The 57,671-nt window shown below is 42.5% G+C and carries 44 protein-coding genes, 1 tRNA gene and 1 riboswitch (1 of these 46 running past the window's edge); of the genes, 28 read left to right on the plus strand and 17 right to left on the minus strand.

The annotated features are described in order from the left end of the window. The first annotated feature begins 205 nt into the window (after positions 1 to 205). The 5 genes from Q0307_RS00005 (at position 206) to Q0307_RS00025 (ending at position 7,585) form a co-directional block, all read left to right on the plus strand. The gene (locus tag Q0307_RS00005; protein WP_298654677.1) at positions 206 to 2,173 is read left to right on the plus strand and encodes a choice-of-anchor X domain-containing protein; all 1,968 of its coding nucleotides are present in this window, start codon (positions 206 to 208) and stop codon (positions 2,171 to 2,173) included. Between the two features lie 77 nt (positions 2,174 to 2,250). Next, positions 2,251 to 2,351, plus strand: a riboswitch (TPP riboswitch). Positions 2,352 to 2,402: 51 nt separating this feature from the next. Then, positions 2,403 to 3,392: a thiamine ABC transporter substrate binding subunit gene (gene thiB, locus Q0307_RS00010; RefSeq protein WP_298654679.1), complete on the plus strand. Its 990-nt coding sequence runs from the start codon at positions 2,403 to 2,405 to the stop codon at positions 3,390 to 3,392. Next, complete coding sequence (locus Q0307_RS00015; protein ID WP_298654681.1) at positions 3,368 to 4,924, plus strand: ABC transporter permease subunit; 1,557 nt, start codon at positions 3,368 to 3,370, stop codon at positions 4,922 to 4,924. Before thiB ends, Q0307_RS00015 begins: the two co-directional genes overlap by 25 nt. A gap of 72 nt (positions 4,925 to 4,996) precedes the next feature. Beyond that, the gene (locus tag Q0307_RS00020; RefSeq protein WP_298654682.1) at positions 4,997 to 6,973 is read left to right on the plus strand and encodes a beta-propeller domain-containing protein; all 1,977 of its coding nucleotides are present in this window, start codon (positions 4,997 to 4,999) and stop codon (positions 6,971 to 6,973) included. A 3-nt stretch (positions 6,974 to 6,976) separates the two neighbouring features. After that, a complete protein-coding gene (locus Q0307_RS00025) occupies positions 6,977 to 7,585 on the plus strand; it encodes an ATP-binding cassette domain-containing protein (RefSeq protein WP_298654684.1) in 609 nt (202 codons plus the stop codon). Here Q0307_RS00025 and Q0307_RS00030 read toward each other — a convergent pair. After that, on the minus strand, positions 7,572 to 8,819 hold the full coding sequence (locus Q0307_RS00030) for a TIGR03862 family flavoprotein (RefSeq protein WP_298654686.1): 1,248 nt from the start codon (positions 8,817 to 8,819) through the stop codon (positions 7,572 to 7,574). The genes Q0307_RS00025 and Q0307_RS00030 overlap by 14 nt on opposite strands. Further along, a complete protein-coding gene (locus tag Q0307_RS00035; protein WP_298654688.1) occupies positions 8,816 to 9,823 on the minus strand; it encodes a hydrolase in 1,008 nt (335 codons plus the stop codon). Before Q0307_RS00035 ends, Q0307_RS00030 begins: the two co-directional genes overlap by 4 nt. Before the next feature lie 47 nt (positions 9,824 to 9,870). Between Q0307_RS00035 and holA the strand changes: the two genes are divergently transcribed. After that, positions 9,871 to 10,902, plus strand: a complete 1,032-nt coding sequence (gene holA / locus Q0307_RS00040; RefSeq protein WP_298654690.1) for a DNA polymerase III subunit delta — start codon at positions 9,871 to 9,873, stop codon at positions 10,900 to 10,902. A 196-nt stretch (positions 10,903 to 11,098) separates the two neighbouring features. Here holA and Q0307_RS00045 read toward each other — a convergent pair whose 3' ends face one another. Next, positions 11,099 to 11,602, minus strand: a complete 504-nt coding sequence (locus Q0307_RS00045) for a GNAT family N-acetyltransferase (RefSeq protein WP_298654692.1) — start codon at positions 11,600 to 11,602, stop codon at positions 11,099 to 11,101. A gap of 208 nt (positions 11,603 to 11,810) precedes the next feature. On the opposite strand from Q0307_RS00045, the gene Q0307_RS00050 reads away from it, so the two are divergent. From Q0307_RS00050 to Q0307_RS00060, 3 genes are all read left to right on the plus strand, one after another. Next, positions 11,811 to 13,589, plus strand: a complete 1,779-nt coding sequence (locus Q0307_RS00050) for a SulP family inorganic anion transporter (RefSeq protein WP_298654694.1) — start codon at positions 11,811 to 11,813, stop codon at positions 13,587 to 13,589. Positions 13,590 to 13,672: 83 nt separating this feature from the next. Beyond that, the gene (locus tag Q0307_RS00055; protein WP_298654696.1) at positions 13,673 to 14,161 is read left to right on the plus strand and encodes an asparaginase domain-containing protein; all 489 of its coding nucleotides are present in this window, start codon (positions 13,673 to 13,675) and stop codon (positions 14,159 to 14,161) included. Positions 14,162 to 14,292: 131 nt separating this feature from the next. Next, positions 14,293 to 16,719: a sugar-binding protein gene (locus Q0307_RS00060; protein WP_298654698.1), complete on the plus strand. Its 2,427-nt coding sequence runs from the start codon at positions 14,293 to 14,295 to the stop codon at positions 16,717 to 16,719. Here Q0307_RS00060 and Q0307_RS00065 read toward each other — a convergent pair. After that, positions 16,702 to 17,727 (minus strand): aldo/keto reductase, encoded by a 1,026-nt coding sequence (locus Q0307_RS00065; RefSeq protein ID WP_298654699.1) that lies wholly within the window; start codon positions 17,725 to 17,727, stop codon positions 16,702 to 16,704. The genes Q0307_RS00060 and Q0307_RS00065 overlap by 18 nt on opposite strands. Positions 17,728 to 17,836: 109 nt before the next feature. On the opposite strand from Q0307_RS00065, the gene Q0307_RS00070 reads away from it, so the two are divergent. Both Q0307_RS00070 and Q0307_RS00075 read left to right on the plus strand, forming a co-directional pair. After that, positions 17,837 to 18,874, plus strand: coding sequence for a nitronate monooxygenase (locus tag Q0307_RS00070; protein ID WP_298654701.1), 1,038 nt, complete (start codon positions 17,837 to 17,839; stop codon positions 18,872 to 18,874). 260 nt (positions 18,875 to 19,134) lie between these two features. After that, positions 19,135 to 22,329: an N-6 DNA methylase gene (locus tag Q0307_RS00075; RefSeq protein ID WP_298654703.1), complete on the plus strand. Its 3,195-nt coding sequence runs from the start codon at positions 19,135 to 19,137 to the stop codon at positions 22,327 to 22,329. 1 nt (position 22,330) lies between these two features. Here the strand turns inward: Q0307_RS00075 and Q0307_RS00080 are convergent, their stop codons facing one another. The 7 genes from Q0307_RS00080 to Q0307_RS00110 all read right to left on the minus strand — a co-directional run bounded on the left by Q0307_RS00080 (position 22,331) and on the right by Q0307_RS00110 (position 28,418). Beyond that, positions 22,331 to 22,849, minus strand: coding sequence for a hypothetical protein (locus Q0307_RS00080; RefSeq protein WP_298654705.1), 519 nt, complete (start codon positions 22,847 to 22,849; stop codon positions 22,331 to 22,333). After that, a complete protein-coding gene (locus tag Q0307_RS00085) occupies positions 22,846 to 23,697 on the minus strand; it encodes an inovirus-type Gp2 protein (protein WP_298654707.1) in 852 nt (283 codons plus the stop codon). Before Q0307_RS00085 ends, Q0307_RS00080 begins: the two co-directional genes overlap by 4 nt. A gap of 6 nt (positions 23,698 to 23,703) precedes the next feature. Next, positions 23,704 to 23,979, minus strand: a complete 276-nt coding sequence (locus Q0307_RS00090) for a hypothetical protein (protein WP_298654709.1) — start codon at positions 23,977 to 23,979, stop codon at positions 23,704 to 23,706. A 44-nt stretch (positions 23,980 to 24,023) separates the two neighbouring features. Beyond that, positions 24,024 to 24,557 carry a hypothetical protein gene (locus Q0307_RS00095; protein ID WP_298654710.1) on the minus strand — a complete coding sequence of 178 codons (534 nt, stop codon included), beginning with the start codon at positions 24,555 to 24,557 and terminating at the stop codon, positions 24,024 to 24,026. Positions 24,558 to 24,565: 8 nt separating this feature from the next. Then, positions 24,566 to 25,783 (minus strand): tyrosine-type recombinase/integrase, encoded by a 1,218-nt coding sequence (locus Q0307_RS00100; protein WP_298654712.1) that lies wholly within the window; start codon positions 25,781 to 25,783, stop codon positions 24,566 to 24,568. 172 nt (positions 25,784 to 25,955) lie between these two features. Then, positions 25,956 to 26,030, minus strand: a tRNA-Arg gene (locus Q0307_RS00105). A gap of 21 nt (positions 26,031 to 26,051) precedes the next feature. Further along, positions 26,052 to 28,418 carry a mechanosensitive ion channel domain-containing protein gene (locus Q0307_RS00110; RefSeq protein ID WP_298654714.1) on the minus strand — a complete coding sequence of 789 codons (2,367 nt, stop codon included), beginning with the start codon at positions 28,416 to 28,418 and terminating at the stop codon, positions 26,052 to 26,054. 481 nt (positions 28,419 to 28,899) lie between these two features. Between Q0307_RS00110 and Q0307_RS00115 the strand changes: the two genes are divergently transcribed. The 5 genes from Q0307_RS00115 to Q0307_RS00135 all read left to right on the plus strand — a co-directional run bounded on the left by Q0307_RS00115 (position 28,900) and on the right by Q0307_RS00135 (position 33,938). After that, the gene (locus tag Q0307_RS00115) at positions 28,900 to 30,096 is read left to right on the plus strand and encodes a DUF481 domain-containing protein (protein ID WP_298654716.1); all 1,197 of its coding nucleotides are present in this window, start codon (positions 28,900 to 28,902) and stop codon (positions 30,094 to 30,096) included. A 110-nt stretch (positions 30,097 to 30,206) separates the two neighbouring features. After that, complete coding sequence (locus Q0307_RS00120) at positions 30,207 to 30,821, plus strand: paraquat-inducible protein A (RefSeq protein ID WP_298654718.1); 615 nt, start codon at positions 30,207 to 30,209, stop codon at positions 30,819 to 30,821. 6 nt (positions 30,822 to 30,827) lie between these two features. Further along, complete coding sequence (locus Q0307_RS00125) at positions 30,828 to 31,469, plus strand: paraquat-inducible protein A (protein ID WP_298654719.1); 642 nt, start codon at positions 30,828 to 30,830, stop codon at positions 31,467 to 31,469. Positions 31,470 to 31,482: 13 nt separating this feature from the next. Next, on the plus strand, positions 31,483 to 33,387 hold the full coding sequence (locus Q0307_RS00130; RefSeq protein ID WP_298654721.1) for an MlaD family protein: 1,905 nt from the start codon (positions 31,483 to 31,485) through the stop codon (positions 33,385 to 33,387). Then, a complete protein-coding gene (locus Q0307_RS00135; RefSeq protein ID WP_298654723.1) occupies positions 33,372 to 33,938 on the plus strand; it encodes a membrane integrity-associated transporter subunit PqiC in 567 nt (188 codons plus the stop codon). The genes Q0307_RS00130 and Q0307_RS00135 overlap by 16 nt, the downstream gene beginning before the upstream one ends. Positions 33,939 to 33,941: 3 nt before the next feature. Here Q0307_RS00135 and Q0307_RS00140 read toward each other — a convergent pair whose 3' ends face one another. Next, entirely contained in the window at positions 33,942 to 34,649 is a 708-nt protein-coding gene (locus Q0307_RS00140; RefSeq protein ID WP_298654725.1) for a GntR family transcriptional regulator, read from the minus strand. Positions 34,650 to 34,859: 210 nt separating this feature from the next. Here Q0307_RS00140 and Q0307_RS00145 point away from each other — a divergent pair, with 210 nt between their 5' ends. From Q0307_RS00145 to Q0307_RS00195, 11 genes are all read left to right on the plus strand, one after another. Next, entirely contained in the window at positions 34,860 to 35,570 is a 711-nt protein-coding gene (locus tag Q0307_RS00145; RefSeq protein ID WP_366936727.1) for an ABC transporter ATP-binding protein, read from the plus strand. After that, positions 35,567 to 38,023, plus strand: coding sequence for an FtsX-like permease family protein (locus Q0307_RS00150; protein WP_298654727.1), 2,457 nt, complete (start codon positions 35,567 to 35,569; stop codon positions 38,021 to 38,023). The genes Q0307_RS00145 and Q0307_RS00150 overlap by 4 nt, the downstream gene beginning before the upstream one ends. Before the next feature lie 93 nt (positions 38,024 to 38,116). After that, on the plus strand, positions 38,117 to 39,778 hold the full coding sequence (locus Q0307_RS00155; protein ID WP_298654729.1) for a hypothetical protein: 1,662 nt from the start codon (positions 38,117 to 38,119) through the stop codon (positions 39,776 to 39,778). Between the two features lie 104 nt (positions 39,779 to 39,882). Then, positions 39,883 to 41,406, plus strand: coding sequence for an EAL domain-containing protein (locus tag Q0307_RS00160; protein WP_298654732.1), 1,524 nt, complete (start codon positions 39,883 to 39,885; stop codon positions 41,404 to 41,406). A gap of 4 nt (positions 41,407 to 41,410) precedes the next feature. Next, complete coding sequence (locus Q0307_RS00165; protein WP_298654733.1) at positions 41,411 to 43,042, plus strand: hypothetical protein; 1,632 nt, start codon at positions 41,411 to 41,413, stop codon at positions 43,040 to 43,042. Further along, positions 43,039 to 44,121, plus strand: coding sequence for a glycosyltransferase (locus Q0307_RS00170; RefSeq protein WP_298654735.1), 1,083 nt, complete (start codon positions 43,039 to 43,041; stop codon positions 44,119 to 44,121). Before Q0307_RS00165 ends, Q0307_RS00170 begins: the two co-directional genes overlap by 4 nt. Then, the gene (locus Q0307_RS00175) at positions 44,109 to 45,308 is read left to right on the plus strand and encodes an O-antigen ligase (protein ID WP_298654737.1); all 1,200 of its coding nucleotides are present in this window, start codon (positions 44,109 to 44,111) and stop codon (positions 45,306 to 45,308) included. Before Q0307_RS00170 ends, Q0307_RS00175 begins: the two co-directional genes overlap by 13 nt. After that, on the plus strand, positions 45,305 to 46,366 hold the full coding sequence (locus Q0307_RS00180) for a glycosyltransferase (RefSeq protein WP_298654739.1): 1,062 nt from the start codon (positions 45,305 to 45,307) through the stop codon (positions 46,364 to 46,366). Before Q0307_RS00175 ends, Q0307_RS00180 begins: the two co-directional genes overlap by 4 nt. 1 nt (position 46,367) lies before the next feature. Next, positions 46,368 to 47,813 carry an oligosaccharide flippase family protein gene (locus tag Q0307_RS00185; protein WP_298654741.1) on the plus strand — a complete coding sequence of 482 codons (1,446 nt, stop codon included), beginning with the start codon at positions 46,368 to 46,370 and terminating at the stop codon, positions 47,811 to 47,813. Then, positions 47,788 to 48,546 (plus strand): hypothetical protein, encoded by a 759-nt coding sequence (locus Q0307_RS00190; protein ID WP_298654743.1) that lies wholly within the window; start codon positions 47,788 to 47,790, stop codon positions 48,544 to 48,546. The genes Q0307_RS00185 and Q0307_RS00190 overlap by 26 nt, the downstream gene beginning before the upstream one ends. Then, on the plus strand, positions 48,543 to 49,760 hold the full coding sequence (locus tag Q0307_RS00195; RefSeq protein ID WP_298654745.1) for a glycosyltransferase: 1,218 nt from the start codon (positions 48,543 to 48,545) through the stop codon (positions 49,758 to 49,760). The genes Q0307_RS00190 and Q0307_RS00195 overlap by 4 nt, the downstream gene beginning before the upstream one ends. Here Q0307_RS00195 and asnB read toward each other — a convergent pair. From asnB to Q0307_RS00215, 4 genes are read right to left on the minus strand one after another with little or no spacing between them, the layout of a single operon-like run. Then, on the minus strand, positions 49,703 to 51,628 hold the full coding sequence (gene asnB, locus Q0307_RS00200) for an asparagine synthase (glutamine-hydrolyzing) (protein ID WP_298654746.1): 1,926 nt from the start codon (positions 51,626 to 51,628) through the stop codon (positions 49,703 to 49,705). The genes Q0307_RS00195 and asnB overlap by 58 nt on opposite strands. Positions 51,629 to 51,648: 20 nt before the next feature. Continuing rightward, the gene (locus Q0307_RS00205) at positions 51,649 to 52,452 is read right to left on the minus strand and encodes a polysaccharide deacetylase family protein (protein ID WP_298654748.1); all 804 of its coding nucleotides are present in this window, start codon (positions 52,450 to 52,452) and stop codon (positions 51,649 to 51,651) included. Then, positions 52,449 to 53,603 (minus strand): glycosyltransferase family 4 protein, encoded by a 1,155-nt coding sequence (locus Q0307_RS00210; protein WP_298654750.1) that lies wholly within the window; start codon positions 53,601 to 53,603, stop codon positions 52,449 to 52,451. The genes Q0307_RS00205 and Q0307_RS00210 overlap by 4 nt, the downstream gene beginning before the upstream one ends. A gap of 1 nt (position 53,604) precedes the next feature. Continuing rightward, positions 53,605 to 54,624 (minus strand): GNAT family N-acetyltransferase, encoded by a 1,020-nt coding sequence (locus Q0307_RS00215; RefSeq protein ID WP_298654752.1) that lies wholly within the window; start codon positions 54,622 to 54,624, stop codon positions 53,605 to 53,607. A gap of 236 nt (positions 54,625 to 54,860) precedes the next feature. Between Q0307_RS00215 and Q0307_RS00220 the strand changes: the two genes are divergently transcribed. Next, positions 54,861 to 57,185, plus strand: a complete 2,325-nt coding sequence (locus Q0307_RS00220; protein WP_298654754.1) for a polysaccharide biosynthesis tyrosine autokinase — start codon at positions 54,861 to 54,863, stop codon at positions 57,183 to 57,185. 56 nt (positions 57,186 to 57,241) lie between these two features. On the opposite strand, the gene Q0307_RS00225 is transcribed toward Q0307_RS00220, so the two are convergent. Further along, positions 57,242 to 57,671: the end of a glutamate synthase subunit beta gene (locus tag Q0307_RS00225; protein ID WP_298654756.1), read on the minus strand. Its footprint extends 1,061 nt past the window's final position; the window shows 430 of its 1,491 coding nt (coding positions 1,062-1,491); its start codon lies beyond the right edge, outside the window — the gene reads right to left on this strand; the stop codon is at positions 57,242 to 57,244.

The following is a 57,671-nucleotide window of genomic DNA, read 5'->3' on the forward strand; positions in this document are numbered from 1 at the left end:
TCGCTTAAGTTACTACCGCTTTAGTGGCTCTTCAACTCCTCTGGTGCATGACCTGAATTATTTACTTTTTTTGAATAAATAGTTGATTTCTATTTTGTATTTAATCCCCTTATCAAGAGGATAGATTATTTTTTGTATAAAAATTACTCTATTTAGAGTAGTTTGATTGATGGTTTATTAATCAATTGAGCGAGGGGAGTGTGCTATGAAAAGCAGGAAGTTATTTTGTTTAACCGCATTATCAGCTTGTGTTTTATCTAGTTTTTCAGCTAAGGCCGAATTTGATTCGACAAGCATTCAAAGTCTAACAGCTTGGGCATATAAAAGTGATATTTCACGTTTTGAACTACGCTTAAATTCTAAAATAAAAGAAAATCCCCAACTTATTCTTAATGGTAAAGAAACTTTATTTCAGGATGATGGCAAAAATGGTGACACGAGGGCAGGGGATGGTATTTATTCTGCACTTGTGCCATTTAACCTTGGTCAAGTCTTAGCAGATCAAGTAACTGGTAGTGAGTCAGCGGCTGATTCATTAAAAGCAGTATTATCATTTCCACTATTCAAGAATCGTAGTGTTATTGAAGATAAGGAGCAGATTTCTAGTTTAGAAAGTACACTAAAAAATGAACGACTCCTAAAAGTTGCCAATACCCTAACGACGATGCAAGGTAGTTTGGGTAAAGTATCGAATGCTGAGTTGGTAGCTAAATTGGGGGTTGATGCTAAAACTACGCCTCTTCTAGAGGTTCGCCCCCGATTTCAGATGGACACTATCGTTAATGTTTTAGGTGTGAATCTCAATGCTTTTAATAAGAAAAAGCCAACATCTATTAATCCAAGCAGCTCTTTGATGATTACTGACCCGCAAGTAGTCGATGACTCTAAAAGAACTTTTGATGTGTGTACTGGTAAAGGCAATCCGGGTGGTATATGGACATTTGCCCATCTTATCAAGCAATTGGCACAAGGTACTAGCTTTACTCCAGAGGATTACGCTTTAATCTGGCTAAAAAATTGGTTGCAAACTTACAACCTAAATACTTTTGATGTTCCTGCTAGGCCTAACATGGAGCTATTCATTAAGTTTTGGAATCAGGCTTCTCTTGAGGGTAGTGGACAGGAGTTTGATATAGATTACTTCCCAGCTAGATTACTAGCTATTACTAATCGACCTGATTTGGGTGGAAATGGTGGAGGATATGGTGGGAGCGGGAAACGTGGTGAGGCACGCTTTACTTTTGCGTTATTAGGTAATACTAAGGAAATAGGTCTTGGCTATAGTAGTGAAGAACGCGACTGCGGTGCTATACCGTTTAATGTTATTTTTGAATATAACACTCCAACAAGTGACTGTCCTTCAGTACAGGCATGGCAAACACGCTGGAAAAAACTCGATCAATTTGTGCTGGGTTCACCTCAATATAATGCTGAGTTAGAGTCAATAACAACAGATTTTTCTAACTTTGGTTCTAACCCAAATCAGCACCCAAATCAGAGCTTGCTATCGCAGCTTCGTACTAATGAAAACGCTTTAGATTTGTCATTGTGGGAGTTAAGAGAGTTCGTATTGCTAAATAAAGCCGATGGTGTAATGAGTTTTGATGGCAGTTTGTTACCAGACACTGTTAAAAATACACCAGATGTCAGTTTTGATAACACATATCTTTTAGCAGACTTCGTGACTAATGCTTGGTCTGTACTAGGCAATCCTGACGAAGGTACAGTACCATTAAGTTATCAAGGCGTTTCTTTCAGGGGTGCAGCTTCGCCAGTTAGTATTACTCATTGGGAGTATCCCAACTCTTTAGCAGATCCTTCAATGAGACAAAAGTTTTCTTTAAATACCTGTAACGCTTGCCACACTGGCGAAACTTATACAAAGTTCGTACATATAGAAGCCCGTTTACCGGGTGGAGAGTCAGCTTTGTCAAGATTTTTGACAGGGAAAAATAATGTTACGACACTAAATGATCCTACAAATCCTTATATTCCTACTGCATTATTTCCAGTAAATGATCCAGCCGGTTCTACATTAATCTCTAAATTCAATGATCTTGCAGCTCGACAAGCTGCAATGAGTGATATTTTAAATACCTCTTGTAAGCTGAGGTCTTTAATTTCTGCCGATGTGCTGCCAATACGTGCAGTTAATTTCGATATGTCTCACTAAATATGATTTGACATTCTTGTAGCCCATTCACTGTAATGGGCTACATTGCTCTTACACTACTATATTGCTAAACTCTTCCCACGCTCTCGGGGTGTCCTTCTGGACTGAGATGCTTATCAGCAAACCCGTAGAACCTGATCCGGCTCATACCGGCGTAGGGAAGAGAAATGTCTTCTAACAGATCCCCTGTGCCGTTGTGTTCCTTAGTAACTGACTAAAGGTACTCAACATGAAAAAGTCTTACTTGTTACCTCTTTTAACCCTGCTAAGCCTGAGTTCTGTTCAAGCGGCAGATAAACCTGTAATCACCGTTTACACCTATGATTCGTTGGTCGCTGAATGGGGTTCTGGGCCTAAGCTCGAAGCTGCCTTTGAAAAAACTTGTGGTTGTGATTTGAGGTTTGTTGCGGCTGAAGATGGTGTCAGTATTCTGAACCGCTTGAAGGTAGAAGGCGATAAAGCCAAGGCCGATGTGATTTTGGGCATTGATAATGGTTTGATGGAGGAGGCACGGGCTACCAAGCTGATTGCTGAGCATGGTCAAGTTTTAGAGAAATTATCAGCTAGCCTGAAATGGGAAGATAAAGATTTTCTGCCCTATGATTATGGCTATTTCGCCTTTATTTATGACAGTAGCAAAATTGCTAAGCCGGTTAGTTCCTTAAAGGAACTAGTCGAATCCGATGCAAAACTTATCTATCAAGATCCACGCACAAGTACCCCCGGCCAAGGTTTGATGTTGTGGATGAAAGCGGTTTACGGTGAACAAACAGCATCGGCTTGGCAACAACTCGCTAAACATACGGTGACTGTGACCAAGGGTTGGTGGGAAGCCTACAGCATGTTTTTAGAAGGTGGTGCCGATTATGTGCTGAGCTATAACACTTCTCCGGCTTATCATATGATTTCGGATAAGAAAGAGCAGTATAAAGCTGTGCTGTTTAGTGAAGGGCATGTGGCACAAGTCGAGCTGGCGGCGCTGCTCAAATCCAGCCAACACCCTGAGTTAGGCAAACAATTTTTGAGTTTCCTCATCTCTCCAGAAGCACAAGGCATTATTCCAGTGACGAATTGGATGCTGCCAGTGGTGGATGGTATTGAATTGCCACCTGTATTTAGCCAGTTGATTCAGCCACAGCGAATTGGTTTTACCGCGACTGAAATTGCCGAACAACGCGCTGATTGGATCAAAGAGTGGCGCAGCGCAGCGTCCAAATAATTGGCTACTTAGCGCTGAGTTTTCTGGTGCTAATCACTGCTTGGGCTTTCTATGGCCTAGGCAGTGTTGCTGAAAGACGCTTATCTTGGAGCGTTTTGGTGGACGCTTATATCCATCAAATTCTGCTGTTCTCCCTTAAGCAAGCTGCTTTAAGTGCTACTCTCGCGGTCTTGTTAGCGTTACCCGTGGCACGCGCTTTGTATTATTTGCCCAATTTAGTGGGTAAACGCAGTTTCCTAGCTTTGTGCTTACTCTGTTTTGTCCTGCCTAGCTTGATTCTGGTTACTGGGTTAGTCGCACTGCTTGGCGGTTCTGGCTGGCTAACCCCTTATTTGGGAGAGTCTTGGAGTTTATATGGCTTGCAAGGTATTTTACTGGCACATTGTTTCTTAAATCTTCCATTTGCGATTCGAGCTTTTTATCTGCAGTTGCAAGCCTTACCGGCTAGTTCTTGGTTATTAGCACGCCAATTAAAGTTCAATACTTGGCAGCAATGCTATCTCTTAGAGTGGCCGCAATTGCGTGGGCGTCTACTCACTGTTTGGGTGTTTATCTTTGTATTGTGCTTTAATAGCTTTGCAGTTATTTTATCCTTGGGGGGCGGGCCACAAGCCACCACTTTGGAGGTCGCTATTTATCAGGCGCTTAAGTATGATTTTAATATCCCGGAAGCTTTGAGTTTAGCGTGGTTGCAATTATTGATTGCAGGTAGTTTTTATTTGCTGATAACCCGGTTTGGCTCTAGTGGATGGCTTTCAGCCGATACCGCAAAACCACAGTTCCTGCCGAAACCAAAACCTGTGCAGGCGGGTTTACATCGGCTCAGCTATTACTTAGCTTGGATAGTGCTAATAGCGCCGTTGCTAGCTCTGATTCCTAGCCTATTGCAGATCAATGCTGAACGCTTAAGCAAATTGACGCTCTTAAAGCCTTTATTGACCAGTTTAGGTTTAGGTTTAATAGCCGCCTGTTTAGCTGTCCTATTCGCCTTATTAGTACTCAGCCCGATTCGTCAGGCACGTCAGCAACATCAGTGGCGCAGGCAATGGTTATTAGAGGGGCTTGCGAATCATCATTTATTAATGCCTGCTATGGTATTATCAGTTGGCTTATATGTTTGGTCACTAAAGCATCTAGATTTGGAAACTTGGGGGGGGGTATTTGTAATCTTAGTAAATACGCTGGTATTAGTCCCGTTTGCTACTCAGCAATTAAAACCACGCTTATTTCAATTTGATGATCAATATCAGCGCTTAACCCAACAATTAAAGCTGAATACCTTAGCTTATTGGCGTATTTTAATGCCTTGGTTAGCACGGGATTTACAGGCAGCTTTTGTCTTGTGCTTATTATTAGCCATGGGTGATGTTGCTATTTTCTCAATTTTTGCTAATGATGATTGGATGAGTTTGCCTTGGTTAATCTATAGCTATGCGGGTAGTTATCGGATTATAGAGGCTTCATTGGTATCTTTTTTATTCCTCTTAGTCTGTGCTTGTTTAGTGTTTTGGCTAGAAAAAATAAAAACTTAAGAAAAGCTATGAACTCTTTTTTAGAGCCAGCGTCTATATTGTTAGTTTATAGTCAACAACAAGGTTAAAATAATGCAGCGAATTTTCTTACTGATAGCTTGCTTGTTTCTCATGCCCTCCAGTTTATTTGCTCAAGCTTTAGGTGATAAGGACGGTTTATTAAAGCCTATTTCCTTTGAACAATTCGATCAACAACTCAGAGCAGAATTAAAGTCACGCATCCTTGTGAGTGACTATCGACCTATGCCCATGATTCAAGCTCCCTCGGTGATAGCTCAGGCTAGCCCAGGCTCTGGAGCAGCTCGAGCAAGGCCGAATATGAGAGCGCGAGCTTCTGCAGGTCAAGTATCTAGCACCAATCTACAGGAGCAGGGGGTTGATGAAGCTGATATGGTCAAAACTGATGGCCGTTATTTGTATGGTGCTAATCCACAAGGTGGTGGAATTCGAGTGTTTGATACGCAGGCAGTTTCGGGTTCAACGCTTAAACAAATTGCAACGCTTGGTATGCCAGTCAACTCACAATTACAGGGTTTATATCTAATTCCTAACAAAAAGCAACTGGTTGCAATTACTAGTTCATATCAGCCTCTGTACTCTGGGATCCACCGCCCTTATCGAGGTGGTGCTGGACAAACACAAGTGTTAATTTTTAGCACAAATAATGCTAGTAACCCACAGCTTATTCGCCAACTGAAAATAGAGGGTGGCTTTTTTCAAACGAGAAGAATCAATAATCGCCTCTATTTATTTTTAAACCATTATTTGGAAGGTTATCCAAATACTTATAAAGGCATTGAAACTAAACAGCCTTTAACCGAGGCACAAAAAGAGTTTGAAAAGCAGAAAATTAGCACTGCTATTGATAGGTGGAGTATTGTTGAGTTATTACCCCATTATTTTGAAAAGGATAGTAAAGAGGCAAAAATTTTATTTAAAAATAACTCACTTTACATGGTTAATGAAAAACCTGATACTTTTTATCAGTTTAATTCACTTGTTAGCATAGATTTGGATAGCCCCAAGCAAGCACCTGAGGCTTTAGGTTATTTCGGCAATGTTGGCAATTTTTACATGTCGGATAAGGCGGCTTACTTAGTTTCACCCTATGATCCCTTGGCGAAAGCCCCTATTAGCTCCATGCAAGGTAATGTTGTTCATAAATTTGCAGTCAGTGGTAAAAGCTTTAATTATCGTGGATCAGGTGCTTTCTTCGGAACGCTCAATTGGAACGAGCTGAGTAGTTTTCAATTTGATGAAGATCAACGCGGTAATCTACGTGTTGTGACTTACAATATGGCGCAAACCACTAAGCATCCTGATCCGATCACACGCTCGCCAGTGATCTTAACGGTCTTGGCTGAAGTGCCTAATGTCAAACAACTGGTAACCATCGGGCGCCTGCCGAATGCTAAATATCCACAAGCGATTGGTAAGCCCGGTGAGCGTTTATATGGGGCGCGCTTGTTTAATAATTATGCTTATTTTGTCACTTTCCGGAATACTGATCCGCTCTATGTGGTGGATTTACGTGATCCACGTGATCCTAAAGTGACTGGCGAATTAGTGATACCGGGTTTTTCAGATTATCTCCATCCCGTGACATTAAACTTACTTTTAGGTGTAGGTAAAGCCGCCGATGCTCAGGCGGGTGGCGTTCAACAAGGCTGGAAGCTTTCGCTGTTTGATATTAGCAATCCCAATCGCCCCCAAGAAATTGACAAAGTGCAATTAGGTGGCCCCGGTTCTGATAGTCCCGCTAATCGTAATCATCATGCTATTACTTCTTTAGCTATCAATAATAATACCCTTACCCGCGTCGCCTTGCCGGTTATGGTTTCTGATCTAAATACAGGGACAACTAAAAATGGCTTGCATCGGTTCGAGGTGAATCATGCTCAGCGCAAACTGAAGCATTTGGGCGGGTTTTCAGTCAGTCCGACTAACGACTGGTACTGGGATGAAAATGATCGCAGCATTCTAATTGATAACAATGTTTACTATTTCCACAATGGCAACTTTTATGCAAGTGCTTGGGCCGCAAAGTAATTCATGTTGGTGATACAAAATCTATTATTGCGCCGTGGCTCTTGGCAGCGGCGCTATGATTTACAAATAGAACCTAGTGCTATTGTGACTATTCAAGGTCGCAGCGGAGCAGGGAAGTCAGCCCTACTAGCCGCGATTGCCGGTTTTGAGCCAGTAGCTGCAGGAGATATTCAATGGCAAGGGCAATCTTTGTTGCCTTTAGCTATTGAGCAACGCCCTGTCAGTATGCTGTTTCAAGAACATAATTTATTTGAGCATTTGAGCGTCGCGCAGAATTTAAAACTGGGTTTAAACTTCAGTTCTCCGGCCGCTAGACAAACTGCCATTCAAGCGGCTGCAGAGTGTCTAGAAATCAGTACTTATTTAAGCAAAATGCCGAGTGAATTATCCGGTGGTCAACGTCAACGAGTTGCTTTACTACGCACTTTACTACGGCCAGAACCCTTGATTTTATTAGACGAACCCTTCGCTGAATTAGATGCTTATACCCGCGAATTAGCGGCTGTGTGGGTGAGGGAAACAGCTAAGGCTGCACACAAAACCGTATTATTAGTCACCCACCAAGATGAAGATGTTGAACGTTTATCTGACCAGAATCTTATTTTTGAGTAGCGGCTAAGTTCTGCAAATAACGCACAGCACCTAAACCCGCTTGCTTACCGGTTGCCAAACAAGCTGTGAGTAAATAGCCACCTGTAGGCGCTTCCCAATCGAGCATTTCACCCGCACAGAATACACCCGGTAAGTCTTTCAGCATTAAATCGGGGGTAAGTGCTGAAAAATCTATTCCCCCTGCCGTGCTAATGGCTTCATCTAAGGGAGTCATCCCAATCACAGTAATGGGTAGATTTTTTAATAGTTGAGCCAGATAGTCTGCAGTAGGTGCTCGGGTTTTATCGAGCTTTTCAAAGATTAAAGCTGTTTTCAGGGTATCGAGTTTCAGTTGGCTTTTTAAAAAACTGCCGAGAGATTTTTTTGAAGAGCGTTTTTTTAAAACAGCCTCTAACTGAGTTTGAGTCTGATGCGGGCATAAATCTAAATAGAAACTGGCACAGCCGCGCTGTTCTAGGCAATCACGTAAGCGGGCGGCAAACGCATAAATCAGACTACCTTCAACACCTTGTTCGGTAACAATGAGTTCACCTTGACGAGTTTCGGTATGACCCGACAGATCAGTAAAGCTTAAGCTGACGGGTTTAAGCGGTAAACCAGCTAAGGGCTTTAGATAAGCACTCCAAGCACAGAGAAAACCGTTATTTGCAGGTCGTAGGGGCTTAATGGCAATCTGTTGCTCAGCTAGCCAGTCTACCCAAGCACCATCGCTACCCAGCTTTTTCCAACTAGCGCCGCCTAACGCAAGAATGCTCACGGGATAGTGTTTAGTCATAACGCCCGCTGGAGTTTGCAAACGCCATTCCTGAGCGGCATTCAGACCTAAACAGCAATGACGCGGATAAATAGTTAATCCCTGATGTTTTAAACGGCTCAACCAAGCGCGTAATAAGGGGGCGGCTTTCATTTCCTTGGGGAAAACTCGCCCTGAGCTACCAATAAAAGTCTCGATGCCTAGCTCAGTACACCATTGACGTAAAGCGTCTGTGCTAAAGGCTTGTAAATAAGGTGTAAGCTCAGCAGCACGTTCAGCATAACGGGTTATGAAGTTTGCGAAATTTTCAGAGTGGGTGAGGTTCAAGCCACCAATTCCAGCCAATAGGAATTTACGCCCCACGGAGGGCATAGCGTCGTATAAATCAACCGCAAACCCTGCTTGCGTGAGTTGTTCTGCTGCCATTAGACCAGCAGGCCCCCCCCCAATCACAGCAGCAAGTATGGGTTGTTGATTCATACAGCTTCCAATAGTTGTGAGCGTAGCCACGCAGGCACTCGCTCGTCCAACCAGTAATGTAGTTTCCACGGCACAGTTCCACTAATAAAGCCTACATGCCCACCATGTTCAGTGAACTCTAAATGCACGCTCGCGCTGGTTTGTGCGGCGCTAGGGACGATACTAGGGCGCATAAACGGGTCATCTAGCGCATGAATAATGAGAGTAGGTGTTTGAATCTTGCCTAAGAACTGCGCACTACTAGAGCGTTGATAATAATCTGCAGCATTCAAGAAACCATTAACAGGAGCCGTCACTTGATCATCGAATTGATAGATGGTGGTGAGTGTATCGAGATTCAGTGGTTTAGGTTCAGCTAAGCGCTGGAATTTAGTTCGATAAGAGTCTTTCAGTTGTTTCAGCAAATATTGGCCATACACCCGTGCAAAGCCTTGTTCGAGTTTTTTGGCGCAGACCGCTAACTGAAAGGGTGTGGAGATGGCAACGGCTGCTTTTAAGCCAGAACGAATGCCTGTTTCCCCTAAATATTTAAGCAGTAAATTCGCACTTAAAGACACACCAACCGCAGCAGCGGGCATTTGTCCACGTGCTTTTAATTGGGCTAAGACTTCGGCTAAGTCGGCTGAAGCACCTGAGTGATAGCTTTTAGCTAAACGATTCGGCTCAAGGCCACGTCCTCGCAGCAGCATAAACACTACACTGAAACCGGCCTGAGATAAGGCTTGTACTAAAGTGGAGGCATAATGTGAATTCAGTGAGCCTTCTAAGCCATGCATCATGAGCACCAGCGGCGCTTGGAGGCGTGGATACCAAGCCAAATCAATAAAGTCACCATCCTTGAGTTCTAGCCGTTCCCAAATGAAGTCGAGCTGTGGGCGTTTACGCATGAAGGTCGGTAACATAGTTTGCAGGTGCGGTGATTTTAGCCACCACGGTGCACAATAACTGCTAGTAATTCTTTGACCCATAAACGCCAAGGTTCTGCCGCAAAATAAGCGCTGCATGATACCATGCGTGCTCTAGAAATCCTCTTTTTAAGGTGTCTTAAGTCATGCAGGTTCGTGCTGAACAAATCACTGAACATCTACGCTTAGGTTTAAAACCGGTGTATTTAATTAGTGGTGATGAACCGCTGCAGGTCATGGAAGTGGCGGATGCGGTGCGCACAGCAGCCAAGCAGCAAGGTTTTACTGAGCGTGAAATCCTCAATGTGGATGCGCAGTTTGATTGGAGTCTGCTCTTAGCTGCCAGTGAGGCTTTATCCTTATTCTCTGAGCAAAAGCTAATCGATTTACGCCTGAATTCTTGCAAAATTGGTGCTACAGGTAGCAAAGTGCTGCAACACTATTTAGCCCATCCAGCGAGTGACAAGGTGTTGCTCATTCAATGTGGACGTTTAGATAAAGCTTGTCGGAGTGCGGCTTGGGTCAAAGCCATTGAAAGCCAAGGTGTGCTCGTGCAAGTCTGGGATTTATCCCCGCAGCAAGCCTTGGCATGGCTCGCTAAGCGTATGCGTGAAACGGGCTTAAATGCGAGTGAAGCTGCCGTGCGCTATTTAAGTGAGCATGTGGAAGGTAATTTACTGGCTGCCGTGCAAGAAATTAATAAGTTAAAACTGTTGTATGACCAAGAGCTCATTAGTGAAGAGCAAATGGCAGCGGCTATTTCAGATAGCTCACGCTTTACGGTATTTGATTTAGCTGATGCTATTTTGGCGCAAGACCTCAAGCGCTTACAGCATATTCTGCAAGTGTTAAAAGAAGAGGATACCGCTTTGCCCTTATTGGTTTGGGCTTTAGGCGATTTGCTGCGTCAATTGTACGAGGCTTGTGAAAACCAGCGCCAGCAACGCTCTAATCAAGCGCTCATTATGCGTTTACCTAAAAACCGCCAAGCACTCTTTCAAACCGCGATCAAGCGTATGGAGCGCACAAATTGGCCGAGTTTATTCAAGCGGTTAGCAGTGTTGGATCAGCATAGTAAAGGGGTGGGCTTGGATGTTTCACGCCATCCGGAGCGCTTATGGGATGGGGTGTTTGATATGGCTTTAGCGCTGATGGGGAAAAGATTGTTTGGGTCTTGATGGGCTAGTCTTTTTGAGTTGACTCTTCCGGTGATCGTTTTAATGAACTGAGCCAAAAATTTACCTTCTTGCTCATCTTTGAGTTGAACAAGAACTAGAACAACTGGATCTTCTTTGTATGTTTGAAGTTCATCAGTGTTTAAGATTCCATAAAAAGGATCGGTTGCTCTAATAACAGGTGAAAATACTAAAAATCTTAAGATGATACATAAAACGATGTGATTTTTAGTATGTATGATAAATTTTTATTTGGCTTTACTAAAAACAAAAGACTTACACTCTCAGATAGATCTTTTGTGTGTGATTTAACATAGCCATTCTTTTCATAAAGCTGAATATTACTAACACTTTTACTCCCCGTGAATAACTCAAAGCTAGTTGTATTTTCATGCATTTGCTCAATGTGTTTTAATAATGCAGTGCCTATACCTTTTTTTTGAAATTCGGGATCTACAATAAGGCGGCCGATTTTACAAACATCATTGTCAACCTTAGCTCGAACAGAGCCAACGATTTGATTATTAATAATAGCTTTGAGAATAACTGAGTCTTCAAACTCTTGATACAGTGAATCAAGCGTTTGTGTTAAAGCTGGTAAAGACCAGTCATTATATAGTTTAGCTTCAGATTGATAGGCAAGGATTTGTAGTTTAAGTATTTCTTTTGCGTCTTTTGACTCTGCAGCAAGAATCTCTACCATCTTTTTTCTTTAAAAATGTATTAGGAAGAAATGTATATACCATCTTCACTGCGATTCTGTCTAGTCTAGGACGTTGGGGTTGTATGCCCCTGAAACCACCTCCAAAGAGATACTTAACCTTAACCCCACAGAGATAGATAAGTTAACTTTAAGTTCAAGCCAATCAGCGTAGACTAATACAGCTTGACAGGCTGTGATAGCAATAAGAATGCAGTTCATTACCCAATTTCTCTTGCCGTTTTTACTCTGGTTGCCGAAGGTCAATCGCGAAACTTTAAAAGCAGATTTAGTGGCTGGCTTGACCGGTGCGGTGATTGTGTTACCGCAAGGGGTGGCCTTTGCGACTATCGCGGGTTTACCACCCGAATATGGTTTATATACCGCGATGGTGACACCTATTGTGGCGGCTTTGTTTGGCTCATCGTGGCATTTGATTTCGGGGCCAACTACCGCGATTTCGATAGTAGTATTTTCGGCTGTCAGTGGGCATGCCGAGCCGGGTAGTGCCACCTTTATTCAATACACTCTGACTTTGACTTTTCTAGCCGGTGTCTATCAGTTGGCGTTTGCACTGGCTCGTTTAGGCGTGTTGGTTAACTTTGTTTCACATACGGTGGTAATTGGTTTTACGGCGGGTGCAGCGATTTTGATTGCAACTAGCCAGATGAACCAAATCTTTGGGGTGGAAGTAGCACGTGGTGAGTCGTTCTTAGTCACTTGGTTTGATATTATACAGCAACTGCCGCAGATGAATGTGTATGTCTTCACGGTAGCTATTCTCACTTTAGTCATTGCCTTAGTGCTAAAAACTTGGGTGAAGCGCTTGCCGAATTTATTACTGGCTTTGGTGGCGGGTAGCGTGATCGCGTATCTGCTGGGGGGGAAAGAAGTCGGTATCAAATTAGTCGCGGAAATTCCTGCACACCTACCGCCGCTTTCAATGCCTGACTTTTCTCTAGCCACCATCAAAATGCTAGCCCCCCAAGCCTTTGCTGTAGCTCTCTTAGGTTTAATTGAAGCTGTGTCAATTAGTCGGGCGATTGCCTCTAAATCACATCAGCGGATTGATGGTAATCAGGAGTTTTTTGGGCAAGGTTTATCCAATATCGTTGGGAGTTTCTTTTCTAGTTATGCAGGTTCGGGGTCATTTACCCGTTCGGGCTTGAATTACACCTCAGGTGCACAAACGCCCTTATCCGCTATTTTCGCAGCAATCTTGCTGGCACTGATTATTCTATTGGTCGCACCGCTTACAGCGTATCTACCCATTCCAGCGATGGCTGGGGTGATCATGCTGGTGGCGTGGAATTTGGTCGATTTCGGGCATATTAAAAAGATTTTTCAAACCAGTCGTGCAGAAACCAGTATTTTGCTCACCACTTTCTTTGCGACGTTATTTTTAGAATTAGAATTTGCTATTTATTTAGGCGTCTTGCTCTCACTGATTTTATTCTTAGCACGTACCTCGATTCCTGATGTGGTCAGCTTAGTACCGACCACAGAGCCAGCTACCGGTAAGAGTATTTTGGTAAATAAATATCGTGATGAGCGTTTGCCCGAATGCCCGCAATTAAAGGTGGTGCGTATTGATATGTCGGTATATTTCGGTTCCGCTAATCATATTCAAAATCGCCTGCATTATATGAGTGAACAGCAAGGTTATAAGCGGATTCTGGTGATTGGTTCAGGGATCAATTTTATTGACCTTACGGGTGCGGAAATGCTCGAGCAAGAATCAGCACGGTTTAAAGCAGCAGGCGGCGGACTATATTTTGCGGGTCTAAAGCGCAAGGTGAATACCTTCATTCACAAAGGGCATTTTGATGAACATATTGGTAGTGACTTTTTCTTTGAAACCAAGCATGAGGCCATTGCGCAAATCACCCGTACTATCTTGGATCATAATTATTGCCATCATTGCGCTTTGCGGGTGTTTCAAGAATGTCATCAGCCACCTTTAACACCTCCCGAGCCCGCTAAAGTCTAGTTTTGGTGCACATAAAATTTTCGACAGCTTGTTAGGCTCAGGCTATGCTTGGCACTGAGTCTTAATTAGAAATAGGAGTAAAAATGCGTATTCACCTCATGTTAACTGGTGGCACTATTGATAAGCTTTATAATCCCTTAAAAGGTGAGTTGGGTTTCACGCAGACCCACATTCCAGCAGCCTTAGAGCAAGGTCGCTGTGGAGTAGATTTAGAAGTGCAGCAGCTTTGTTTAAAAGACAGCCTTGAGATGACCGATCAAGATCGGGCACAAATTTTAGAAGCTTGTCGTAATAGTCCGCATCAGCAGATTGTCATTACTCATGGCACCGACACGATGGCAGAAACTGCGCGCTATTTAATTGCGGCTAATCCGAATAAAACCATTGTACTCACGGGTGCGATGATTCCTTTAAGTGTGAATGGCTCAGATGGTTTATTTAATCTAGGCTCAGCTTTAGTAGCCGTGCAAACCCTGTCCACTGGCGTTTATATTGCCATGAATGGGCGGGTATTTAATGGCGCACAGGTCACTAAAAATCGTGTTTTAGGGGTGTTTGAGGCTTTGCATTGAGCCACTCATAGCTGCTATTCCGCTTATAGTCAGGGTAAGTGCGGTCAAAATTTGCAAAATTTTAATTCTTCGCTAAGCTCCGTGTACTTCACCTCAATAATCTAGGCCTAATGAAAACACTAGGAAAGTGGGTGTTGCTGTTATTGGTCGTGGTCACGGTAGCAGTCACCTTGGTTTCGTTTTACTACTCGAACTTTAAAAAAACTGAAGCCATCAGCTCAAGTACACAACCAACTCCGCCTATAGTCAATGCGCCAAGCTCAACTAAGGCTACTAAGCATAAAGCACCTGAGCCACTCACCGCAGAAATTCCCATTATTCCCCCGCCTCAAGTGCGCCCACTGATTGGCGTGAATGTAAATGAGCTGCATTATGAGGATTCCAGCTTCCCCTTTGTGGATTTGTTTCGCCAATCTGCACCGTTCAAAGACAATGTTTTAGAGCAAGCAGATGCCGATAAGGTTGAATACGATGCGCAAGGTTGGCCGTTGCGCTTGCATGGAGCAACGATTGCCACTAAATTCATTGGCAAAATGCCACCTGCTGCGCTGGTCGAAGGTGACTATGTGGTGCTTTATGATGGTGTAGGGCAGTTAAGTTATGGACATGGGGTAGCAACGGTTAGCCAAAGCCCGAATCGCGATGTGATTCGTTTAAAGCCGGGCGAAGATGGGGAAATCAATGCGAGTTTATTGATTAATGCCTTGGATGAATCTGATCCAATTCGGAATATTCGGATTTTACCGCCCGGTGGGATTTGCCAAGATAATCCCTATCAGCGGGTGTTTGCGCAGTCTGAATGCAGTTCGGGCGCTGCTTATTTGCCCTTTGAGCAGTACTACAGCAGTATTCGCTTTACACCCGAATATCTGAATTATCTAAAAGACTTCAGCACCATTCGCTTTATGGCGATGTCAGGCATTACTCGCAATCCTGAAAGCCATTGGTCAGAACGTCCTAATCTGCAAGAAGCAACTTGGGGCGGTGGCTATGGGGCGCGGGGTGCTCCTTTGGAAATTCAAGTCGATTTAGCCAATCGGATGCAGGCTGATGCTTGGTTTAATTTGCCGCATGCTGCTGATGATGAATACATTCGGAATTTTGCTACTTATGTGCGTGATCATCTGCAGCCACAAGCCCACATTTATGTGGAGTATACCAATGAGGTGTGGAATACCTCGTTTTCGCATAGTGAATACACCCAAAAGCAAGGCATTGCCGCTGGCTTTAGCATCAATTCGGTGGAAGCGGGGTATCAGTATTACATCAAACGAGCCGGTGAAGTCTTTGCAATTTGGGAACAAGTATTTGGTGGGCGCGAGCGCTTAACACGGGTGATTGGTGCTTGGGATACCCGTCCGGATATTTCTAAAAAGTTTTTAGGTGAATATGGTGGAGCGCAAATTGCGGATGCGATGGCGATAGCTCCGTATTTTGGTGGTAATACCCAAGGCTATCGGGAATCGACGACAGTCGATCAAATCTTTGAGTTGACTACTGCTAAAGATTCTTTCCGTTCTTTGCCGCAGATTTTGGAGCATGTACGCGAGCAGGCGGAAATTGCGCATCACTATGGTTTAAAGCTGATTGCCTATGAAGGTGGACAAGGTTTAGTGGATTGGGCGACGCGTGAGCCTACTCAGCACCCTAATCCTTTATTCTTTGCCGCTAATCGTGATCCGCGTATGGGCGAGCTTTACACAGAATTACTCAAGGGCTGGAAAGAGGCAGGTGGTGAGCTATTTATGGCTTTTTCTTCACCGCGCACTTGCCAATGGTTTGGTTGCTGGGGCTTAAAAGAGCATATTCGCCAACCCCGCGAAACGGCTTATAAATACCATGCGGTTTTAAACTTTATTGACGCACAGCGTGATTGGGTACTGAATGTCGGGGGCGGTACAAATTTAGCGGTTAAGCAAGCGGCTATGCCCGATGAATTACCCGCTGAGAAAAAGCCGCATAAACCGGGTGATCCCTTAATTGTCTTTCGTCCCGCTAAAGACCCAGAGCGCTATTTCTTTCTTGAAAACCCACGGACTTTGGATACTTTGATTGCTGGTGAGGATTGGGCAAAGCGAGATTTATTCGGTAAATGGGAAGGTAAATGGGATGAAAACTATCTGTATTTAGCGGTGCGGGTTTACGATGAGTCGATTAAAACTGATTCCGCAAATCCCGAAGATGATGATTCGGTGGAATTTTATATTGATGCCGATAATAGCCGCAAAGCGAGTTATGATGGAGTTAATGATTATCGTATGACCTTTGCTTGGGGGCGCAAACAGGTCATTCTTGATCCTCAATCCCCGCAAATGATTTCTCCTGACTTAAGCTACGAATTGAAGACTACCGCCGATGGTTATATGCTTGAAGCGAAAATTCCGTGGAAGATGCTAGGCGTGAATATTGGCATCAAAAACCGGATTGGGATTGAAGTACAAGTGAATGATGATGACGATGGGGGGGCACGTGATAAGAAAATTTCTTGGCTCGCGCGCGCAGATAATGCAATGCATGACCCGCGTTTGTTTGGAGTGGTGCTAATTAGTGGGCGCTAAGCGGTCTCGTTCAGCATCCATACTCGCCATTAAAGTGGCTGTATAACGCTGGCCTTGCACGGTTGTTTCGTTAATCAGTTCATTTAAGGCGGCTACTGTACTGACACTTAATTCGATATCCCCCGCACCCGCGTTTTCGAGCATATAGTCGATATGCTTAGTGCCGGGAATGGGAATCAGCGCGGCCGCACCTTGCGGATTCTTCTGCGCTAATAGCCAAGCGAGTGCTAATTGGGCGAGCGTACAGCCTTGTTGCTTAGCTAATTCTGCGTAAGGCTGTAGTAGTTTACTATTCGCTGCAAACGCTTCTGGCTCAAAACGCGGACGGGCATTAGTACAGCGTATATCGTCTTTAGTTAACTGCGTGACATCTTTTGCTTTGCCCGTTAAAAAACCGCGACCTAAGGGCGAGAAGGGGATAAAAGCCACGCCTAGCTCTGCACAAGCGGCTAGTAAGCTAATTTCGGGCGTGCGCGACCATAAAGAATATTCGGATTGTACGGCAGTGACCGGATGTTCGACTTGAGCACGGCGTAGAGTCGCAGTGGAGATTTCTGATAAACCCAAACTTCGAATTTTACCCGCATGAATTAAATCAGCTAAGCCACCGACACTTTCTTCCACTGGCACCTGTGGGTCAAGGCGATGCAAGTAATACAAATCAATCACTTCGGTTTGTAAGCGCTTGAGACTATCTTCGCATTGTTTCTTTAAAACTTCAGGACGGCCATTCATCACAGGTTTGCCTGTTTCGTCTTTACTCAAACCACATTTGCTAGACAGCACATACTCTTGTCGACGTTGTTTTAGTGTTGCCCCAATCAAGCTTTCATTATGGCCGCCACCATACATCGAGGCTGTGTCTAAAAAGTTATAACCCGCATCTAAGGCGGCGTGTAACAAGCGCGCTGATTCCTCATCATTCGCAGGGCCATAGCCCATTGAAAAGCTCATACAACCTAAGCCAATCGCGGATACTTGGAAGGGGCCGAGTGTGCGGGTATGCATAGAATCTCACTAAAATAGACGAAAGCTAGCCCGCAAGCTTAAAGACAAACTTAACAAATTGGTAGCAGGCCGCTTAGTATGTGTTAGAACTTGGCAAAGAGATCGCAGTATGCAAGCGAAAGATTTATTAGGGATGGAGCTTCCGATTATTCAAGCGCCCATGGCAGGCGTGCAGGGCAGTGCTTTAGCACTGGCAGTTTCAAATGCAGGTGGCTTAGGTTCTTTGCCCTGTGCGACTTTAAGTCCTGAGCAAATGAAAGCAGAGCTGAGCCAACTGCAAGCTCATACAACTCGAGCCTACAATGTAAATTTCTTTTGCCACCAGCCACCAAGGATCGATGAAGCTAAACAACAAGCTTGGTTGCAAGTTTTAGCGCCTTATTATGCTGAGTTTGGCGTCGATCTCGCTCAAATACCTAGGGGTACTGGGCGTGTGCCTTTCGACCAAACAGCTTTAGACATTTTGCAGCCGTTTCGCCTGCCAGTCGTCAGCTTTCATTTTGGTTTACCGAGCCAAGAACTCTTACAGCCTTTACGCACTTGGGGTACGAAAATTATTTCTAGTGCAACTACGGTAGCAGAGGCGCGTTGGTTAGAAGCTCAAGGCGTGGATGCAATTATTGCTCAAGGGCTAGAGGCCGGTGGGCATCGGGGCATGTTTTTAACCGAGGATTTAAGCACACAGATGGGCAGTCTGGCTTTAATTCGACAGCTTGTAAAAGCAGTGAAACTTCCCGTGATTGCGGCCGGTGGCATTGCTGATGCTCAAGGTGTAAAAGCGGTTTTGGACTTAGGAGCCATTGCGGCACAAGTGGGCACCGCTTATTTACTCTGCCCAGAGGCAAGCACCAGTGCTTTACATCGCGAGGCCTTAAGCTCTGCAGCCGCCGAACACACAGCTTTGACCAATTTATTCACCGGTCGACCGGCTCGCGGAATCATGAATCGATTGATGCGTGAATTGGGAGCCATGAATCTAGCTGTCCCTGAGTTTCCTTTGGCCGCGAATACACTATTGCCACTACGAGCTAAAGCTGAGGCTTTAGGACTTAAAGATTTTTCACCTTTATGGGCAGGGCAGAATGTGCAGGGGTGTAAGCCGATTGCTGCGGCTGAATTGACGCAAAAATTAGCGGGTAAGATTTAAATGATTGGCTTAAAAAAATGGCAGCCTCAACAGGAATCATATTTAAAAAATAAAATATTGATTTTTATTGAATTTTATTTTTGTTGTTTTATAAAAGCCGGAAAAAGTACCGGAAAAATTATTTTTACCTATCAGCCTTTAAATACATATTTTAATAAATACACAAAATTAATACATTCACAGAAGATGCGTTGCTAGCCTGTTAGGCTACCTGCTTTTTGGGCTACTATCGGTGTTTTTCTTTCTCAAAGCTTGCTTCTATGTCTAATCAACTACTCTTTCATCCTCGCACGGTGTTAAAAGCATTACAGGCCGCTAATATACTGAAGGATGGTGCAATACCCGCTAAGCAACTTAAGCTACTACAAGGTTGGCATGATGCGATTAAAGACGGTTCTATTCATAAGCAATCTGAAGGCAACTTGCACGCGAATTTCTATAGTAGCTTATGTGAGGGTATCCTTGGCTATACCAGTTTCACTGATAAGGATAAAAAAACAGGGGTATGGACGTTAGCGAATGAAAGTGCTGTTAAAAAAACAGGGCGGGTTGATATAGGTTTTGGAAAGTTTACTGACAAAGAAAAGTTGCTGATCGCTCCCTTGGAGCTGAAGTCACCTAAAACCACGAATATGGATATAGCTATGCTAGGGCGTACTCTATCGACGGTAGAGCAAGCGGCTAAGTATGCCCGTAATAGTGAGGGAAATGCGCAATGGTTTGTGGTTTCTAATTGTATTGAGCTTAGGCTTTATAAGTTTCCTTACTCTGACTCGATTTATCAGCGCTGGCTTATTGAAGAGCTGATTCAACCTGAAAAATATGCTGAGTTTGTGCTGTTACTGAGCGCGAAAAATTTACTCGGTGGTAACACGCTTAGGTGGTTTGACGATAGCAGGCAAGTTGAAAAGGATATTACCAATCAACTCTATACTGACTATCGCAATATTAGAATTAAGTTAATCAATGGCATGAAGCGTGAAAATAATCGTTTTAGCCGTGCCAGTATGGTTACCAAAGCTCAAACATTATTAGATCGGGTTTTATTCATTGCTTATGCAGAGGATAGGGACTTACTACCCCAGAAGATTCTGAATAGCTACCTCAACAGTGCCAACGATCACTTGAGTGAATGGGATATGTTGAAACTGTTATTCGGGCATATTGACCAAGGCAAGCCCGATAAAGGCATTCCTAAATATAACGGTGATTTGTTTAAGTCTGATGCTAGCCTAGAAGAGCTGAGTATTAGTAAGGGTTTGTTGGAAGAGTTCAAACGCCTCAGTGCCTATGACTTTGCGACCGACGTGAGTGTGACCATTTTAGGGCATATTTTTGAGCAATCTATTGCTGACCTTGATCAAATTTATGAGTCGATCAATGATCAAGATGAATTAGATTTAGGCAAACAGCAGCAGGGAACGACGGGCAAGCGCAAACAAGATGGGGTGGTTTATACGCCTGATTTTATTACCCAATGGATGGTCAAGCATACCTTGGGCGCGTATTTAGAGAAGCGTAAGCAAGAGATTAAGCAGGCAGAAGATAGCGCGGCATGGTGGCTTGAATATCGCAAAATTTTAGCGACTACCAAAATTCTCGACCCTGCTTGCGGTAGTGGTGCATTTCTAGTTGCAGCTTTTCAATATTTGAAAGCTGAGTATCAGTATCTGAACAAACGCTTGCAAGAGCTAGGGGAAAAGGGCGACTTATTCGGTATTGATCTTAACCACGATATTCTAAACAACAATCTTTATGGCGTAGATATTAACGCGGAGTCGGTGGAAATTGCGCGGCTTTCCTTATGGCTAGCGACGGCTGAAAAGGGCAAACCGCTAACATCTTTAAAAGATAATATTCGCCAAGGCAATAGCCTGATTGCGGATAAGTCCTTAGACAAGCGGGCTTTCAATTGGCACGGTCGCTTTAGTGAATTTGATGTGATCTTGGGCAATCCGCCTTATGTACGTCAAGAGCGCTTAACGCCGATTAAGCCTTATTTAGAGGCTAATTATGCGACCTATCATGGGGTAGCTGATCTTTATACTTATTTCTTTGAGTTGGGTTTAAGGCTGCTGAAAAAAGGTGGGTATATGGGATTTATTAGCTCATCGACCTTTTTTAAAACAGGCAGTGGGGAAAATCTAAGGCACTATTTACAGCTTGAAAGCAATTTAAAGACGATTATTGATTTTGGCGACTTACAGGTTTTTGAGGGTGTGACTACTTATCCAGCTATTTTAATTATGGAAAAACCGATTCGTACTCGTAAGCAAGTACCATCGCAGGATTTTCGTTTTCTAAATGTGACTGTGAAAAGTGTTGAGGTTTTACCAGCAGAGTTGGATGGGGATAGCTTTGGGATAATGTCACAAAGTAAATTGGCTTTAGACGGCTGGAGTCTAGAGGATGAAAGGCTACAGCAGTTAAGACTTAAAATTACACGTGGCAAGACTATTCTTAAAGAGGCTTATAGTTCTCCTCAATATGGTATAAAAACTGGTAGAAATACAGCTTTTGTAATTGATAGCTTAACCCGCAAAAATTTAATACAAGCTGACCCTAAGTCTTTAGAGATTATTAAACCTTTTTTAGAAGGAATGGATTTAAAAAAATGGCGTGCTGAGTCTAGAGATTTATACTTAATTTTTACACGGCGTGGTATTGATATAAGTAAGTATCCTGTTATCAAGGCATATTTAGAAAAATTTCGTACTCTACTAGAACCAAAGCCTAAAGACTGGCCTGAAGGTAAAGAATGGTTAGGTAGAAAATCAGGTACTTATGCTTGGTATGAGATTCAAGATTCCGTGGATTACTATAAAAACTTTGAAAAAACCAAAATAAGTTATGGTCATTTTTCGCCTGAGCCATTGTTTAGACTTGATACTAAAAATTATTATTCCAATGATAAGTCTTATATTATACCCAATGCAGATCACTACTTGCTTGGTTTATTAAATTCTAATATACACTGGTTTTTAATTAAAGCTTTATGCCCTTATGTGAGAGGCGGTTTCTATGAGGTACGAACTTATTATATAGATACTCTGCCTATTCCAACTGCGACCGACTCGCAAAAACAAACCATTGCCCAATATGCTGAAACCTGCCAATCCCTAGCTGAGCAACGCTATCAACTCCAAAATACACTACGGCGACGTATCCCCGATCTCTGTCCAGCGGATAAAGACAATAAGTTATCAACCAAATTACATGATTGGTGGGAGCTAGATTTTAAAGCCTTTCAAGCAGAAGTTAAAACCCGCTTTAAGCGAGCCATGACCCTGCAAGAAAGTATTGAATGGGAACCCTTGTTTAATGAAACTAAAGAAAAAATTCAAAGGCTGAGCTATCAACTGAGCACTGATGAGCTAGCTTTAAATCAAGCCGTCTATGCGTTATTTGACTTAACTCAGACCGAAATTGACTTGTTAGAGCAGAACCTCAAATAGCTTAGCAGGGTAAGCCATTCATGCCAAAGGCCGCTTGTGAGTAGCGTAGTAAGGCTTTGCTGTGGGTATCTAAGGCTTTAGCCATAAGTGTTATATAGTCACAGGGCTTAAGCTCATTTTCTAAGCTTAAGGAATAATCTAAAAGATCATCGCCTGCATGTAAACCTTGCAGGCTTGCAGTCTCTAGTAGGTTTAAAGCGCCTTCTCGAAAGCGTGATTCTTCCTCAAGGGCGCGTCGTTTTTCTGTTGCGAATTTTGGCTTACTAACCATATAGGCCGTTAATAGCCTAAGCCTGTGTATAGCGGCCTCTAGGCTCTCTTTAGCCTGCAAGCGCTCATCTAAAGCGTGTTGCACTTGGGCACGATTCCAGCCTTGTTTTTGAGCTTTACGCGAAATATTAGAGCGATGAACTTCATAGCGTTGTTGCAGTTCATTAAAAGACATACGCTTAACTTCATAGTCAGTTCGGACTCGCTCCCATGTTTGCGGGCTTAAACGCTTGCTGTGTTTATTCTTCATGGTGGGTTTTCTCCTAAACTGTGACTAACACGTAATGTATCCTCACCTAAACTCGCTCTAAACCCCTTAGCCTGATTTTGTGAAAATCCACTGCAAGGGTGATGAATCTTTTTATAAAGGCTACTTCCATAAAAATCTTTGACCTGCTTGCCTCGATAACCTTTTCCCCTAACTTTCGCTAAGTACGAAATACGTTCTATTGCATGGGTTAGTGTGGCTTCATCATCTATGAAGTAAAAAGGTTTTTCAGGTATAGCAACATGATTACTAGGGTTTACAGCCTTCCATGTATCACTAAGCATTAGATTAATTTTGCTGCTATGGCGTATTTTGTTGCCATCTAAAAACAGTACCACATGATAATGTTGAGCTTTCGCTTTTTCCTGCTCTCTAACCCATAGATAACCTATAGTCGCCATACTGTATTCACGCTCTAAACGTCGTTTCAGATTCTTAAAGAACTGCGATACCCAGCGATTATTTTCTCGATAAATGTCTTTATGATGTAAGTCAAAGCGTAAAGCAAACACACGTCCCCATAGATCAAGGCAGGTTGATAGCTCTTCAGTCAATCGATGCATGATTTTACTGAACACACCTTGCTTACCTTGAAGTATTGAGTAGTGTTTACCTTCAAACTGTACAAACTTACTATAAGTAATAGTCTTACTGTTTTTAGTTCTCCTCTGCCTCTGAGAAGAGGGTTGATAATATAAATAACCGCGTTTTTTTGGTTGGGCTTGTTGGCCTGTATCCGGTACTACATTTGCGTGTTCTGTTATAGCGTGGGCAAATACCTGCGGGACAATACTAGATGCTTCAGTTTGCTGTGAGGATAGAGCTTGCATTAGCTTTTACTCCCCAAGGCAGTTGGGAATACCTTGTTTAGCAAGGCGTTGAATATAGGCAGCATCCCAAACTGAAAGCCGCTTTCCAAAGCGCATAGGTTGTTCAATACGTCCGGCTTTAACAAAGCTCCAAAATGTAGATTCTCCTAGCCCTAGAAATGCTGCACATTGGGAAACTCTAACTTTGCCAGTAGTAGGAAAAGTTTGTGTAAGCACTTGACGTTTCTCTAGTTGAGCAGTGCTTAAGGGGGCGCGTTTTCTTGGTTTGGCTTGTGTACTCATCTCTAATAACCCTTTGACTTTGTAGGTAGGGCTATTAGAGCTATTTAGGTCTTAGGAGCAATAGGCGGTAAGTCGTTGGAGTTTTTGCCTACTGCTTCCTGTAGGAGTTGGGTTGCATGCTTTACAACAGTAAGTAGGTTCTTGTTAGAGCCTGAGCTGTAGTATTCAGTAAGCTGAAAAAAGGCAATAATCCACAAGCCTGATTCAATAGCATGTTCTTTTACCCCAATATCACGTAAGTATTTTTGCGTGGATTTTTCATGCTTATTTATTATTTTCCTTAAACTAGATACATCCATGTGAAAGAATTTTTCAGCTAAGGTGCTATGCACTCGCATAACAGCATTTTTTTTCTTGACCTGTAGTAGGTAATTGATTAATGACCACGTTAGAAAAATTTTAAAATCTCTAGCAGCATACTTACCTGCGGGACGGCCTAGTTTACGTGGTTTGGGTATATTTTTAAAAGCTGTTAATAATTCTTCTTTATTATTTTCATAGTTTCTAAATATACTCGATAAAGTTTTACTAAGTTCAGTATCTATGATAGTTAGGGCTTGTATGCTTTCATCATTCATGATTTGTCTCAATTATCTAATGATTGTTTTTTTAAACCATCTAAATAATTAGCCCACCAAAGCATCATTCTTTTACGTTCTGTTACATATTCAGCCCGATTGTAAGCTTTGCGTACTTGGTTGCTTTCTGCATGTGCTAGTTGTCGTTCAATCGCATCTGGTTGAAACCCTGCTTCATTCAAGATGGTACTAGCGGTTGCTCTGAATCCATGTATAGTTGCTTGCCCTCGGTATCCCATACGGTATAAAGCATAGAGCATGGTATTCTCACTCATTACCTTGTAAGGAGTAGCTGCTTGAGGAAATAAGAACTGACTATAACCTGTGTACTCTTGAATCTCTTGCAATAGCTGGATAACTTGGGGGGCTAAGGGTACTAGATGTTCATTATCCATTTTCATTCTATGGCTTGGAATTGTCCATAAAGCAGTATCTAGATTAATTTCTTTCCACTCAGCAAAGCGTATTTCAGAAGTTCTAAGAAAAGTATATAAGGTGAGCTGAATAGCCTTTTTAGTCAGGTAGTCACCTTGATAGTTTTCAAGTACGTTTAAAAAAGCGGGTAACTCGCTTGCTGCTAAGGCCGCGTGATTTTTGCCTTTATGCTTCTTAAGAGCTTTTTCTAGCCCACCAACTGGATTATTGTTACAGCGCCCGCTAGCGACCCCATAAATAAACACATTGCTACAGCGCTGGCGTATCTGTCGCAAAAGGTCTAAGGCTCCACGTTTTTCTATACGTTTTAAAACCTCTAATATTTCTACCGTGCTGATTTCATGGATAGGCCGATCACCAACATAGGGAAAAATGTTGAGTTCTAGGGAGCGTAAAACCCCTTGTTTATGCTTTTCTGATTTCCAAGTATGTTGTTCTTTTTCCCACCATTCGCGTGCTATGGCTTCAAAAGTGTTATCAGAACTAAGCTTGTGCTTATCACGTCTTTTTTGCGCAGTAGGGCTAGTATTTTGATCTAGTAAAGCACGTGCTGCTAAATGTCGCTCCCGTGCCTCTTTCAAGGAGAGTTCAGGATAAGTACCTATGTAGAGAGTATCTGACTTATTTTGGTGTTTAAAATCAAAGCGCCAATATTTACCAATGCCCTCTTTAGTACGCTTCAGTAGTAGGTATAAGCCCCCACCATCTGCTAAACGAGCTTGATTTTGCTCAAGGTCTAAAGTAGCAGCTTTAACTGTTGCAGCGTTAAGCTTTTGTAATTCTCGTGCCATACTTTACTTTCCGGTGCTTACGAAGGTAGGGCTTGATACACCGGAAAAAATACCGGATTCTTTCCGGTGTTTCTTAGTGTTTCAAGTTAGTCTAACGTAATCTAGTAAGAGGTCAAAAGCAAGCTGTGAAGAGGGTTGTATGGGCTAACTAGAACTTTGTAAGAGAAGTGTTTGGCAGCCTCAACAGGAATCGAACCTGTATCTAGCCCTTAGGAGGGGCTTGTTCTATCCATTGAACTATGAGGCCGCAAGGGAAAGTTGGGGTATTCTAGCTTAAATCCTCCGCTTTGCTAGTCTTTTGCGGGGTTTTTAGCGGTGCAGAGTCGGGGGCAATATGAATCGTGCGCTGCGGATAAGGCATTTCAATTTTGGCTTCACGGAAGGCTTTTTCAATGGCTAAATTCAGCTCACTAGTCACCGCCATTTGTTTTTCCACATCTTTAATCACACAACGTAGTTCAAAATTGAGTGAGCTTTCTGCAAAGCCACGAAAGAAGGCTTGAACTTTTAGCTCACCATATTCACGGAGTACGGCAGGATGGGCTTCACCCACTTGGCGTAAAATAAACAAAACCTTTTCAGGATCAGAGCCATAGCTGACTCCCAGTGGAATAATGACACGCCCAAATTGATTGCTCAGCATCATATTGGTGACTTGATTAGCGATGAGTTCAGAGTTCGGCACGATAATGTCTGAGCGGTCAAAAGTTTGGATTACCGTGGAGCGAATATTGATGTCTTTGACATAGCCTTCTGTCGTGCCCACTCGAATCCAATCGCCTTTACGGATCGGGCGTTCAAACAGTAAAATCAAACCAGACACAAAGTTGTTGACAATATTTTGTAGGCCAAACCCAATCCCAACTGATAAAGCCCCTGCAATAATCGCTAGATTAGTAAATTGGATGCCAGCAATCGAGAGACCAAACAAAATCGAGAGAATAATCCCCACATAACCGGCGATAGTGACGGTGGTTTCTTTAGCACCACGGGTCATGTTAGTCCGATTCAACCAATGATTGGCTAAGCTACTTTTAATTAGATGGGTCAAACTAATTAAAATAGCCAGTGACAATAAACCGATAATAATTCGCATGGGTTCAAGGCTGAAGCTGCCGATTTTGATGCCATCCATTAATTTGGTCAGCATTAATTGCAGCGATTGTTCAGACATTCCCCATAAACGTAATAGCACTATAGCCATCAACGAGAAAATTGCGACGGCATGGGCTAAGCGCAGCCAAATCAAACCGGGCACACGTTTGCCATCTTCAATGCCTAAGCGCTTGCGTAAGCGTTTCTGCCAAGGCGCAAGCCCTTCATCAATCCCATCGAAAATTTCAGTCGGAATACGCAATAGCAGCCAAGCCACTAGAATCACAAACAACGTGCCGAACGTGCCATTAAACAAGAAAACAAAAAAATTCCGATAGCCCAACCACAAAGCCACAATTGCTGCACTTAAAGCGACCGCACCTAGCATATATAAGCGGTATTGCTGTAACCAAGGCACAGAGCGCCGCAATAGCCACAGGAGGCGAATCAGCGCTAAGCTAGAAAAGGTTCCCAGCACTATCCTAATCAATCCGACCAAACTACTCGGTGGCTCCATATCGAATAGGGTAGAGTGGAAGAGCAAGCCTAATAAAATGGCTAATAGAAAAGTGCGTGCCCAGTAATAGAGTTTTTTGCTGGTTTCAGGAATAACGGGCGTGAAATCTTTGCTCTTAGTGGCCGGACGCAACATTGCGCTGATAATCACATAGCTAATCGTGAATAAAAATAGGGTAGAGGCCAGCTCATTAATCGCGGTTACGCCTGGGTGGTTATATAACAAGGCTAAGCTAGTTAAACCAAACAGTAGAATCCAAGCCATAAAGCGAATAATGCTCCGCCAGACGGAAGCAAAGGTGGGGCTAGTTGCGACTAATCCTGAAATATCTTGCTGCGAGTAAGTATGCTTATAAATGCTCCAGACTAAGCCTACTAATAGCCCTGCAAAACCGTAGATTAAAGCCATACTAACATTTCGATAATTAATCGGTAGGGCTAGTAAAGTGGAGACAATTTGTTGAGTCTCAGTTGCCCAAAGACTAGGCTGCTGCAGGGTTTGTAAAACAAAACTTAAAGCCGAAGGACTTGCGGCAAACAAACGTTCTTTCACAATCGTTTGCTTGCTAATACTCACTTGTTCTTGGATTTGATTGGCACGTAAGGCTAACAAGCGGCACTGAGCTAGACGCGTTTCAACTTCCTTTTTTTGCTTATCTAAATCTTTGCGCTTGGTTTGCAGCTCCTTGTCTTCTTGGGGGGGCGCAGTGCCAATACTATCTAAGCCTTGCTTGACCTTGGCTTGTTCAGCTTCTTGTTGACTAATACAAGCCGCTGCAAACTGGCTTGCATTCAAAGCTTGCAAAGCAATCGGGTCTAGTAACTCAGCCGCCGACGTTTTGATGCTTAAGCGCTGTTCCGCATCTTCCAAGACTTTAGTGTGGTCTTCTAAGGTTAAAGAAGGCGCGGTGGCGGTGGTTTCTGCAAGTGCAGCAGCTTTAGTTTCTTCAGCACTCCATCCGCTAGGTGGCCAACAACAAATAAAGGCCAGTAGCAGGGTAGCTAATAAATTCAGGCTATTCATGCGAGTAAAGGCTAGCAGAGATTAGGTTCTGGCTCAATTTCATGCATCGGCTCAGCGCTGCAATTAATGCTAAAATGTTACTCAAAAATCGATGCTCGACAGTGAGTAATTAACTGTAGATAGTAACAAAAGGGCAAAAAATTAAATGATAAAAAATTTTAGATAGTGTCTTGAAAAGCCTTAATTTTTAATTAATTAGACTTGGATTTTTGGTGCCCATAGATAGGCTTGTTTTAATAGCAGGTCTACCCAAATTCGGTAAGCTAACCTACCCTTGCCAAGCAATTTGTAGCCTATTCATGTTGTTTGCTTAAAGGTGATTAATTACTAACTAGTTTGCAAACTTTGGCAATTTTTCACAAAGGGCTGCTAAGCTTAGTCTATTTACAGACAGTACAGTTTGTTGTTTTAATGCTACAGTCATCTTAGCAAACATAAGATTTAAATAAAATTGATTATTTTAATATCAGGAGAATGAACAATGAAAAAAACACTATTAGCTTCAACGATAGGTCTGTTCTTGGGTGTAGGCGCTGCACAGGCTGAAGTCACTTTATATGATTACAAAGAAGGCACTAGTGCGTATGAAGATGCTTATGTGGCGGGTGCTTTAGATTTCCATAAAAATCGTGGCGATGACCAAAATGCTTACTCTTTGAATTTAGATGCTAACTATGACCGCACGATTAGTACACCTGATCGTGATGTGAGTTACGGTGGTAGTTTGTTAGGTACAGTCAGTCGTGGTGGTGCTAAAGGTGATAAAAGTGTTGACTCGTATGTCGTTGATGCTGGTATCACAGTGGATAATTATTTTGTCCCTGGCAGCAATGGCGGCTTCTGGTATGGCTCTGCTTATGCACAAAAAATAGGCGCACCCGAAGATTTCTTTGAAGATGACACTTTTACTAAAGCAACCATCGGTGTTGGGTATGGACGTGTCACCAATGTGACGCCAATGGCCAAAGCTATTCGGGTGATGGATGAGTTGGTTCGTCGTAATGTGTTACGGGGTAAACCGGCTGTCGGCGTGTATCAAGATGTAGCCCGTATTATTTCTAAAGAAGCCGAGTATCGTTCTAGATATGGTGCTAAAGACTATGAAATCAAATGGATTTCTGATATCGAAGCGGTGATTAAACAAAGTGGTTTAACTAATAGCTTTGGCGCAACCGGTACTTTAAAAGTACGTGATGTATTGATCGATGAAAATATCTCTACACGTCGTATTGGTTGGAAAGTTCGTGCAGGTTTAAGTTATATCGGGACTAACTTTGACGGTTTAACTAATAAGCCGGGTTTAGAGTTAGGTGGCGAATATCATCTACCATTAAGCAATCAAACACAGTTCTCTAACGAGGCTGTATTCAATGCTATTCTGAACGATGGTGACAATGGTTATAATTTTAATAATAACTTGAGTCTAACGCATGAAATCGATGATCGCATCGATTGGGAAAATAACTGGAATTTGAACTATGCGAAAAACACTGGTAATGGTGATAATGTTACTACCAATACCTTAAGCTCGACTTTTGCGTATGAAATCGCTAATTCTTTAGATTTTACTACAACAGCAAGCTTGAAGAATGTTAGTGGTAGCAGTTCTACTGACACCACTAGTGGTGATGGTACCGATCGCGCTCTGACTATGGGTGTACGTTATCGCTTACGTTAATCTCCAGTTTTGGGGATAAATATTGAGGAGAGTCACTGACTCTCCTTTTTTCTTTCTAAGTATGCTAAGTTGAAAGAACCCTAGGTTTGGGCTGCTAGGTACTTAATAAGATGACAATAACTTACCAATTTGCTTGCACCCATTGCGGGCAGATTAATATCTATCAAGCGCTTCAGAATGGTGAAGAAGCTTGTTGTGTACGTTGCTCGTCGGTGCTATATCGACAGCGCAAATATATGTTCGATGCCTCATTAGCCTTAATTTTTACTGGTTTAATCCTGTTTGTGATGACTAATGCTTTCCCCTTGATTGCTTTAAAAGCCCAAGGTGTCACTCAAGAACTAACTATTTGGAAAGCCACGGCGGCGTTTTGGGAGCAAGACTATTATTGGCTCTCGGTTTTATTAGCCCTTAATTTAATCATTTTTCCTTTATTTGAACTTTTAGGTTTGTTGTGGGTGCTCTTGACCATTCGCTTGGCTTGGCAGCCACCTTGGGCGATAAAAATTTTCCGTTGGCTCAGTGAAGTCAAACCTTGGGGGATGTTAGAAGTGTTTATGCTGGGGCTATTAGTTGCAGTGGTTAAGTTAGGCGATATTGCCGTTTTAGTCGTCGGTTCTGCCTTCTGGGCATTTATCTTCTTGGTGCTGAGCATGGCGGCGCTAGGTGCTCATTTAGATCGTTTTACGGTTTGGCGAGCCTTAACAGCTTGTCCTAGTGCATAATCGGGTATGCATACCTCAACTCCACTGATTCATTGTAAAGTCTGTGCTTGTGTTGGCCAGCGGCCAGCGGTTTTACAGAAGAATGAAGTTTTGTATTGTGCCCGTTGTGGGCATCACTTACGCTCTGGACATACCAATCTACAAACTATCTGGGCTTTACTATTAGCAGCAGCTATTTTATATATTCCCGCAAATTTAATGCCCGTGATGAGTGTCTATCTACTAGGTAAAGGTCAGCCTGATACCATTGTCGGTGGGGTCATTCATCTGTATCAAGCGGGTCAATGGCCTTTAGCGGTACTCATCTTTTTAGCCAGTCTTGTCATTCCGTTATTAAAATTAATCACGCTCTCTTATCTGCTGATCACGATTCAGCGTGGCGAAAAACGACTTCAGCAAGAGCGGATGTGGTTATTTCGAGTGACGGAGTTTATTGGTCGCTGGTCGATGGTGGATGTCTTTGTAGTCGCAATTCTCTCTGGGCTGGTACAATTCGGGAATTTAGCGCATATTGAAGCCAATGCGGGCACCTTTTGCTTTGCAGCGGTTGTAGTCTTAACCATGCTAGCCGCCGCACATTTGGATGAGCGTTTAATTTGGGCTTCGGTTGATAATAATAATTCGCCGTCAATAGAAAACGCGAAATAGGAAACGCGGTATTTTGAATTCAGGTACTGACAATCTCCCTGAGCAAGTAGCTATCTCTTTGGTGAAAGTGCGTCGCCAGCGTTGGCCTTCGCCAGTATGGTTATTGCCTGTAGCGGCTGCTTTGATTGGTTTATGGCTCTTAGTGCAGAACTGGCTGCAGCAGGGCACTATTATTACCGTACATTTCCCTAGTGCTGAAGGGATTGACCCCGGTAATACGCAGGTGCGCTATAAAGCAGTGAATGTGGGCAAGGTCAAAAGCGTCAAATTTGATGCCAATATGGATCCTTTAGTCACCCTAGCGCTCAATCGTGATATTAGTGATGTCTTGGATTGTAGTGCGCAATTTTGGGTAGTGCGGCCGCGTATTCGTGGGGGAGAGATTTCAGGAATTACTACCCTGTTCTCGGGTACTTATATTGGTATGCTGCCGCAACGGGCTGAAGGTGAGCTTGAGGAAAATGAAACCTCCATTTGTTATCAGGCTTTAGAGGAACCACCTGCGACTAAGCCGAATCGTCCTGGACGGGAGTTTAAGCTAGTCACCGACTCTATGGGTTCCCTCGATATCGGTACTCCAATTTTCTATAGACAGTTACAGGTGGGAGAAGTTATCAACTATCGTTTATCAGCAGACAGTGGCAAGGTTGAGCTAGATATTTTTGTTGATGAACCTTACTACCGCTTAGTGAATAAAAATACCCGCTTTTGGGATGTGAGTGGCATTGATGTACGCGTGGATTCGGTGGGAGCAGAAGTGCGCATGGAGTCCTTAACGTCTTTATTAATCGGTGGAATTGCTTTTGAAACACCGCCGGAAGAAAATAAAAATTTGCCAATGAGTGCAGCGAATACCATTTTCAATCTCTATCCAGATTTACCCAGCAGTCGTGAAAAGCAATATCAAGATCGTTTATATTACACTTTGTATTTTAATGGTTCGTTACGTGGTTTAGCAGAAAAAGCACCCGTGGAGTTTCAAGGCATTCGTGTTGGGCAAGTCGAAAAAATTAAACTGCATTTAGATCCCAGCTCGCTGGATGTACGTATTCCAGTGTTAATTTCGATTGAGCCACAACGTTTTTCTGAAGACTTAACCTTGGCAGAAGCACCGAAGTTTATGGCGGGTTTAGTCGAGCGGGGCATGCGTGCTAAATTAGAAAATGGCAATTTGTTCACTGGGCAGATGTTTGTAGGTTTGAGTCTAGATAAGAAAGCCAAACCCGATAGCATCACTAAAGCTCAGTTCTACGATGTTTTCCCTACCTCTGCGACGCCTGTCGAAGAGCTCTCAAAAATGGCCTCTAGCATTGCTGAGGATTTGAAGTCTAGTTTGGGGGGAGTGCGCGGCTTTATTGAGAGCGGTCAATTAGATAAAACAGTGGATAATGCTAATAAGGTCTTAGTCGCCACGGAAGCTACGATGGCTGAAGCTAAAAAAGCTGTCATGGATGCACGGGCGGTTTTAGAGCAAGTGAAAACTAAAACTTTACCCGGCGTCAGCACGAACCTAGACAAAGCTACTGCTAGTTTAACGGTGGCTTTAAATCAGGTCGGTGCGAATGTCGATAAAGTCTCAACTACTTTGGATAGCTCCTTAAAAGCCGTCACCAGTGATTTAGACCAAGTATCCGGTACTTTGAATCAATCCCTCACCAGCATGACCGGAACGGCTAAGCAGGCAGGCACTGATTTTAAACGGAGTTCAGCCGAGTTCGATAAAACTTTACAACGCTTGCAGACATCTTTAACACATCTAGACCGCTTATTAGCACAAAATTCACCGACTCAATATCAAGTGACTGAGATGTTGGATGAGGTCACCGCAATGTCACGTGCAGTACGGGCACTGACAGAAACTTTGCAACGTCAGCCAGAGGCGTTAATTCGAGGGAAAAAAGATTGGGAAGAGCCTTAATTCTACTGAGCTGTTTAGTTTTAAGCGCCTGTAGCAGTGTCAAACCACAGTATTATACTTTAGGCACGCCCAGCTTAAGTTCCGTGGAAAACCAACATAAGCCCGTAAATAGTATCGGTGTTGCACGGATTCGCTTACCCAGCCTGTTAGATCGCCAAGGGATGGTGGTACGGAAAGATAATTTCAGGGTTGAAGTGTCTGAGCAAGCCCAATGGGCGGGTGTCTTACGTGATGAGGTGAATGAAAGCTTGGTTTCGGGGCTGCAAGCTGCTTTGCCCAATACACGGGTGCAAGTCGCCCCTTGGGAATTAGAGCAAACGCCGCAATATTATCTCATGGTCAACATTTTGGAGTTTGATGGTGCACCGCAAGCTGAAGCTAAACTGCGAGGGAGTTGGCAACTATTACAAGGCTCCTCGAATCGGCTGCTCAAAGCAGGCAGCATGAGCTTTAAACGGTCTGTAGTTGGAAAGGAGTTGCAGGATGTAGTGCAAGTGCAGAATGAGTTAATCGGCGATTTAATTCGTCAAGTACTGGCAGTTTTACCCTAAAGCCTAGTGGTAGTTACCTAGTTCTTCTGGGCTCATGCTTTCTAAGCGCTGCTTAGCGCGATCACGTGAAGCACGTACATGGTAACGCATCAGCAACTCTGCCATTTCTCCGTCGCCCCGCTCTAAGGCTTGTACAATTAATTCATGCTCTTGCATAGCGGTACTAGAAAAAGCTGGGCTTAAGCGCATCCGGTAAAAGCGTACCAAATCATATAAATCTTGACAAAGCATGGTCAGTAAACGCTGATTTTTACTGCCTTGGATGATACAAAAATGAAAGTCGAGATCAGCATCTTGGCTATAGTCTGTTTTGTTTAGACGCTCAGTATGCGACATACTGTCTTTATGTCGTGCTACCAAGGATTTGAGGTGAGCTAATTCAGCCTCTGTCATATTCTTCGCTGCCAAGCGTGCCGCCATACCTTCCATTGCTTCACGAATTTGATAAATTTCCATCAACTGATCAGTCGAAAAACTGACGATACGCGCACCAATATTTGGACGACGTGTCACAAGATTGCAGTTTTCGAGTTTACTAATGGCCTCACGTAAGGAGCCACGACTCACTCCATAAACACTGGCCAACTCGGGTTCGCTGATTTTTTTGCCGGCGGGCAATTCGCCTTCTAGAATGGCGCGCCGCAAGTCCAAGAATAGGCGATCAGCGATCGTCACGGGTTCATAGGAATGACAGGCAGGGTGAAATGGCATGCTAGTGGTCTCAGGTCGATTTACGTGTTCTGTGTTTTTATGTTGACGATCATAGTTCAAAGAGTCTGTTTTTTAAAGAATAGAGAGGAGATTGTCGACAATTTTATTTCAGTCAAAATGAATTAATAACCACGATAGGATAGGGCGCAAATGTGAAGCTGAGTAGATCTAAGTATAGTAAACGCTTTAGTTTGCCGATTAGTGCTAGAGATGAGTGAAATGGAGACTGTAATTGCTGTCAGCCATCTACAAAAACAAGTGCTCGCTGCTGCCGCGAATAATAATAAGGAAACTTTGAACATTCTTGCTGATATTAATCTAAGCATCGTAGCTGGGACTTCAGTGGCTATAACCGGTACATCCGGCTCGGGTAAAAGTACCTTACTGGGTTTATTAGCGGGTTTAGATGTACCGAGTGCAGGTAGGCTGGCTTTGTTTAGGCAAGATTTAACGAAGTTATCAGAAGATCAGCGTGCGGCCTTGCGTTTAGGGAAAGTCGGCTTTGTTTTCCAGTCTTTCCATTTATTAGAGCATCTAACGGCGTTAGAGAATGTTTTATTACCGCTTGAACTAGGCAAGCATAGCGGTGATTTGAAGCAAGTGGCTTTAGCGGCTTTAGAGCAAGTCGGTTTGGTTGCACGTGCTCAACAGTTAGTAACGAAACTGTCCGGTGGTGAACAGCAACGGGTGGCTTTAGCAAGGGCTTTTGTCACTCAGCCGAAACTACTATTTGCGGATGAACCTACCGGCAATTTAGATCGGCATACGGGGCAAGAAGTCGCTGCTTTATTATTTCGCTTGCAACGCGATCATCAAACGACGTTAGTCTTAGTCACGCATGATGAATCTTTGGCGGCTCAATGTGATGCTTGGTATCGCCTCATGGAAGGACGTTTGCAGCGTCAGGAGCAGGCAGCATGAGGGTATACTGGCGGCAATGGATACGGCGTTGGCGTTTACCAGAAATGCGTCTGCTGTTCTTAGCGTTATGGATTTCAGCCTTAGCAGTGGCAGCGGTTGGGTTTTTCACTGATCGTGTCGAATCTGCCATGGAACGGCAAGCGAGCCAAGTGTTAGGTGGCGATTTAGTCGTGAGTTCTTCAAGACCTTTGCCAGATAACTATCGGCAACTCGCTACTCAGGTGGGTGCGAATATGGCTGAAGTCATTAGTTTCCGCAGTATGCTGTCGTTCGGTGAAGCAACTCAGTTGGTACAGGTTAAAGCTGTGTCGACTCATTATCCCTTGATAGGGCAGTTACAAGGATCTAAAGATTTAAATACAGTGGGTTTGTCTTTAAACGGACAGTTACCGGCGAGTGGCCAAGTCTGGGCTGAGCCGCGTTTATTCGATGCCCTACAAGTGCCCATGAATGCCACAGTCGTGTTAGGCAAAAGTCAGTTTGCGCTAACGACAGCCGTGACTAAAGACCCTTCTCAAGGGATTAATTTTTTCCAGATTGCGCCTCAAGTGATTATTCCCTTAGCCGATTTGCCAGCTACAGGTTTGTTGTCGCCTGCAAGTCGTGCGGAATTCTCTTTACTCTTCACGGGTTCAGACCGAGCTATTCGTGAGCTGAAAGCTAATTTAGAAACCAAGTTAGCACCAACTGAGCGGATTCGGTCTTTGCAAGAGGGCGCGCAGAATGTACAGCAAGCTTTGCAAAGAGCTGGACGATTTATAGGCTTAGCGGCGCTACTGAGTGTAGTTTTGGCTGGTGCGGCGATTGTCTTGACGGCAGCTAGTTTAGTTCGGCATGAAACTCGTTCGGTCGCAGTCCTCAAAGCTTTTGGTTTAGCACGGCGACGGATTTTAGTCGATTATCTGGGTAATCTTTGGCTGTTAGCCTTAATCGCGGGTGTACTTGGTGCAATGGTGGGCTTTTTCTTACAAGCTTTGCTCGCATACTGGTTAGTACAAGTGGTCGCGATTGATTTACCAGCTGCGAGTTGGACTTCAGCTTGGGTCAGTATAGTGACCGCACTAGTAATGGTAACAGGCTTTGCTTTACCCGCTTTATTGCGCTTATTAGATACCTCGCCCATGCAGATTTTGCAGGGCAGTTTTCCTAGACAGAAGAGCTTAGCCAATTGGCTGATTTTAAGCATTTTACCTGCTATTTTTATTTTGCTATGGATTCAAGCGCGTGAGTTGCGTTTAGCGGTTTGGGTATTTTTCGGCTTAATTGCTGCAGTTTTGTTGTTTTGGTGGATTAGCAAATTAGTCTTAAATGGTTTGGCACGCTTAAGCACCCGACCTGCTTGGCAATGGTTAGCACTGATGCGTCAGAGTCGCCGTTCTTTATTGTTAGTTGTCGTGTTTGCAATAGGCTTGTTTACCCTGTTATTACTCACAGCCTTGCGTACCGACTTGATCAATCGTTGGCAAGCGAGTGTGCCTGCGGATGCGCCTAATTATTTCTTGATCAATATTCAAGCTAATGAGCAAGCTAAGTTGGAACAGTTTTTCCAGCAAAAACAACTACAAACAACGCTCTATCCAATGATTCGTGGGCGCTTGGTGGAAATTAATCAACAGCCTGTTACCTCGGATGATTATCCCAAAGCTGAAGCTAAACGTATGTTGGAGCGCGAGTTTAATCTGTCCTCCTTTGCGAATTTTCCAGAAAGCAATAAGCTGCTAGCAGGCAAGTGGTTTGATACGCAAACTCAGGGTTTTTCGATTGAGAAAGGCATTGGCGAAACTTTAGGATTTAACTTAGGTGACAGCTTAACTTTTGATATTGCCGGGCAACGCTTTACTGAAACGATTACCAGTGTGCGTGAAGTGCGCTGGGACAGTATGCAACCGAATTTCTTTGTGATTGCAGCGCCCGGAACTTTACTCGATAAACCTTATACTTTAATCACCAGCTTGCATGTACCCACTGCTAAGCCCGAACTGATTCCGCAAATGATTCGCCAATTTCCAAGTATTACCGCGATTGATACTAGCGCGATTTTGGGGCAAGTACGCTCGTTAGTTGAACAAGCTACTTTAGCCGTACAAGGGGTATTTGCTTTTACATTGGTAACGGGCTTATTAGTGCTATGGTCCGCTTTGCAAGCGCAGAAACCTGAGCGTCAACGGGAACTAGCGGTGTTGAAATCCTTAGGGGCAAGTTCACAACTGTTACGCCAACGCATTTGGCGAGAATTTTTGCTCTTGGGTGGTTTGGCTGGAGTTTTAGCAGGTAGCTTGACGATGTTGGCGGCGAATCTCTTAGGCTATTACCTATTTGATTTAGCGCTTAGCCTTAATCCATGGCTAATCCTGCTTGGAGCTTTGGTTGGTGCTGTGCTAGTAGCGAGCGTGGCTTGGTTAAATTTACGCAGTTTATTGCGGGTAGCACCGATGGCCTTGTTGAAAACTTAACAGTTTGTCGGTTGGCTCACCTTTCTCTGAAAAATATTAGCTACAATCAAGCTTAATTATAAAAATAAGCCACTGTATCTGAGTGAGGTAGTGATGGACACGACAGCAGAGCGTCAGGATATTTCGCGTTACACGATTCCTTTAAGCGAGTCGAAGGCGAAAGAGTGGATCGATTCTTTATCCATGACTGACTTTGGTGATACTACTAAGCGTGTTTATCATGGTTTAGCCGATTTGAATCGGCGTTCACTCTCACCGGTGGTACGAATTCGCATTGGGGAGCGTTTGCGCCCTATCTTTGATTTAATGTTGAAAAATCTTAACCGGCATTTGAGTTGCCGTGCTTTCCCTTTACCTGAGCGTGGTCAGCGCATTTTCGATTTAAACCAATCCTTGTTGCTAGAGTTTTCAGGTCTCTATCAATTAGCTGCACTGGATATGATCACACGTGATGAGGTGAGTAAACGTGCCTTACAGATTACGATTTATCGAGTGCTTGACTATTTAGGGCTATATTTGATGAGTACCTATTCAGTTTATGTGCGTACCCGTGAATCGATTTGGCATGATATTCATCACATGTATCTGCTCGCTAGTGAGCGGGGTTTAGATAAAGCACGTTTGAGTGAAGGCCGTGAGGGTGCTAGTAGTATTGAAGAGCGCTATATCCAACTAAATGTCTTACCATTATTCAAGCCTTATAGTCTGCGCCAAGAAGAAATAGTGCGCATTGCGCGTTACGTGGAATCCATCACTCATTTAATAAAGGTTTCTAATGAACCTTTGCATTCGGACGCAAATCAAAATTTCGTACATGCAGCAATGCTGAATAATGCTGAACCAGCAGTTATTATGCCTTATCGAGATTTGCCACACTCGCCTACTGTCCGAGTATTTAATTTAGCACCGGTAATTTTAGATTTAGATCGACAAATTCAAGAGATATCCCAAGAGCAAAGTTCTGGTTTGATCCTGAAGAACGGATTAAGTCGTAATTTACTAAAGCGTATGGTTTTTCATTTAACGATCATTCGTAATCGCCAATTTAATCGCTTCCCTAAACAAGAAAAAATGGCCGTAGTTTTAGGGATGCAAAGCATATTAGAAGTATTATATCAAGCTTATCATGGTAGTAGCTCTGATCAAAAGCGTGAGGAGGATATTTTATTCGACAATATGCTCTATGGTGAAGCTAGTTTGGTGACTGGTAGTAAGCGAAATGTAGATGAAACCACCAATAATATGCAAATCTGGGATCTAATTAATAGCAGCGTTGGTGGCTATGGCTTGCGTTGGACGCATAAAGAAAGCTCTGCGATCCGGGTTGGTGAACTAATTGGTTTGCGAGATATATCTCATGATGAAAATACTTGGGTGGTTGGAGTGGTTAAATGGATGGAATATATTAATAAACAAGGTCTATTCTGTGGTATAGAGTTATTATCCACCAAGGTACAAGCCTTAAAAGCTACTGCGGTAGTTAATCGTGAAGTCACTAATAAATTCCCACAGCAAGGTTTAATGTTACCGAGTGTGGACGGTTTACGCGAAGATCCAGTATTAATTTTGCCTTCTTATATTTTTCAGTCAGGTGACAAATTAATCATTGACCTACAAGGGCGGGAAGAACAAGTGGTCTTGTCCTCACTAGATGAGTGTTTAGGTGCTTTTGCTTACTTTCGTTACAAAATTCTCACCGAAGAAGATAAAAAGCCGCCTGAAGATGACTTTGGCAGTTTATGGTTAGATCTATAGATAAATTTGATGGGTTAATCAGCCTGTCAAGTCACTAGATACGGTGGTCGGGAAAACTGGCTTTCTGACTTTTGCCTAACCAATAACTTGGTATCTTCCACAGTATGAGCCAGCATACTGTATCTTGTGTCATTGTTCACCAGAACGTCGAATTAAGCCAAGTCTTGGAGGCTGCTCTACGCAAGACCAATTTTGAAATTCAATTAGAGTATGCCAAAAATTGGGCGGAGTTAGAAACAGCACTCGCAACTGCACCTGCTTTAGTGTTTTGCCCGAGCGATTTGATGCAACAACGTGAAGAGCGGGTGCTAGATTTGCTTCAACAACGTTCCCCTGACTCGATTTGTGTCAAAGTATCGCAACGCCATTGGGAACCTTTAACCACACGTGTGTTGGCGGTTGAGTTATGTGCGATTTCTACAAGTGATGCAGATTTGCTTCAACAGCAAATCGATTATTTATTAAATTATAGCAGCTTAAAGTATCGCTTCCGCCAATCCAAGCATTTGCTCAGTATTGCTGAATTGCGTTGCCAATGGTTAGTAGACTATGCACGTGAGCCAGTCGCCTTTGTAGCGCGTGGTCGCCATTTACATGCCAATGTAGCCTACCTATCATTATTTGGTTTTAGCTCAGAAGCTGAAGCTTTAGCTACGCCTTTATTGCGTTTAATTTCTATGCATGAACGTGAGGTATTTAGCTCTTTATGCGCGAATGCTGAACGTAGTGCTTGTCCTTCTAATAAGCTGCTTTTGACTATGAGGCGCTTTGATAAACAACCCTTCCGCGCTGAAATACGCTTGATTCCTTCAGTGTTTCGTGGACAGCGTTGTGTGCAATTACACGTACACGCGCTGGTAGAGGCTAGAGAGCAAGTTTTACCTAATCCTTGGAGTCAACCAGTTGCAGCTCGTGCTAATGGTAATAAGGAGTTGAGTCAAAAGTTAAGGGCAGAATTTCAGGAAGCTTTAAATCTGCATGCTAATACGCAGCCCTCTTTGTTAACCGCTGAGCCGATTTTAGTGGCTGCTAATGGGACAAGATTGAATTATGCAAATCTAGTGCGTGATGCAGAGCCTAAGGGACGTTTTCAATTAGATTGGTGGACTCTACGTAGTGCTCTATTACATCCTTTACTGCAACGTAAGCAAAACCATGATCATTTAATCTTGGTTAGCTTGGGCGATTGGGTATTTAAGCAAGCAACCCAAGTAAAAGCTCTAGTGAAATTGCTTCATGCTAATCAGCGTTTGGCTAGTCAATTAGTGTTAGCGATTCCAGTAGACGCTTTGCTTGCCCATTCAGTGTTGGCACGTCAAGTTTTACCTGCGATCAGGCAGACTGGTGCACGTTTAGCCTTGGATCAAGTCAACTCAGTGAATGCTACCTTATTAGCTCAAATTAAGCAGTTAGATATGCAATTAGTGCGCTTAGCGCCCGAGCTGGTGCATGCAATGGTTGGACAACAAGTTATTTCACAGCAGCTTTATAATTTGATTCAAACTTTTGCCCAAACAGAGTTAACGGTGATTGTCGATGGTATAAGTGATATTACCTCACTCAATTTAATGTGTTTAACTGCAGCAACTTATTTGCAAGGTGATATTTTGAATAAATTTACGCGTTAAACCTATGACCAACTATCCACTCAAAATTGCTTTAGTCATCGAAGATATTTACTTGCCTGCTTGGCAAGTAGCGATGATTAGACGCCTGATTAATCAAGATGGCCTAAAAATTGAACTGATCTTATTGGCAGGCAAACATAAAATTTGGCCATTAAACTCAGTGAAATTTAATTTCTTCAAAAAACTACAACGTTTAGAGTCAAGGTTACTAGAGACTTCTTATTCTGCTAGCCAACTAGAAAATATTAGTAGTCTATTGGATTGTGCTGTTATTAAGTTGATTACTGCTGGTGCTAAACAACAATTTTTTAAAAAATTTATTAATCTAGTTATTAATTTAAGCAATAATTCTAAATTACCAGAATATTTAGTTGAATATTCAAAATATGGAGTTTGGCACTACTTCTACAACAGTCATTTAGAGCGAGATATCAATTGGGCGGGTTTGCAAGAGTTTAATCTAAACCAAGATGGTATTTTTAGTGGTGTTATGGTTTACAGTGCTTATTTTGCTGAGTCCCGCTATTTATGGATTTCTTATACCAGTAAACAATGCTCATTAAGTAAAACTCGCGATAATCTGCTTTGGAAGATGCTCGAGTTTATGCCTGTGCTCTGTCAGCGGGCTGTGAGATTTAAGTGTGGTAAAAGTTTTATTCAAAGTCATCATCTTGATAATTTAATTAATAAAGTAATAAGCTTAGAAAACGTTTGCTATTGTCCTTTATGGACGGAAAATTTACTTATTTTAGCAGTTGGCTTTCTTCATACTCATCTCAGACGTTTGGTTTATAAATTGACCCTCAACAAAACTTGGATTTTATTAAAGTCTGAGCAAGACCCAGTTCAAGATTTTCAACAAACTAATCAAGCTCAAGTTCTTTATACTCGGTCTAAGGGCTTTGTAGCAGATCCTTGCTTGGTAGAGGAAAGCGGCGAGCATTATGTATTTTTTGAAGAATATCTGGAGTCTACTCAACGCGGACGCTTAGTCTGTGCAAATCTACAAGATTTTGCTTCCAACAAAGCACCAAAGGTAGTTTTGGAAAAAGACTATCACTTGTCCTATCCTTTTGTTTTTAAAAGCGCAGGGATTTGGTATTTAGTTCCAGAGTCAGCAGAAAAACGTGCGATCGATTTATATCGTTGTGTACAGTTTCCTGATCAATGGGAGTTTGTGAAGACTTTAATGACAAATATTGACGCTTATGATGCTACCTTTTATTGGCATCTTGGGCGCTGGTGGATGTTTGTGAATTTACGTCCACATCCGAGTACTTCACCGAATGAACTGCTTTATTTGTTTTCTGCCGAGGATTTGCTTGCAGATCACTGGCAAGCTCATCCGGCTAATCCTATTATAAATCATGCAGATAAAGCCCGCTCAGCGGGGGCTTTATTTGAGCGCGATGGCGTTATCTACCGGCCATCTCAAAATTGCGCAGGCTCTTACGGACGTGGCTTGAATCTGAACGCCATTATCGAGTGGAATGAGCATACTTATAAAGAAAAAACAGTAGCTCAATGTATTCCTCAAGGCCAAGCATCTTTGCATGGGATGCATTCCTTTTCTTGTCTAGGGAATACAGTCATCAGTGATGGTATTTATACGCATAAGCGTTGGCGGAAAGCATGATGTCTAACAAAAAAATTGCCTTCGTCATTCACTCTCTTGGACGTGGGGGAGCTGAGAAAGTTGTTTCTGAGCTATCAATTCATTGGCAAAACAAAGGTTATACTGTTAGTTTGCTGATTTTTGAAAATCAGGTAGGTTACCCAGTAGGTGGTGAGTGTATTAATTTAAATTTACCTTCTGGTGAAGGTTTTTTTGAGCGTGTGTTTATTCTTTTAAAGCGTGCTTGGCGTTTGAAAGTTATTTATCAAAAGACTAAATTTGATTTAATCATAGCTATCATGGAAACAGCGAGTTTCCCTTCGATTTTGGTTAACCCAGAGACTATTGCCTCGAATCATTGTAATCCAGATTTGTATTTTTCTAAGGCGGAATGGAAGCTTTCTAGACTGCTATTTCCTAAAGCAAAAAAAATCGTTTGTGTTTCAAAAGTGGCTATGCAGGCTTTCAAGAGTAGACTACCTGCTACTACTCCCTTAACAACGATCTACAATCCTATTGATTTTGAGCGTTTAGCTTATTATGCCAAGCAACCACCGGTCATTAGGTTTGAAGGAAAATATATTATTGCAGTCGGTCGTTTAGAGTTACAAAAGCGCATTGATCGACTTTTGAATGCTTATGCTGAAACTAAATTAAGGCATGAAGCAAAGCTATTGATCTTAGGTGAGGGTAGCCTGCGCCCACAATTAGAACAACAGATCAGAGCTTTAGGTTTAGTTGATCAAGTATTAATGCCGGGTAATATAGAAAATCCACACCCCAATATAGTGGGAGCCGAATTTTTGGTATTATCCAGTGATCATGAAGGTTTTCCTATGGTACTAATAGAAGCCTTAGCAGTTGGTAAGCCGATTATATCTACAGATTGCGCAACAGGACCGAATGAAATTATTCAGCATAGCCAAAATGGTTTATTAGTTCCAGTTGAAAATACCTTGGCTTTGCGTGATGCGTTAGATGAGCTCTATTTTAATAAGCCCCTTCATCGATACTTAAGCCATAACGCTGCAGCTTCAGTAAAGCATTTATCAATTGAGACAATTGCAGCTCAATGGGAGGCATTAGCTTGGAAAGCATAAGAAATTTAGCGCTAACTTGCTTGCTATTATTTATTTTTGCGGTGCCAACCGATGGCTTATGGACTATTGTTGGTTTGTCATTGGTGAAAATATCCGGCCTATTGTTATTTGGTATGGTAAGTTTATTAGTAATTAGCGGTGATGGCATGCGTGGCGCACCTTGGTTTTTTATCACGGTGACTGTCTATACCTGTTGGATGCTTTTTAGTTTTCTCTGGACTTGGATGCCAGTTGATTATGAGACTAGTCTAGCAATTAATAGTCAGCAAGCGCTTAAAGAATATTTATACCTATTTATGATGATCTTGTTAGCCTTCCAAGTCGTGCGTACTGAACAAGATTTAAATTTAATATTTGCTGCATATTTATTAGGTGCGATTGGTTTAGCTTATTTCCTTGTACGCGGCTATGATCCTACTGGTACAACAGTAAGACATGAGATTAGAGGTTTTGATGCTAATGAAACCTCTCTGCAGTTAGCTTTAGGTTTACCCATGGCCTTATATTTACTATTGATCGCTAAATCATGGTTATTACGAGGATTAGGCTTAGTCTACCTTCCAATTGCATTATTCGGAATTTTTATTACAGGTTCTCGCACAGGTTTTATTACTGCTTTGCTAGGCCTTATTGGTTTAATTCCGTGGTTTTGGCATACTAGGTTTATATGGAAGTTAGTAGCCTTAAGTTTCTTCGTGGTGATAGCTTTAGGTGTAACTAGTATGATACCACAAAAAACTCTAGATCGTTTATTTTCCTCAGGTACTGAGTTAAGTCAAGGAACCTTAAGCTCACGTAGTATTACTTGGTCGAGAGCTTGGTTAGAAATTAATGAGGCTCCTTTTTTTGGTAATGGACTCAGTTCTTTTCGGCGAGTAATTAATAAATATAATATTGATTACACCGCACATAATAGTTATATCGCTATTATGGTAGAACAGGGTGTAGTTGGCTTGCTCAGCTATCTAGCAGTGATCATAACAGTATTTCTACAAGCCTTTAAAATACCTGCTGAGCAGCGTTTATTAATGCTTGCTCTCCTGTTTATTGCCATTGCGGGGCAGTTTACTTTAACTTTGAATGGGCGCATGTTTATTTGGTTTGCTTATTTATTCATTGTGCTTAAAGCTAATCTTGAGCAACCGTCTCAACAACTAGCACAAAATTATCAATTGAGACTGGCATGAAAAAAATAGCAATTGTGATTGGTGATTTAGGCATGCCGGGGGGGGCTGAGAAAGTAGCTGCGGATCTAGCTACTGAATTTCACCAACGTGGGCATGATGTGACAGTGATTACTTTTGAGGAAAAGCAAAAGTCGGGTTATCTACAAACGCCAGCCAAGCACTTACACCTATCGATGCCTTCTCGCGAAGGCGGGCTATTCAGCCAGTTAAGATTATTGATGGAACGGGTCTGGATTTTTCGCACGGTGTTTAAACGCGAGCAATTCACGCATATATTTTCTTTTTTAGAGTCTGCTAATGTACCCTGTGCTTTAGCTAGTCCTTTAACACGTGTATCAGTGCACATCGACCCGGATGAATGGACTGAGCGCCAGCAAGCAATTATCAAATTTGCCTTTAAGCGTGCACATACCGTCGTAGCACTGACCAATACCATGCAGGCTAAATTACGAACTCGATTACAACTAGAAAATGTCGTTCGTATCTATAACCCTGTGATGAGCGATTTAGTGCATCAACGGGCCAAAGAAAGCATCGAAATTAATCAGCCTTTTATCTTAGCAGTAGGTCGTTTAAATAATTTAAAGCGCTTCGATCGTCTTATTTCTGCTTATGCTCAAGCGAAGGTTTCCACAAAATGCTTACTCATTATTTTAGGTGAAGGCGAGCTGCGGCAAAGTTTAGAACAGCAAATCCAAATTTTAGGCTTAAAAGAAAAGGTGTTGCTCCTAGGCTATGAGGCTAATCCATATAAATATATGACACGGGCAGAGTATTTGGTGATGAGTAGCGATACAGAGGCTTATCCTGTTGTCTTGATTGAGGCTTTGAGCTTAGGTTGCCCGGTTTTAAGCACAGACTGTCCGAGTGGCCCACGTGAAATTATACACGATGGTGAAAACGGTTTGTTAGTAGCAGTCAGTGAAGCAGCTCTAGCAGGTGGTATGGAGCGTTTGTGTAGCGATATGCAATTACGTGAACGCTTATCGCGCCAAGCGCCTAGTTCAGTGCAGGGTAATGACATTCGCCAAGTCGCTGATGCTTGGTTGGCGGTTTAAGATGCAAGTGCGCCATAGCATTCTCTATCTACTTGCCCATGGCATTCCGGCGTTAGTCGCGTTTCTGACACTTGCAGTGTATACGCGTTGGATTAGCCCTGAAGCTTATGGTGTATATAGTACGTTGGTCGTTGTGGCGAATAGCGTAAATATTATTCTATTTAACTGGCTCTATGTAGCCTTGCTACGTTATTGGCGTGATAGTGATTTTCAACAGAGCGAATTGATTAGCTTACTCTTAATTGTCCTAGGGATTGGTAGTGTGGTGATTTTACTAGGCGCATCTAGCTATTTTTTTTTCACAAACGATGCTCTCATAGCTGTTTCTCTAGCAAGTTTAATGCTTAGCAATGCTCCCTATATGGCTTATCAGCGTATTAATTCTGCTAGCCTCCAAGCTGAACGCTATTTGAAAATTGAACTCGCACGCGTAGTTGTTACGGCGCTATTAGCCATCATCTTAGTTTGGTTAGGTTATTCATGGTATGGCATTTTATTAGCAACCACGCTTGGGTTTTTGGTACCACTAGCATTTCGTCATTTCTGGCAGAATTTTTGTCATTATCCTATCGCATTAAATTCTGCTAAAGCTTTTAAGCTTTTGCATTATGGTTTACCTCTCAGTCTAACCTTCATACTTTTAGAGGTCATTCATGCCACAGACCGAGTGTTATTAAGTTGGCTAGTTGGTTTCAAGGCTGCAGGTCAGTATGCAGTAGCCTTTAGTCTACCTTTTCAGTTATTGATTCTAGTTGGTAGCGCTATCAACGCAGCATTCTATCCTTTAATTTTACAAACCTTAGAAGAGCAAGGAAAGGCTGCAGTTAAAGCGAGCTTGGCTAACTATTTATTGATTTTGCTAGGTTTATTAGTGCCCAGTTATTTTGGTTTTATTGCAGTCAGTCATGATTTTATGCCTTTACTGATTGGTGATGCTTACTTAATTGATTCTCTACGCTTATTACCTAGTATTGGCTTATTGTTAGTCCTGAATGCAGTCTATCTCTTTCATACTTCTCTAGCTTTTCAATTAGCTAAGCAAACCTACCGGCCCATTTTGGTCGTTGGTGTAGCAGCTATTTTGAATGTGGCATTAAATTTGATCTTAATTCCTATTTATCAAATTGAGGGGGCGGTCATAGCGTCGTTAGGAGCCTATGTGGTTTGCATCATCTATGGAAATGTCCTAGGCGCTAAAGTTTTTAAGTTACCAGTTTTATGGTTGGAGATTATTAAGATTATATCTGCTGCTAGTTTAATGTTATTGATTCTAAGTAATTTATCTATTGGTCACGGGTTTATAGAAGGTCTAATTCGCATTTTGGTCGGAATATTAGTATATTCATCTGCTATTTGTTTATTAAATGTGGGGAATGTTAGAAATTATTTACTTATTTCTTTAAAGATTTTGAGTAAACCTAATGAAAGCACTCACTATTCAGCGTAAAAAATATGGTGTTAACATTCAGGAAGTTTATTTTGCAGTTGATTGCCTTGCAAGGATCAACTGTGATTTGAGTATTAGTTTCTGTGTGGCTAGTGAGGGTAAAAACACCACTACTGCTTTGACTTCTATCATTGATCTAACTCAAGACTCTCAGGAAATTCTTGCTAATTTTCGACTGACGCATCGTCGAGGTATTCAAGCTTGTTTAGATTCGAGTGACTTGCACTATAAATTCATTACTTATCCTAGCTCTAAAGATATTCAGTGTTTTTGTAAGGTTTATGATAGATTTGCTAAAGAAAAAAACTTAGATCCTTGCAATGAAACGAAGCTAAGATTTTTTGCTGGCCAAGAAGCCTTGATTTTAACTCAAGTCAATTGCATGAATACCGGTGAGTTATTGTGCATCCATGCCCTAATCTGTAATGGTGAGCGTGCACGCTTGCTACATGCTGTATCCAATTTTCGTAGCTATGTCGATGACTCCACTAAACGCAATCATATGAGTAAAATTCATCGTGCACTCTATTGGTTTGAAATGAATCATTTTAAAAGGCTTGGTTATCAAATCTATGATTTGGGGGGCTTGGGTGACAGCAATAATCCGGAGTTTGAAAAAATAAATTATTTTAAGCGTGGTTTTGGTGGAGAGGAGCGTAGAGAGTATATTAATTTTACACCGAGTACTTTAAAAGGTTGGATTGCAATGCTTTATATAATGAGAAGGCTATGAGGAAAGAGTATAATTATAAAAGTAATTTTGAAGGTATTGCTTATATTATAACCTCTTTAGCAATGGGTGGAGCACAAAAAGTTTTGCTAGGTTTATTAGATAGCCAAAAACTTAAATCCAAACCACCTTTAGTGATCAGCTTGTTAAAAACACAAGGATTACAAGAGGTTTTCAATAGTATAGGGGTGGAAATTTTTTACTTAGAGTTAGAAAAACCACAGCTTATTTTTAAGAAAATTTTCCAATTGCGCCGGTTACTTACTGAGCGGAAGATTAAGATTTTTTATAGTTTTTTGCATCATGCTAACTTATTTGCTCTATTAATGGCTAAAATCAGTAGCAAACCTCATCCAATAGTGATTTGGGGTCTGCATGATACACCTTTAAAAAACCTCTATACTCGTTGGCAACACCGCTTATTATTTTGGTTGACCGTGCGCTTAGCACATATTCCGCGTAAGATTATTTTAGTCTCCGAACGTAGCCGCAAGCGTTATTTAGAAGTTGGCTATCCAGCTAATACAATGCAATTAATTCCTAACGGTGTATTCATTAAACCCTTAGATTTTGAGCAAATTGAAACTGATCGACAAGCTGTGCGTGCCGAACTAGGCTTGAGTGCTGATGCACTGCTAGTTGGTAGCTTGACACGTGCTGTACCTGAGAAAGACCTACCGCTAATGTTAGCGGCATTTGCTCAATTAGTAGTTAATCAAGATGCTTATTTAGTCTTAGTAGGCGAGGGAGTGGATAAGCAAAACACTGATTTGCAGGTTAATCTTGCTTCACTAGGCTTAAAAGATAGAGTCTATACCTTAGGTATTCGGCAGGATGCACAACGCTTAATTCGGTCTTTTGATCTTGCTACTTTATCTTCTCGTTCTGAGGCTTTACCTCTCTTTTTAGTAGAGGCAATGGCTTTAGGTGTACCTTGTGTTGCGACCGATGTGGGCGATATTAGCTTAGTCTTGGGCGGACAGGGTGAGTTAGTAGCTACGAGGGATAGTCACGCCTTAGCGATAGCTTGGCAAAAAGTTTTAAGTTATTCAGTAGCAGAGAAGAAGAAGAAATCTCAGGCAGCTTGGCAGCATATCCAAGCTAATTTTAGTGTAGAACGTATGCAACAACAGCATTTAGCCGTGTTTGCTGAACTACTTCAGTCTTGTGAGCTTAACCAAGCTTGGAACATGAGAATGCACCATAAGCGTTGCTGATTGGCAGCTCCTTTTAAAAAATTCTGCCATTCATTTTGAACTAACTCAGGGTTTAAATAGGCTTGTTGTTGAATCAGGTGTCTATCCAATAAAGCCTCTGCCCAAGCGCGTAAATCGCCTCGTAACCAAGTGGCTAAAGGAACATTAAAACCCTGTTTAGGCCGATTAACAATCTCGGCAGGTACATATTTATATAATAATTGACGCAACAACCATTTGCCTTGCCCTTGGTGAATCTTAAACGCAAGCGGCATACGCCAAGCCAATTCAAAAACTCGATGATCTAAAAAAGGAACACGTGTCTCTAAGCTTACAGCCATTGCGGCTCGATCTACTTTACAGAGCATGTCATCCGGTAAAGTATTTAAGCTGTCAAAGAGCATCATGGCTGCTTCTGCTTGCGCAAACTGCGGTGCAAGTTTAGTCATAGGCCAAGAGAGCTTACTCGTTTGAGCATTGAGCACTAGAGCTTCGGGATGATGCCAATGTTGAGAAAGCCGTGGAAACAAGGTGTACACAGAATCGCTAGCTTGTAAAGCACCCGCTATTTTGTGGAGTTGTTCGCCCAACTCTTGATTAGATTGCAGTAGTAGTTTGTTTAAACTGCTAGTGGGCAGCTTCAGTAAAACTTGCAGAAGTTGTTTGCGCAGAGTGGCTGGCACCCAAGCCAGTTTAGACCAAATTTTCTGTGCAAATAAATAGCTACGATAGCCGCCAAACAACTCATCCCCAGCATCGCCTGATAAAGCAACCGTTACTTGTTGACGAGCACAACGACTAATAAGAAAGCTTGGAATCGCTGAGGTATCTGCAAACGGTTCGTCATAAATTTGGGGTAGTAAAGGGATGACGGCTAAAGCTTCTTGAGCGGTCACTTGAAATTCAGTGTGATCAGTACCTAAATGTTGAGCTACTGTATGTGCATGTTGTGCCTCATTAAAACCTGCTTGTTCAAAGGCCACCGTGAAAGTACGAATAGCTTGACTGTGCTGTGCTTGCATTAAGCTCACTATCAAAGAGGAGTCAATGCCGCCAGAGAGAAAAGCGCCTAAAGGTACGTCTGCTTGGGCTTGTAAATTTACGGCAAGTTTTAATTGCTGCTCCAAACAATACAGTGCTTCTGCTTGATCAGTGATCTGATGCTTTTGGCTGTTTAAAGCAATATCTAAACTAGACCACCAAACTTGCAACTTAACTTGTTGGTTGGCAAGTGCAGATGGTTTTAGCTCTAAAAAGCAGCCAGCTTCTAGCTTGTGGATATTTTTATAAATGCTATTTGGACTAGAGATATAGGCACATTGCATATAGCTAGCTAAGACATTGCTATCTAGTTCAGCAGCAAAACTAGGGAGTTGACGTAAAGCTTTGAGTTCAGAAGCAAAAGCAAATTGTGTCCCAATCCAACCATAATACAGCGGCTTTTCGCCCATCCGATCACGCATTAGATATAAACTACGCTCTTGCTTATCCCAAAGTGCAATCACAAACATGCCTACAGTTTTTTGCAAACTACGTTCGACACCCCAGTGAGTAAAACAAGCCAATAAAGTTTCTGTATCAGAATGCCCGCGCCAATTAGGAGCTAGTTGCTCTTGTTCTAATTCGGAGCGTAACGCTTGATGATTATAGATTTCGCCATTAAAAACACAGATATAACGCCCACCGGCAGAACTCATCGGCTGTTGACCAGCAGCAGATAAGTCCACGATGGCTAAACGTCGATGGCCTAAAGCAATTTGTGCATCCATATCTAGCCAAGCGCCTTGTGCATCAGGACCACGGTGTGCAAGGCTAGCTGTCATTTGTGCTAAGGTATTTGCAGGATGAGTTAAATGTTTAAAGCCAAAAAAACCTGCAATGCCACACATTTTGTCACCTATAAATAATTTTAGTTGTAGTACTGAGCTTGAAAGGAGGTGAAGGAATAATCTTTGAGTAATTGATGCAATTTTTTGACCATCCCCGCACGCCCTGCAAATTGATGCACAGCCCAAGTAGGCGAAATGCCGGCAGGTTTGGCAACCTCTTGATATTCTCTAGTATCTAGCTCATGAGGATGCATATAAAACACTCCTTCAGTTTTATTGAGTTTACGTGCGAGCCAACGTGTTAGCATATAAGGATAAATGCGGAAATAGCCACCACCCATTACAGGGACAGACTTACCTAATACCGTGCAGGTGGAGAGCGGATAGGTATCCAAGCCGCGTTCCCGAATTTGTTGCAAGATAGCATCATCGGCAAATCCATACACTTTGCGTACTTGCGCGAGCATAATCGAGGATTCATAGCGTAACCCGAAGTTCTGTAAGATCTCGCAATACCAAGGCAGCATTTCTGTGCGTACCGAAAAGGTTGGGGCACGAAACCCTAGGACTTTTTGCCCACTGATATGCTCTAAGTGTGCCACTGAACGTTCGATTTCAGCTTTGAATTGAGCGGGAGTTAAAGTATATAAAGGGCGATGACTATAGCCATGACTGGCTAGCTCATGCCCTTGAGCTGCAATAGTAGTGATGAGCTGAGGATGGCGTTCGGCGACCATACCTTGTACAAAGAATGTACCTTGGACTTTATGCTCAGCCAAAATAGCTAATAAGTGCATGGTATTATTGAGTACCCGCTGTGAGATGGGGCGCTCAAAGTTAAATACTGATTGTTGCCAGTCTTCAATGTCTGCACTAAAGATCATGGTAAGGTATTCCAACTGGTTTCCAGTTGCGCTAAGCGGCGATGATGCTCATAGCAGGCTATATAGACACTACTTAGCCGTTCAAGTACTTGTTGTGCTGAGAAATGTTCAACTACATGTGCCCGTCCGGCTAGCCCCATGCGCTGCCGTTCAAGTGGATGCTCCATGAGCCACTGCATTTTGGTTGCTAAAGCTTGAGGATCAGTAACGGGAACGAGAAAACCTGTTGTTAGGTCTTGAATAGCTTCACGGCTGCCTTTGACATCGGTACCAATCACGGGTTTAGCACAAGCCATTGGCTCTAACAAAGCGCGTGGTAAGCCTTCACCGAAAGAGGTCAGCAGACCCACATCAATTTCTCGATAGAACTCGACCATATCCATGCTATAAGCGCGAACTTCAATCCACTCTTCGAGTCGATGAGCGGCAATCTTGGCAGTAATCTCAGTTTTAAGCTCACCTTGACCAATCAAGAGCACTTTAAAGTTGGGATTGACTAAACGCAGATGTTTGACAGCATCTAAGAGTAGCTCATGATTTTTGATGGCTTCAAAGCGTGCTACCATGCCAAAAATAGTTTTATCATTGGGGATCTGATCTAGGCTAGGGCAGAAATAATCGGTATCAATGCCATTGCCTAGATATTTGATTTGTGGCGCATCTAAGAGTTTGTAGCGGTGGGCGATTTCAATATCTTCATGTGACTGAAAAAGAGCAAGGTGCACCGGCCATTTTAATAATCGCTCGACAGCTAAATAAGTAAACTTGCCTAAATTGCTCGTATTATACGATAGGCTATAGCCATGGCTTTGGTAAATCCAAAGTGGTTTGCGCATCACAAACGCAAGGCAGCGCCCCACTAAACTAGGTACACCAAAATGCAAGTGCACTACATCGTAATTGCCCTCACGCAGTACTTTCTGCAAATTAAAGAAAGATTGTAATAAGCGCCAAGGACTAATACTACGATGCAGATCTGCAAGAATTACCTGCATACCTTGCTGGCGCATCAGCTCGACTTCTTTGCCATCACTACATAAAATTGCGATTTTGAGTTGTTGGGGATAACGCGCATTCAAAGCTTGGGCGCGGTTAAATACTAAGGCATAAGCTGAACTGCTGGTGGTACAGACTTCAAGTATTTTTAGCATATTAGTAGAACTTATGGATAAGATGACGGGAAAGCGTGTTCATAACAAACGGAGGGCTGTTACGAATCAACCAAGAAGCGCTGCTATAGATTGATGAGCGTGAGGTCTGAGCTTGAGGGATAGGCAGTTGATAATAATGGATAGGCTGAATCTGATCAGCAAAGCGCCGTTTGAATTCATAAGCCTTACTGCCTACCGAAGAACGGCCTAAGTTATAGGTTTGTTTACCAGTTTGCTCACAATATTCGGTGATTGACCATAGCATCGTCAGCAATAAATTATGCTTCTTATAAGCAGGATCGAGTCCAAGCCAAGCCCCATACAACTCAGTGCTGTTAATAAAGGCAAATGAGGCAACTGCTGGAGTATCACCCATATAACCTACAAATAGGGAGACAGTTCTTTGACAAGTTCGATGAATGTCCACGAAAAATGTCCAGCTTTGTGGAAGACTGCCAATTTCATGCATGTGCTTTAAATACAGTGCATAAAAATCTTGCAACAGAGTGAGGCTATTGCCAATTTTAAAATGAAAGCCTTGTTTAAATGCTTGGCGAAGGTTGCGACGAGTAGACTGTGAGAATTCTTTTAAACGCTGTTCACAGGTCTTGCTAAGATCAACAATTAATTCAACCTTATCAGAATGATCAATTGTGCAAGACAAGTAGCGCGTAGTACGTAGTTCTAAATACTTGGTTTTTAAATTTAACTTGGGTAGTTCTTTTAATAGTTGACTAATTAAATCACTATAAAAATCATCAGCGATATTAAGTTCCCCCGTTTTGTCAAAACCTACGCCAAGAATTAATGTGTTCCTACCTAAGCCGAAGTTACTACTTTTCAAGAAAGAAGGAATAATTAAGCGCTGATCCTGAAAATCAAGTTCTATATCCAGCGCTTTGAGCTGGTATTCTGTTGCTAAAGCTAATCTAAAGGCTGAGCTAGTAAATACCTTTTCGTTTAAACCTAAGCTTGGCTGATTCTCTGTTAGCTTATTTAATTCTTTAATGCGGATAGCCATCGGCGGGGCACTCGATTTGCTAATTAATTGTCTAGATTATTAACGGATAAAAAGGTTTGTGCCTGTACTGACTGGATAAGAGGGCAAAGTTTCTAGGTAAAAGGAATAAGCGCGACTTGACTCTCGACTAGCCGCTTATCTAAAAAAATGCTGCGGTATGCAGTTGGCCTTTTGCATATAGAAAAATATTATAAGAGGATAGCCTCAGATATTTTACTCCAATGGCTGATAACCTTATGTTAACCGTATCTGAGCAAGTTCCAGTTGTGGCGAGTCCTACTATCCCTGTGATCATACCTGCGTCAGAGCTAATGTCTGCAGTGGGAGCTAAGAATTCTAATGCCTCTAGTCTGTTGACTTTGACACAAGTCTGGCAACGTTTGTGGCGGCAGAAATGGTTATTTTTAACGACTTTATTCCTGGTTTTATTAGTCACTGCACTAATTACTTTGATGAAAAAACCAGAGTATCGCGCTATTTCAACTATTCAAATTGAGAAACAAGGCGCTCAAGTGGTGGACTTTGGGAGTGTACGTCAAGTAGCACCTGATATGGGCGAAAATGATATGTTTTTTCGCACTCAATATGAGCAACTTAAAGGGCGGCAATTAGCTGAGCAAGTGATCAGTGAATTAGATTTAGATAGGCGCTTATTTGAAGTTAAAGACAAGCCAACTCCTGTTGGGCAAGTTTTGCAAGACGCACAGAAGAGTCTAGTCGATATCAAAAAGCAGATTACTGATCTATTACCTGAAAGCATGTCTAGTGAAAAACAAATCATATCTACTGTTAAGAGTGATAATATTGATCTATTTTTAAAAAATCTCTATGTTGAACCTATCGAAAAAGCTCATTTAGTTAAAGTCTATTATGAAAGCACCGATCCAGTTATTTCTGCAGAAATTATCAATAAACTCATTGAGTTATATATTAAGAACTCTATCAGTAACAGCAGCCAAACCGATATTTATGCACAAGCTTTCTTAGATCGGGAATTGGAAAAGGCTCGAGAACGCTTGACTAATAGTGAAAATGAAATGGTGAGCTATGCACGAGATAATCAGATTCTCGAAGTCAATAACAGCCAAGCCACCCAAGAACAAAAATTGAATGAATTGAATACAGCATTGGCTACGGCTGAACGTCGGCGGATTGAAGCAGAAAGCCAGTTAGGTCAAGCACGCAAGCATGGTAATGTTGTGGGAGTTTTGACTAATCCTGTAGTGGAATCCTTAAAGCGTCAATTGGTGGATTTGGAAGGTCAGTATCAGAATCAGTCTAAGGTCTTCAAACCGGCTTATCCAGAAATGCAGCAATTAGCAGAGCAAATTCAGACAGTTAAAAGTAAGTTGGCGACTGAAATCGCTAATTTAAAACAATCCTTAGAAGCAGAGTTTACCGCCTCTAAGCGCTTAGAGGGGCAAATTCGTGGTGAGCTTTCTAGTTATAAAGGGGAACTAGTGAACTTGCGGGATCGCAGTGTCGAATACAATGCGCTCAAACGTGAAGTAGAAACTAGCCGTAAGTTATATGATGATTTGTTAAAGCGGGTGAATGAGGTCAATGTAGCTTCAGGTGCCAATAAGGTCACTAATATTCGAATTGTTGATGCGGCTAAACCTCCTGCAGAGCCGTTTCGCCCAAATAAAGCGATTAATCTGTTAGTAGGTTTAATTACAGGTTTAATTTTGGCGGCAGCTTTAGCTTTACTGCGCGAAACTTTACGCCGTTCTTTGACTTCAGGTGATGAATTACAATCAGTCAGTGGACTACCGGTGTTAGGTACAATTCCTCATGTACGCCGTATGAATGAACAAGATCTAGCGATGGTGACTCTACGTGATCCCAACTCACCGGTAGCAGAGGCCTATCGAATTGCTGCTACCAATATTCGTTTTGCTTTACAAGCTGGAAAATCGAGTGTGATTCTGCTGACTAGTGTTAATCCATCAGAGGGTAAATCGACATCCTCAGTAAATCTAGCCTTAAGTCATGCGCAAATGGGGGCGAAAGTTTTATTAATTGATGCGGATTTGCGTCGCCCTACGCTGCACACCAAAATGGGTGTGAGTAATGCGCGTGGTTTGAGTGATTATGTGGACGGTCGTGCTGAATTAGCTCAAGTTACTCAACAAGTACCACAGATGAAAAATGCCTATGTCATTACCTCAGGGCCTTTTTGGGTTGATCCAAGTAGTATTTTGGCGAGTGCTAAAATGCATCAGTTGTTAGAAATGGCGAGGAGGCATTTTGATGTGACCATTATTGATGCACCTCCCGTGATGGGATTTGCGGATGCGTTGATGTTAGCTGCGCAAGCCGATAATACTTTACTGGTGACTGATGAGAAAAATATGGATCGCAAGCTAGTGCTCAATGCTATCCAACAATTGCAACGAGTTAAACCTGCGATTGGTGGTTTCTTAGTGGTGAATGCTAAGCATGGAATTACCGATAAACGCTATTATGACCGCTATAATCGTGGATTAGCCAGAAAAGCCAGTAATTATGAGAATCCAGAAACCAGTGGTTTGAATTTAGCCCGAGATAAGGCTGCCTAAAACTTTGGAGGTAACACCCCTAACCTAGAGAATTAGGGGTGTAAGTAAAAATAAACCTAAGGTAAGGTTGTTTCACCCATTAAGAAACGATCACATTCCCGAGCAGCTTGACGGCCTTCATTGATTGCCCAAACCACTAAACTTTGCCCACGACGCATATCACCTGCAGCAAAAATACCGGGAAGAGTGGTCGCATATTTGCCGTATTCAGCTTTCACATTACCGCGTGGATCGGTTTCTACTTGGCTGCTGTTAATCAAGGCTTTTTCGGGGCCAGTGAAGCCCATAGCTAACAGGATCAAATCAGCCGGCAGTATACGTTCAGTACCAGCAATTTCGACCAAATTCATCCGACCATCAGCCGTTTTTTCCCATTGCACACCAACGGTATGAATTTCCTGAACCTTGCCTTCAGCATTGCCTACAAATTTTTTAGTCGATACTAAATATTGACGGGGATCAGCACCAAATACCGCCGCTGCTTCC

Source organism: uncultured Thiothrix sp., assembly GCF_937873765.1.
Classification (GTDB): Bacteria; Pseudomonadota; Gammaproteobacteria; order Thiotrichales; family Thiotrichaceae; genus Thiolinea.

Excerpts from the sequence above, each read along its gene's own strand:
- Q0307_RS00005 (WP_298654677.1), top strand. The coding sequence starts at position 206 with ATGAAAAGCAGGAAGTTATTTTGTTTAACCGCATTATCAGCTTGTGTT.
- thiB (WP_298654679.1), top strand. The coding sequence starts at position 2,403 with ATGAAAAAGTCTTACTTGTTACCTCTTTTAACCCTGCTAAGCCTGAGT.
- Q0307_RS00020 (WP_298654682.1), top strand. The coding sequence starts at position 4,997 with ATGCAGCGAATTTTCTTACTGATAGCTTGCTTGTTTCTCATGCCCTCC.
- Q0307_RS00025 (WP_298654684.1), top strand. The coding sequence starts at position 6,977 with ATGTTGGTGATACAAAATCTATTATTGCGCCGTGGCTCTTGGCAGCGG.
- Q0307_RS00030 (WP_298654686.1), bottom strand. The coding sequence starts at position 8,819 with ATGAATCAACAACCCATACTTGCTGCTGTGATTGGGGGGGGGCCTGCT.
- Q0307_RS00035 (WP_298654688.1), bottom strand. The coding sequence starts at position 9,823 with ATGCAGCGCTTATTTTGCGGCAGAACCTTGGCGTTTATGGGTCAAAGA.
- holA (WP_298654690.1), top strand. The coding sequence starts at position 9,871 with ATGCAGGTTCGTGCTGAACAAATCACTGAACATCTACGCTTAGGTTTA.
- Q0307_RS00045 (WP_298654692.1), bottom strand. The coding sequence starts at position 11,602 with ATGGTAGAGATTCTTGCTGCAGAGTCAAAAGACGCAAAAGAAATACTT.
- Q0307_RS00050 (WP_298654694.1), top strand. The coding sequence starts at position 11,811 with ATGCAGTTCATTACCCAATTTCTCTTGCCGTTTTTACTCTGGTTGCCG.
- Q0307_RS00055 (WP_298654696.1), top strand. The coding sequence starts at position 13,673 with ATGCGTATTCACCTCATGTTAACTGGTGGCACTATTGATAAGCTTTAT.
- Q0307_RS00065 (WP_298654699.1), bottom strand. The coding sequence starts at position 17,727 with ATGCATACCCGCACACTCGGCCCCTTCCAAGTATCCGCGATTGGCTTA.
- Q0307_RS00070 (WP_298654701.1), top strand. The coding sequence starts at position 17,837 with ATGCAAGCGAAAGATTTATTAGGGATGGAGCTTCCGATTATTCAAGCG.
- Q0307_RS00075 (WP_298654703.1), top strand. The coding sequence starts at position 19,135 with ATGTCTAATCAACTACTCTTTCATCCTCGCACGGTGTTAAAAGCATTA.
- Q0307_RS00080 (WP_298654705.1), bottom strand. The coding sequence starts at position 22,849 with ATGAAGAATAAACACAGCAAGCGTTTAAGCCCGCAAACATGGGAGCGA.
- Q0307_RS00085 (WP_298654707.1), bottom strand. The coding sequence starts at position 23,697 with ATGCAAGCTCTATCCTCACAGCAAACTGAAGCATCTAGTATTGTCCCG.
- Q0307_RS00090 (WP_298654709.1), bottom strand. The coding sequence starts at position 23,979 with ATGAGTACACAAGCCAAACCAAGAAAACGCGCCCCCTTAAGCACTGCT.
- Q0307_RS00095 (WP_298654710.1), bottom strand. The coding sequence starts at position 24,557 with ATGAATGATGAAAGCATACAAGCCCTAACTATCATAGATACTGAACTT.
- Q0307_RS00100 (WP_298654712.1), bottom strand. The coding sequence starts at position 25,783 with ATGGCACGAGAATTACAAAAGCTTAACGCTGCAACAGTTAAAGCTGCT.
- Q0307_RS00110 (WP_298654714.1), bottom strand. The coding sequence starts at position 28,418 with ATGAATAGCCTGAATTTATTAGCTACCCTGCTACTGGCCTTTATTTGT.
- Q0307_RS00115 (WP_298654716.1), top strand. The coding sequence starts at position 28,900 with ATGAAAAAAACACTATTAGCTTCAACGATAGGTCTGTTCTTGGGTGTA.
- Q0307_RS00120 (WP_298654718.1), top strand. The coding sequence starts at position 30,207 with ATGACAATAACTTACCAATTTGCTTGCACCCATTGCGGGCAGATTAAT.
- Q0307_RS00125 (WP_298654719.1), top strand. The coding sequence starts at position 30,828 with ATGCATACCTCAACTCCACTGATTCATTGTAAAGTCTGTGCTTGTGTT.
- Q0307_RS00140 (WP_298654725.1), bottom strand. The coding sequence starts at position 34,649 with ATGCCATTTCACCCTGCCTGTCATTCCTATGAACCCGTGACGATCGCT.
- Q0307_RS00145 (WP_366936727.1), top strand. The coding sequence starts at position 34,860 with ATGAGTGAAATGGAGACTGTAATTGCTGTCAGCCATCTACAAAAACAA.
- Q0307_RS00150 (WP_298654727.1), top strand. The coding sequence starts at position 35,567 with ATGAGGGTATACTGGCGGCAATGGATACGGCGTTGGCGTTTACCAGAA.
- Q0307_RS00155 (WP_298654729.1), top strand. The coding sequence starts at position 38,117 with ATGGACACGACAGCAGAGCGTCAGGATATTTCGCGTTACACGATTCCT.
- Q0307_RS00160 (WP_298654732.1), top strand. The coding sequence starts at position 39,883 with ATGAGCCAGCATACTGTATCTTGTGTCATTGTTCACCAGAACGTCGAA.
- Q0307_RS00165 (WP_298654733.1), top strand. The coding sequence starts at position 41,411 with ATGACCAACTATCCACTCAAAATTGCTTTAGTCATCGAAGATATTTAC.
- Q0307_RS00170 (WP_298654735.1), top strand. The coding sequence starts at position 43,039 with ATGATGTCTAACAAAAAAATTGCCTTCGTCATTCACTCTCTTGGACGT.
- Q0307_RS00180 (WP_298654739.1), top strand. The coding sequence starts at position 45,305 with ATGAAAAAAATAGCAATTGTGATTGGTGATTTAGGCATGCCGGGGGGG.
- Q0307_RS00185 (WP_298654741.1), top strand. The coding sequence starts at position 46,368 with ATGCAAGTGCGCCATAGCATTCTCTATCTACTTGCCCATGGCATTCCG.
- Q0307_RS00190 (WP_298654743.1), top strand. The coding sequence starts at position 47,788 with ATGAAAGCACTCACTATTCAGCGTAAAAAATATGGTGTTAACATTCAG.
- Q0307_RS00195 (WP_298654745.1), top strand. The coding sequence starts at position 48,543 with ATGAGGAAAGAGTATAATTATAAAAGTAATTTTGAAGGTATTGCTTAT.
- asnB (WP_298654746.1), bottom strand. The coding sequence starts at position 51,628 with ATGTGTGGCATTGCAGGTTTTTTTGGCTTTAAACATTTAACTCATCCT.
- Q0307_RS00205 (WP_298654748.1), bottom strand. The coding sequence starts at position 52,452 with ATGATCTTTAGTGCAGACATTGAAGACTGGCAACAATCAGTATTTAAC.
- Q0307_RS00210 (WP_298654750.1), bottom strand. The coding sequence starts at position 53,603 with ATGCTAAAAATACTTGAAGTCTGTACCACCAGCAGTTCAGCTTATGCC.
- Q0307_RS00215 (WP_298654752.1), bottom strand. The coding sequence starts at position 54,624 with ATGGCTATCCGCATTAAAGAATTAAATAAGCTAACAGAGAATCAGCCA.
- Q0307_RS00220 (WP_298654754.1), top strand. The coding sequence starts at position 54,861 with ATGTTAACCGTATCTGAGCAAGTTCCAGTTGTGGCGAGTCCTACTATC.